This is a genomic window from Streptomyces carpinensis, from assembly GCF_002154505.1.
Lineage (GTDB): Bacteria > Actinomycetota > Actinomycetes > Streptomycetales > Streptomycetaceae > Streptomyces > Streptomyces carpinensis.
Window position 1 is genome coordinate 1 of record NZ_MUBM01000075.1, and the last position, 41745, is coordinate 41745.

At 71.3% G+C, this 41745-nt stretch carries 39 protein-coding genes, 1 tRNA gene and 2 pseudogenes; 19 read left to right on the top strand and 23 right to left on the bottom strand.

Features of this window, described 5'->3' with window-relative positions; genetic code table 11:
* From BZY54_RS10740 to BZY54_RS10755, 4 genes are all read right to left on the bottom strand, one after another.
* Window positions 1–1388: glycosyltransferase family 39 protein (locus BZY54_RS10740; protein ID WP_244217087.1), on the bottom strand; the 1388-nt coding region annotated here is incomplete at its 3' end.
* Window positions 1389–1585: 197 nt separating this feature from the next.
* A complete protein-coding gene (locus tag BZY54_RS10745; RefSeq protein WP_086724897.1) occupies window positions 1586–2443 on the bottom strand; it encodes a hypothetical protein in 858 nt (285 codons plus the stop codon).
* Window positions 2444–2502: 59 nt separating this feature from the next.
* Window positions 2503–2889, bottom strand: a complete 387-nt coding sequence (locus BZY54_RS10750; protein ID WP_158103839.1) for a peptidase inhibitor family I36 protein — start codon at window positions 2887–2889, stop codon at window positions 2503–2505.
* Window positions 2890–3091: 202 nt separating this feature from the next.
* The gene (locus tag BZY54_RS10755) at window positions 3092–5125 is read right to left on the bottom strand and encodes a bifunctional glycosyltransferase 87/phosphatase PAP2 family protein (protein ID WP_086724901.1); all 2034 of its coding nucleotides are present in this window, start codon (window positions 5123–5125) and stop codon (window positions 3092–3094) included.
* Between the two features lie 458 nt (window positions 5126–5583).
* Here BZY54_RS10755 and proP point away from each other — a divergent pair, with 458 nt between their 5' ends.
* The 3 genes from proP (at window position 5584) to BZY54_RS10770 (ending at window position 8213) form a co-directional block, all read left to right on the top strand.
* Entirely contained in the window at window positions 5584–6960 is a 1377-nt protein-coding gene (proP, locus tag BZY54_RS10760; RefSeq protein ID WP_107419684.1) for a glycine betaine/L-proline transporter ProP, read from the top strand.
* A 237-nt stretch (window positions 6961–7197) separates the two neighbouring features.
* On the top strand, window positions 7198–7449 hold the full coding sequence (locus BZY54_RS10765) for a hypothetical protein (RefSeq protein WP_086724903.1): 252 nt from the start codon (window positions 7198–7200) through the stop codon (window positions 7447–7449).
* 92 nt (window positions 7450–7541) lie between these two features.
* Window positions 7542–8213, top strand: a complete 672-nt coding sequence (locus BZY54_RS10770) for an O-methyltransferase (protein ID WP_086724905.1) — start codon at window positions 7542–7544, stop codon at window positions 8211–8213.
* A 70-nt stretch (window positions 8214–8283) separates the two neighbouring features.
* Here the strand turns inward: BZY54_RS10770 and BZY54_RS10775 are convergent, their stop codons facing one another.
* Window positions 8284–8676 (bottom strand): FHA domain-containing protein, encoded by a 393-nt coding sequence (locus BZY54_RS10775; RefSeq protein WP_086724907.1) that lies wholly within the window; start codon window positions 8674–8676, stop codon window positions 8284–8286.
* Between the two features lie 146 nt (window positions 8677–8822).
* On the opposite strand from BZY54_RS10775, the gene BZY54_RS10780 reads away from it, so the two are divergent.
* On the top strand, window positions 8823–9251 hold the full coding sequence (locus tag BZY54_RS10780) for a DnaJ family domain-containing protein (protein WP_086724909.1): 429 nt from the start codon (window positions 8823–8825) through the stop codon (window positions 9249–9251).
* A gap of 28 nt (window positions 9252–9279) precedes the next feature.
* Here BZY54_RS10780 and BZY54_RS10785 read toward each other — a convergent pair whose 3' ends face one another.
* Window positions 9280–9789 (bottom strand): GNAT family N-acetyltransferase, encoded by a 510-nt coding sequence (locus BZY54_RS10785; RefSeq protein ID WP_208640616.1) that lies wholly within the window; start codon window positions 9787–9789, stop codon window positions 9280–9282.
* A gap of 82 nt (window positions 9790–9871) precedes the next feature.
* Window positions 9872–12016 carry an MDR family MFS transporter gene (locus tag BZY54_RS10790; RefSeq protein WP_086724913.1) on the bottom strand — a complete coding sequence of 715 codons (2145 nt, stop codon included), beginning with the start codon at window positions 12014–12016 and terminating at the stop codon, window positions 9872–9874.
* 161 nt (window positions 12017–12177) lie between these two features.
* Here BZY54_RS10790 and BZY54_RS53030 point away from each other — a divergent pair.
* Window positions 12178–12355 (top strand): annotated as a pseudogene (locus BZY54_RS53030) (peptidoglycan-binding protein); the annotation flags it as partial.
* 95 nt (window positions 12356–12450) lie between these two features.
* On the top strand, window positions 12451–13914 hold the full coding sequence (locus BZY54_RS53035; protein ID WP_244217089.1) for a peptidoglycan-binding domain-containing protein: 1464 nt from the start codon (window positions 12451–12453) through the stop codon (window positions 13912–13914).
* A 69-nt stretch (window positions 13915–13983) separates the two neighbouring features.
* Here BZY54_RS53035 and BZY54_RS10805 read toward each other — a convergent pair whose 3' ends face one another.
* On the bottom strand, window positions 13984–14643 hold the full coding sequence (locus BZY54_RS10805) for an HAD-IA family hydrolase (RefSeq protein ID WP_086724915.1): 660 nt from the start codon (window positions 14641–14643) through the stop codon (window positions 13984–13986).
* 203 nt (window positions 14644–14846) lie between these two features.
* Window positions 14847–15425, bottom strand: a complete 579-nt coding sequence (locus BZY54_RS10810) for a TMEM165/GDT1 family protein (protein ID WP_086724917.1) — start codon at window positions 15423–15425, stop codon at window positions 14847–14849.
* Between the two features lie 389 nt (window positions 15426–15814).
* Between BZY54_RS10810 and BZY54_RS10815 the strand changes: the two genes are divergently transcribed.
* From BZY54_RS10815 to BZY54_RS10830, 4 genes are all read left to right on the top strand, one after another.
* Complete coding sequence (locus BZY54_RS10815) at window positions 15815–16459, top strand: HNH endonuclease family protein (RefSeq protein WP_086724919.1); 645 nt, start codon at window positions 15815–15817, stop codon at window positions 16457–16459.
* A gap of 141 nt (window positions 16460–16600) precedes the next feature.
* Entirely contained in the window at window positions 16601–18241 is a 1641-nt protein-coding gene (locus tag BZY54_RS10820; RefSeq protein ID WP_086724921.1) for an alkaline phosphatase D family protein, read from the top strand.
* 254 nt (window positions 18242–18495) lie between these two features.
* Complete coding sequence (locus tag BZY54_RS10825) at window positions 18496–18948, top strand: DoxX family protein (protein ID WP_086724965.1); 453 nt, start codon at window positions 18496–18498, stop codon at window positions 18946–18948.
* A 257-nt stretch (window positions 18949–19205) separates the two neighbouring features.
* Window positions 19206–19841, top strand: coding sequence for a DedA family protein (locus tag BZY54_RS10830; RefSeq protein WP_086724923.1), 636 nt, complete (start codon window positions 19206–19208; stop codon window positions 19839–19841).
* Between the two features lie 26 nt (window positions 19842–19867).
* Here BZY54_RS10830 and BZY54_RS10835 read toward each other — a convergent pair whose 3' ends face one another.
* The gene (locus BZY54_RS10835) at window positions 19868–20098 is read right to left on the bottom strand and encodes a DUF2277 domain-containing protein (protein ID WP_086724925.1); all 231 of its coding nucleotides are present in this window, start codon (window positions 20096–20098) and stop codon (window positions 19868–19870) included.
* Between the two features lie 171 nt (window positions 20099–20269).
* On the opposite strand from BZY54_RS10835, the gene BZY54_RS10840 reads away from it, so the two are divergent.
* A complete protein-coding gene (locus BZY54_RS10840) occupies window positions 20270–21040 on the top strand; it encodes an MBL fold metallo-hydrolase (RefSeq protein ID WP_086724927.1) in 771 nt (256 codons plus the stop codon).
* 171 nt (window positions 21041–21211) lie between these two features.
* Here the strand turns inward: BZY54_RS10840 and BZY54_RS10845 are convergent, their stop codons facing one another.
* Window positions 21212–21724 (bottom strand): GNAT family N-acetyltransferase, encoded by a 513-nt coding sequence (locus BZY54_RS10845; RefSeq protein WP_086724966.1) that lies wholly within the window; start codon window positions 21722–21724, stop codon window positions 21212–21214.
* 158 nt (window positions 21725–21882) lie between these two features.
* Between BZY54_RS10845 and BZY54_RS10850 the strand changes: the two genes are divergently transcribed.
* The 5 genes from BZY54_RS10850 (at window position 21883) to BZY54_RS10870 (ending at window position 25157) form a co-directional block, all read left to right on the top strand.
* Window positions 21883–22233 carry a hypothetical protein gene (locus BZY54_RS10850; protein WP_086724929.1) on the top strand — a complete coding sequence of 117 codons (351 nt, stop codon included), beginning with the start codon at window positions 21883–21885 and terminating at the stop codon, window positions 22231–22233.
* Entirely contained in the window at window positions 22230–22628 is a 399-nt protein-coding gene (locus BZY54_RS10855) for a DUF952 domain-containing protein (RefSeq protein WP_086724931.1), read from the top strand. The genes BZY54_RS10850 and BZY54_RS10855 overlap by 4 nt, the downstream gene beginning before the upstream one ends.
* Window positions 22619–22693: transfer RNA gene (locus BZY54_RS10860), tRNA-Val, on the top strand. The genes BZY54_RS10855 and BZY54_RS10860 overlap by 10 nt, the downstream gene beginning before the upstream one ends.
* A gap of 206 nt (window positions 22694–22899) precedes the next feature.
* Window positions 22900–23670: a DUF4097 family beta strand repeat-containing protein gene (locus BZY54_RS10865; RefSeq protein WP_086724933.1), complete on the top strand. Its 771-nt coding sequence runs from the start codon at window positions 22900–22902 to the stop codon at window positions 23668–23670.
* Window positions 23671–23744: 74 nt separating this feature from the next.
* On the top strand, window positions 23745–25157 hold the full coding sequence (locus BZY54_RS10870; RefSeq protein WP_086724935.1) for a hypothetical protein: 1413 nt from the start codon (window positions 23745–23747) through the stop codon (window positions 25155–25157).
* Window positions 25158–25202: 45 nt separating this feature from the next.
* Here the strand turns inward: BZY54_RS10870 and BZY54_RS10875 are convergent, their stop codons facing one another.
* The 3 genes and pseudogenes from BZY54_RS10875 to BZY54_RS10885 form a co-directional block, all read right to left on the bottom strand.
* Window positions 25203–26324, bottom strand: coding sequence for an amidase domain-containing protein (locus BZY54_RS10875; RefSeq protein WP_086724937.1), 1122 nt, complete (start codon window positions 26322–26324; stop codon window positions 25203–25205).
* A gap of 185 nt (window positions 26325–26509) precedes the next feature.
* Complete coding sequence (locus BZY54_RS10880) at window positions 26510–27796, bottom strand: polysaccharide deacetylase family protein (protein ID WP_086724967.1); 1287 nt, start codon at window positions 27794–27796, stop codon at window positions 26510–26512.
* Window positions 27797–27920: 124 nt separating this feature from the next.
* Window positions 27921–30063 (bottom strand): annotated as a pseudogene (locus tag BZY54_RS10885) (transglycosylase domain-containing protein).
* Window positions 30064–30643: 580 nt separating this feature from the next.
* Here BZY54_RS10885 and BZY54_RS10890 point away from each other — a divergent pair.
* Window positions 30644–30871, top strand: coding sequence for an FmdB family zinc ribbon protein (locus tag BZY54_RS10890; RefSeq protein WP_086724941.1), 228 nt, complete (start codon window positions 30644–30646; stop codon window positions 30869–30871).
* A gap of 66 nt (window positions 30872–30937) precedes the next feature.
* Here the strand turns inward: BZY54_RS10890 and BZY54_RS10895 are convergent, their stop codons facing one another.
* From BZY54_RS10895 to BZY54_RS10905, 3 genes are all read right to left on the bottom strand, one after another.
* A complete protein-coding gene (locus BZY54_RS10895; RefSeq protein WP_086724943.1) occupies window positions 30938–31753 on the bottom strand; it encodes an HAD family hydrolase in 816 nt (271 codons plus the stop codon).
* Entirely contained in the window at window positions 31750–34224 is a 2475-nt protein-coding gene (locus tag BZY54_RS10900) for a phosphoribosyltransferase (RefSeq protein WP_086724968.1), read from the bottom strand. Before BZY54_RS10900 ends, BZY54_RS10895 begins: the two co-directional genes overlap by 4 nt.
* 71 nt (window positions 34225–34295) lie before the next feature.
* The gene (locus tag BZY54_RS10905) at window positions 34296–35468 is read right to left on the bottom strand and encodes an HpcH/HpaI aldolase/citrate lyase family protein (RefSeq protein WP_086724945.1); all 1173 of its coding nucleotides are present in this window, start codon (window positions 35466–35468) and stop codon (window positions 34296–34298) included.
* Window positions 35469–35665: 197 nt separating this feature from the next.
* Here BZY54_RS10905 and BZY54_RS10910 point away from each other — a divergent pair, with 197 nt between their 5' ends.
* Window positions 35666–36460 (top strand): TerD family protein, encoded by a 795-nt coding sequence (locus BZY54_RS10910; RefSeq protein ID WP_086724947.1) that lies wholly within the window; start codon window positions 35666–35668, stop codon window positions 36458–36460.
* Window positions 36461–36464: 4 nt separating this feature from the next.
* Here BZY54_RS10910 and BZY54_RS10915 read toward each other — a convergent pair whose 3' ends face one another.
* The 6 genes from BZY54_RS10915 to BZY54_RS10940 all read right to left on the bottom strand — a co-directional run bounded on the left by BZY54_RS10915 (window position 36465) and on the right by BZY54_RS10940 (window position 41147).
* On the bottom strand, window positions 36465–37202 hold the full coding sequence (locus tag BZY54_RS10915) for a TerD family protein (protein WP_086724949.1): 738 nt from the start codon (window positions 37200–37202) through the stop codon (window positions 36465–36467).
* A gap of 181 nt (window positions 37203–37383) precedes the next feature.
* Window positions 37384–38532 carry a DUF475 domain-containing protein gene (locus tag BZY54_RS10920; RefSeq protein ID WP_086724951.1) on the bottom strand — a complete coding sequence of 383 codons (1149 nt, stop codon included), beginning with the start codon at window positions 38530–38532 and terminating at the stop codon, window positions 37384–37386.
* A 51-nt stretch (window positions 38533–38583) separates the two neighbouring features.
* Window positions 38584–39162, bottom strand: coding sequence for a TerD family protein (locus BZY54_RS10925; RefSeq protein WP_086724953.1), 579 nt, complete (start codon window positions 39160–39162; stop codon window positions 38584–38586).
* Window positions 39163–39289: 127 nt separating this feature from the next.
* Complete coding sequence (locus tag BZY54_RS10930; RefSeq protein ID WP_086724955.1) at window positions 39290–39865, bottom strand: TerD family protein; 576 nt, start codon at window positions 39863–39865, stop codon at window positions 39290–39292.
* Between the two features lie 203 nt (window positions 39866–40068).
* Complete coding sequence (locus tag BZY54_RS10935; protein WP_086724957.1) at window positions 40069–40527, bottom strand: peroxiredoxin; 459 nt, start codon at window positions 40525–40527, stop codon at window positions 40069–40071.
* Between the two features lie 182 nt (window positions 40528–40709).
* Window positions 40710–41147 (bottom strand): DUF3052 domain-containing protein, encoded by a 438-nt coding sequence (locus tag BZY54_RS10940; protein ID WP_208640617.1) that lies wholly within the window; start codon window positions 41145–41147, stop codon window positions 40710–40712.
* Window positions 41148–41561: 414 nt separating this feature from the next.
* Between BZY54_RS10940 and BZY54_RS53040 the strand changes: the two genes are divergently transcribed.
* On the top strand, window positions 41562–41745 hold a 184-nt coding region (locus BZY54_RS53040; protein ID WP_244217091.1), incomplete at its 3' end, for a hypothetical protein.

Consider the following 41745-nt stretch of genomic DNA (forward strand, 5'->3'; position numbering starts at 1 on the left):
CGCACCCGGGTGCGCCTGCAGACGTCGAAAGAGTCCTTCAGTGTCCGGCGTTTGACCTCCTCCTGCGCGAAGGGATCGAGGGGTTGCCCCGGAGGATCGGTCAGCGCGACGATGCGGTCCGCCGCCAGCATGCGGCTCCTGATCACCGCCGGGGCCAGTTCGGTGCCCTCCAGACTCCGCGACTTCGAAGGGGAGTCGGCGAGCGCCAGGTCGTCGACACGGTGGTAGACAGAGGGGTACGACAGCAGCCACTCACGGCGCCGGGCGGGCATGAACAGGACGCTGTCACCCTGGCGTGCGGACTTCTCGACGGCGTGTGCGACAGCGACCACGTTGTCCTTGCGGCTCTCGGGCGAGCGGATCAGCAACGACCACGGCAGGAGCACCCCGACAGCCACAGCCGCCTGCAGGCAGGCGGTCAGCACGCGGACGGCGGGCGTCAGCCGGTGTCGTTGCCCGATGGCCCGGTCCAGCGCGGCCCCGGCCGACAGCGACAGCCCCGTCAGGCCGTACAGCACGTACCTGTCGACGTACCACGGCTTGATGAGGGAGAGCGCCATCAGTAGGCCGGCCGGGACGATCAGCAGGGGCAGGGCGAGGGAGACCAGCGCGGCGGGTCCGGCCGGGTCCGCTCCCTCACGCCCGCGCACGAGGTACCGGCAGAGCACGGCGCCCGCGCACGAGATCGCCGCGTACTGCGCCCATGAGCCGAGGCCGGGACGGCCGAGCCAGCCCAGTTGCTGCTCCGCCTGCCCCGCGCTCACCACGACCAGAGGCAGGAGCATCAGCGCCGCCGCAGCCACCGCCACGGCCCAGCACCGCCACACCTTCTGCGGCACGCGCGATCGCCACAGCGTCAGCCCATGGGCCGCGCATGCCAGGACAGCGAACTCGTGCAGCCAGCAGGCGAGCCCGAGGGTGAGGGCATACGCCGTCCACCAGCTGCCGCGCGGTGCGCCGGTACCCCGCACGAAGAAGTACGTCGCCCAGGTCACCCCCGCGGTGACGAGCGCGTACGAGCGGCCCTCCTGTGCGTACTGCTGCGTTGCGGGCAGCAGCGCGAAGACGAGGCCCGCGAGCGTGCCGCTCCTTCGTCCGGCCAGCCGGCCGCCGATCGCCCCGACCCCGGCCGCCGCCACGGCGGTGGCCACCGTCGAGGGCAGGCGCAGCGCGACGAGGCCACCGTCCCACAGGCTGAACACGGCGTGCATGAGGAGGTAGTACAGACCGTGCGCGGCGTCGATGTGTCCCAGCAGGCCCCACAGTTCACCCAGAGGCCTGTGGGCCACCTGGTAGGTGACCGACTCGTCGCGCCACATGCTGCCCTGCCGGTCCATCCCCCACAGGCCCAGCGCCAGCGCGGCCGCCGCCGGGACGGTCACCGCCACCGCCGGCCCCGCCTCGCGCCCCCGCCCGACGGGCGCAGGCGGGGCGGTGCGTAATCCGGCGTCGGCCGGCACTGTCGGTTCGGGGTCCAGATGCCGATTGATGGTCTTCTCCTGGGCAATGGGGGCGGACACCGTCACACGCGTCGCCTCCGGCGGCACGACGTGGACCGCCGGGGCCGGGAGCGAACGGAGCGTGGTCAGCGCTTGTCGAGCACGGCGCGAGCGGCCGCGAGGTGGCGCTCCTTGGCCGACTTCAGGCGCTCGAAGTACGACTTGTGCCTGTGGATCTCCCCTTGCTGGATACTCTTCTCCGTCTCGGCCAGCACCCTCACGACACCGGAGCGCTGTTTGCAGGTCACGTCCGCTTCCGCGGTCTCCTTCTCCGCACGTGACGGCGCTCGGGATTTCGCCCATCGGGGATCGCCGGCCGCGGCGTAGAAGTCCTTGTAGCGGTGTCCTCTCATCGCCATGCACTGCCCCCAGGAGCGCATCGCGGGTGCCACCCGTGGACTCCTGAGCGCCTCGTCGAGGCTCTGGACGTTCAGCTTGCTCACCAGGCCCTCGTCCTCCTCGTTTCCACGCGCCAGTTGCTCGTCCGCCAGCGTGTAGCAGCCGTCGGCGGGATCCGTCGCGGCCTTCCGCTCGGCTGGGCTCAGCCGCGCCTCGCGATTCATCTTCCGGGCCGTCACGTCGGTGGAACCCAGCAGCCGGGCGTTGGACTTGTACCCCATCTCCGTGGCGACGGGCATCTCGATGACTCCGTACCGGCGGCGGTTGCGCAGGTCGGGATAGTGTTTCCGATCGCTGATGACTTCCCAGTCGTATCCCCGCTTTCTCATGCAGTCGCGGGTGAGGAGGTCCTTCGCACTCTCGATGACATAGATCTCGTCGACCGACATCTGGTAGCCGTCGAAAGGCAGCAGGAGGTTCGTCACCTCTTTCGTCGGTTCGGGGGCTGCCGCGAGTACGACCTTCGGGGGTTCCCCCGGCGCCGCCGTGCACCCCGTGGCGAGAAGCACGAGGGCGGCCGCTGCCGCCGGCCGGAACCTGATCATTCGTCCACCTCGGAGAAGAGCGGGGCGGCGCCGGGAGAAGCGGCGCCGCCCCCGGGGCATCACAGGAAGCGCACGCAGCTCGCCTTGTTGTCGAAGTTGTTGTTGCTGAAGTCGGAGTCGACACTGTTCGGCTTCGCGGTGTACGAAGCACCACTGCACGAGGTGCCGACGTCCCACAGGCCGACGTAGGAACCGGTGTTGTTCCGCATCGAGCTGGCGCCGTTCTGTGCGAACGCCGAGGTGCTGCCGTCCCAGTACTTGTTGTTCAGCTCGATGTCGGAGCCGGAGAAGCTCGCGTGCCGCCCGCCGTAGTTGTCGTTCTCGTAGAGAACGAAGTAGGTGGCCTGCGCTCCCGTCTCGGCCGCCGAAGCGTTCGACGCCAGGCCGAGCCCGCTCCCGGCGCACAGGGCCAGAAGTCCGATCCCCATGGCCAACTTGCGCTTCATCCGCTGTCCTCCCGTTCGAATGGTCATGTTCTGTCTCAGGCGGACGTCGATCCGCCATGAACAGTCCATGCCAGTACGGGGGCGACGTACAGACGTTTCGAAAAGGCTCGAATGCAACCCTGAGGCTTGGCAGGAAAGCCGCACCCGCCTGTCCGAAATCACCGCCCGAGTTCGATCAACGCCCGAGTCCGGGGGTGCCGCTTCACCGCCCGGCCACGGAATTCACCGCCGCCCGGACCACCTGGTCGTCCTCCACGGCAGCCCGGACGGCCGTGCGCGGCCCCGACAGCAGGTACGTCAGTCCGAACCCGGCTGCCACCACCGTCGCTCCCCCGACCGCGTCGAGCACCCAGTGATTGGCCGTCGCGACGATCGCGGACACGGTGAACAGCGGATGCAGCAGGCCGAGGGCCTTCATCCACCACTTCGGCGCCAGGGCCAGGATCACGATGCCGCACCACAGGGACCAGCCGAAGTGCAGCGACGGCATCGCCGCGTACTGGTTGGTGACCGCCGTCATCGCACCGTAGTCCGGCTTCGCGAGGTCCTGCGCTCCGTGCACCGTGTCGATGAACCCGAGTCCCGGCATGAGCCGCGGCGGGGCGAGCGGGTAGAGCCAGAAGCCGAGGAGGCCGAGCAGCGTGGCGAAGCCGAGCGAGGCACGCGCCCAGCGGTAGTCCGCCGAGCGCCGGGCGAAAAGCACGCCCAGGAGGGCCAGCGGCACCACGAAGTGGAACGACTCGTAGTAGAAGCCGAGGAAGTGCTCCAGCCACGGCGTCCCGGCCACGGCATGGTTGGCCCAGTGCTCGACGTCGATGGAGAGGGCCTGCTCGACGGCGTGAATCTGGCGCCCATGCTCCTCCGCGACGGCGCGGCCTCCCGCGGCGGCCGCTCGCACGGCGGAGTAGGCGGCGTAGAAGACCCGGATCAGCAGGAGTTCGAGGAGCAGGTTCGGCCTGTTCAGCGCGCGGCGCCAGAAAGGCAGCAGCGGCACCCGGGAGAAGCGCGCCGGGACCGCGGGGGCGTACTCCGTGGGGACCGGGGTCTGGTAGTACTCCGACGTGCGGGACAGGAACGGCACGACCGTCGCCGCGGCCAGTGCGGCCAGCAGGACGGCGTTGTCCCGCAGCGGGTGGAGGGCGGCCATGTTCGGCAGCAGCATCACCGCCGGGAGGGTCATCACCAGGATCACGGCGACCGGCCAGACGTAGCGGTCGCAGGCGCGGCGGCCGACCCGGCCGACGACCGCGAGCAGCACCCACAGCAGCTGGTGCTGCCATGCGGTGGGCGACACGGCGACAGCGGCGCAGCCGGTGAGGGCGACCGCGAGGAGCAGCTGGCCGTCGCGGGCGTAGCGCACGGCCCGGCGCAGGCCCAGGACGGCGACGGCCGCGCCGAGCGCCAGGAACAGGGCGATCTCCAGCGGGCCGGTCAGGCCGAGGCGCAGCAGGGCGCCGTGCAGGGACTGGTTGGCGAGGGCGTCGGCGCGGCCGCCTAGACCGACGCCCGCCATGTGGTGGACCCAGTAGGTGGTGGAGTCGTGCGGCAACGCGGCCCAGGCGAGCGCGGTGCACGCGGCGAACACGGCGCCGCCGGAGGCGGCGGCCCTCCTGCGGTCCGTGAACCACAGCAGGGGTGCGAACAGCAGCATCGTGGGCTGCAGGGCGGCGGCGAGGCCGATCAGGGCGCCGCCGGCCCGCTGACCGCGGACGACGAAGCAGCCGAGCAGCACGAGCAGGACCGGGATGATGCTGGTCTGGCCGAGCCAGAGGGCGTTGCGCACCGGCAGCGACAGCATGAGCAGGCTGATCGCGACGGGCGCGGCCAGCAGCGAGGTGCGGCGGCCGACCGGGTGGGGCAGGGCCCGGGCGGCGATCAGGCCGAGGGCGACCACCAGCAGCAGCGTGCCGAAGATCCAGCCCCAGCCCAGGGCGTCCTCGGCGGCCTTGGTCAGCGGTTTGAGGACGAGGCCGCTGAACGGGGTGCCGGTGAACAGGGTCGAGTCGTACAGCGATCCCTTGACGTGCAGGACGCCCTCCGGACCCACCCAGGTCTCCAGGTCGGTCAGCCGCTGCCCGCGCGGGGTGGTCAGGACGGCGGCGACCTGCCGTACCGCCAGGATCCCGGCGATCAGCCAGAGGCCCGTGCGGGCCGCGCGCAGCCGCGCTCTGGCCGAGGGGCCGGCCGCCGCTCCGAGTGCTCCCGCCCCTGCCCTGCCGCGCTCCGCGTTCGCCACGCCCCGCCGGCCTCCCGCCCCGTCGTCCCGCGCGTCCCGCGCGCGGGAATCCCTGTACGACCTGTTCAGGCCGGTTTCGACCTGTACGAACCCTAGAGGGCGCACGGCCCTGCACATGACTCGCGGTTCCCCCGTGGAAAGACGCAGGCGACCCTGGGTTCACCTGACGTCCGCCGCTTTTGTCCGGATGCGATAGTGCGCGGCCGCTTCGGTTGCGCTCGCGGGGCGCGACAAGGATCACAGTTCGGGCCCGTGCGAGAGGGCCGACGGCGGGCAGACGTACCTGCGTATCGCGCATTTAGGTGCGCTGCGCATCGACTTGCGAACAGTACGTGAGCGGAGCAGGCGGTCGTATGGTCGGTTTTCGGCCAGGCCCCTGCCGGCCGGTTCGGCCCGCTCGTCAGCGCCGTCGCGTGGGTCGCGTCCCTGTCCCCGACGAGAGGTAGGCGAGCGAAGCCTTGTCGGCAGCCACAGTCACCGCTCCCCGTTCCGTGTCCCTCATCAAGTCCCCGGCCACCACCGCACCCCCCACCGTGACCGACCCGGCGCTCGTCAGGCGCGCCGTGAAGGCCGCCGCGCTGGGCAACGCGATGGAATGGTTCGACTTCGGTGTCTACAGCTACATCGCGGTGACCCTGGGCAAGGTCTTCTTCCCGTCCGGCAACCCGACGGCGCAGCTGCTCTCCACCTTCGGCGCCTTCGCCGCGGCCTTCCTGGTCCGCCCGCTCGGCGGCATGGTCTTCGGCCCGCTCGGCGACCGCATCGGCCGCCAGAAGGTGCTGGCCGTCACCATGATCATGATGGCCGTCGGCACGTTCGCGATCGGCCTGATCCCGTCGTACGCGACGATCGGCGTGGGCGCCCCGCTGCTTCTGCTGGCCGCCCGGCTGGTGCAGGGCTTCTCCACCGGCGGTGAGTACGCGGGCGCGTCCACCTTCATCGCCGAGTACGCCCCGGACAAGCGGCGCGGCTTCCTCGGCAGCTGGCTGGAGTTCGGCACCCTGGCCGGCTACATCGGCGGTGCGGGCCTGGTGACCCTGATGACGGCGCTGCTGTCCTCGGACGACCTGCTCTCCTGGGGCTGGCGCATCCCGTTCCTGATCGCGGGCCCGATGGGCATCATCGGCCTGTACCTGCGGATGCGCCTGGAGGAGACCCCGGCGTTCGCGGCGGAGGTCGAGAAGGCCGAGGCGGACCGCCCGAAGGTGCCGCTGCGCGAGATGGTCGCGGGCCAGTGGAAGGCGCTGCTGTTGTGCATGGGCCTGGTCCTGGTCTTCAACGTCACCGACTACATGCTGCTGTCGTACATGCCGAGCTATCTGACCAGTGAGCTCAAGTACGACGAGACGCACGGCCTGCTCGTGGTGCTCGGCGTGATGGCCCTGATGATGATCATCCAGCCGTTCGCCGGTGCGCTGACCGACCGGGTCGGCCGCCGCCCGGTGATCGCGGCCGGCTGCGCGGGCTTCCTGTTCCTGTCGATCCCGGCACTGCTGCTGATCCGCCAGGGCAGCCTGGTGGCGGTGGCTCTGGGCATGGCCGCGCTGGGCCTGCTCCTCGTCTGCTTCACGGCCGCGATGCCGTCCGCCCTGCCCGCCCTGTTCCCGACCCGGGTCCGCTACGGCTCCCTGTCGATCGGCTTCAACGTCTCGGTGTCGCTGTTCGGCGGCACGACCCCGCTGGTGGTCACGGCCCTGATCGGCGCGACCGGCAACATGATGATGCCCGCGTACTACATGATGGCGGCGGCCGTGATCGGCGGCTTCGCGGTCTGGCGCATGTCCGAGTCGGCGGGCCGCCCCCTGCCGGGCTCGGCACCGTCCCTGGAGTCGTGACGGCGTAAGCGCAATCGGGGGCACGTGTGCCCCCTGACGCCGGAACCGACGCCCTCCGTGCCACCGTCCGATCAACCGGCGGTGACGGCACCGGGGGCGTCGGTGCATGGCGGTCGGCCACCGGCCGCGGCAGCGAGGCAGACCCAGGGCCTCTCGTTCGATCATGCCGGTCCCGCACCGGGCGACCGTACGGCTCGCGGCCCGGCCCTCTTCCGCGAGCCGGCCGCCACCACCCCCGTGCACCGCACCCGTCACCAAGCCTGGCCCCTGCGAGCCACCTTCGACGCGGCCCGCCTCGCGGCCGACGCGACGTACCAGCAGATGATGGACCACGACCGGCTGCGGGATGCGGCGGGCAACCTGGCGTGGCTGCCGACGACGGGCGGCGGCGTGCTCGCCGCAGCGGCCCGTGACCAGCGCTCGCGCCACGACGCCTCCGGCGCCGTCCGGCGGTACCGCCAACGCCTGTGTACACGCCTCCACCGATAAGCTGAAATTCCCTGAGAATTCCGCAGCACCCGGCTATATTTCGTGAGCGCAGCCAGTTAGGACATCTAACTAGGCATACGAAAGGTTTGCGCATGAGCGACTCGCAGCTGTGGGACGAGGTCGACGCCTACTTCGCCACTCTGCTCTCCCCGGAGGACGAAGCGCTGCAGGCCGCGCAGCGCGACAGCGATGCGGAGGGCCTGCCGCACATCAACGTCACGCCGAACCAGGGCAAGCTGCTGCACCTCCTGGCCCGGCTCCAGGGAGCCCGCACCGTCCTGGAGATCGGCACGCTCGGCGGCTACAGCACCATCTGGCTCGCCCGCGCGCTCCCCGACGACGGCCGTCTGATCAGCCTGGAGTACGACGCCCACCACGCCGACGTGGCCCGCCGCAACATCGCGTACGCCGGCCTCGACCGGATCGCCGAGGTGCGGGTCGGCCCGGCCCTGGAGTCGCTGCCCAAGCTCGCCGACGAGAACCCGCCACCGTTCGACCTGGTCTTCATCGACGCCGACAAGGTCAACAACCCGCACTACGTGGAGTGGGCCCTCCGGCTGACCCGCGCGGGCAGCCTGATCGTCCTGGACAACGTGGTGCGCGGCGGCACGGTGACCGATCCGGCCAGCACCGACCCGAGCGTGCGCGGCACCCGGGCCGCGCTGGAGCTCATCGCCCGGCACCCGAGGCTGGAGGGCACGGCGATCCAGACGGTGGGCAGCAAGGGCTACGACGGCTTCGCACTGGCCCGCGTCCTGGCGTGAGGCGGAGCCGACCCGGCGTGAGCGTCTTGCCGCGGTCCGCCGGTTCGGGCTCCGGAGGGTGCCCCGCCGTTCACACCTCGTGGTAGAAGCCGACGTTGATGCTGCGCGGGCTCGTACGGTCCTGGACGACGATCTCGCCTGAGCCGCCCCGAGGCAGCCGGACCGTGCCGCCGTAGGCGAGGGGCTCGGTGTGTTCACCGGACGTCAGACGGACCTCGGAGGACGGTTCCGGACGGGAGCCGCGCAGCCAGGTGACCTGCCAGACGCCGTCGGGTCCGCACAGGAACTCCAGGTGGACCCGGGAGACGAACAGCCAGTCCTCGGGCGTCACCAGCCGGCACACGGCCCCGTCCCGGCCCACCCGCAGCACGGCACCCGCCTCGCTGGGCGCGTCGGCCATCAGCATGCCGGCCGTGGCGCCCGCGTCCGTCCCGGAGACGGAGGCCATGGTGAGTTCGAGCACGTGCGCTCCTCGTGTTCGGGCGCCCGAGCCGCTGCCTGTGCGTCGTGCTCGGCTGCGCGCGCCAATGCCGGTGGCGGAGCGCCTGATTGACGCACCGCGCGGCATGATAAATCGACCGGCCACGGCCCGTCCGGCACAATGGGCTCATGACCGAGCGAAAGCCACCGGGTGTTCCGTTCGAGTCCTGGGTCGAGAAGGAGATCCGTGACGCGCAGGGGCGGGGCGACTTCGACCGGTTGCCGGGCGCGGGCAAACCGCTGCCGGACGACATGACGTACGACGAACTGTGGTGGATCAAGGGGAAGATGGCCCGCGAGGGCCTGTCCGTCCTGCCGCCGACGCTCGCCCTGCGCAAGGAGGCCGAGGACGCCCTGGCGGCGGCCTACGCGGCGCCCTCGGAACGGATCGTGCGCAAGATCATCGCCGATGTCAACACCAAGATCCTCGACATGATGCTCAAGCCGCCGCCCGGCCCTCCGCTGGGCCTGAAGCGGTACGACGTCGAGGGGGTCGTCCACGAGTGGCGCGAGCGGCGGCACCGGCGGGAGGCGGAGCCGGGGGCGGAGCCGGCCTGAGGACCGGCCGGCGTGGCCCGGGAACCGGTCAGGGAGACGTGGCAGGTCGGCCGAGGGTCTTGCTGAACCAGTGTTCGGCGTACGCGTCGTCGTTGTGCGGCGCGGTCTCCTCGTAACCCAGGCGCGCGTAGAGAGCGCGGGCCTCCACCAGGTCGCCGCGGGTGTCGAGGATCATCCGCCGGGCGCCGAGCGCGCGGGCCGCGTCCTCGGCCGCCTTGACCAGGCGGACGGCGCCGCCCCTACCGCGCAGCTCCTGGTGCAGGAAGACCCGGGTGAGCTCGGCCGTCGCCGTGTCCAGCAGCCGTACGCCCGCGGTACCGGCCGGCCGGCCGTCGTACCGCGCGAGCAGCAACTGCCCGGAGGGTGGCGCGAGTTCGGCACCGGTACGGGCGGCGATCTCCCGTTCCAGCTCGTCGGGGTCGGTGCGGCGTCCCTCGTGGAGCAGGTACCAGCGATCGCTGACCTCGGTGTAGTACGCCCGCCACAGCGCGGACGCGGCGGGCGAGTAGTACGGCTCCGGGGTCACGGTCCATGTCATGGCGGACATTCTCGTCGGCCGGCCCACCGGCCGCGCAACCGGATATCCGGCCCGCGCACCAGCATCTCCGGCGACCCGGTCCTCAGGCCAGGCGGGTCACCGGCCTTTCGTCGTGCGGCCGTTCGGCGTCGGATCCGCACAGCTCCTCGGTCAGTCCCTTCACCAGCTGCACCAGGTCGTCCTGCCGCCCGGGGCCCCACCAGTCGCCGAGCAGTTCGGCGAGCGACTCCTCGCGGGCGTGTGCCAGCCGCTCGGCGACCTCCTGGCCCTGTGCGGTCAGCACGAGGTCGAGGCCCTGGCGTTCGGCCAGGCGCCGCTCCTCGACCTGGCGGGCGGCCTCGATGATGACGTTCAGCGGGACGGGGCTGCGCTCGGCCAGCACCGCGGGCTCCACCCAGCCGTACTTCTTGATCCGCAGCACCAGCCAGCTCGACGCGGGCTTGAGGTCGTAGCCGGCCCGCTCGGTGATCCTCCGGTAGACCTCGCGCCGCCCCTCACGGGTGCCCAGCACGGACAGCGCGCGGCACGCCTCGTCGTACGAGGACCGCTCGACGGGGTTGGTGGCGTAGGTCTCCGTGCCGTCGGGGGCCGTGACCGAGCCGCGCAGCCTGTCCTCCTTCAGGAACCAGGCCAGGAGGAAGCCGAGGAGGGCGACCGGGGCGGCGTAGAGGAAGACGTCGGTGATGGCGGAGGAGTAGGCGTGCAGGGCGGCCGGACGCAGGGCTGCCGGCAGGGCGGCGATGCCGCGCGGATCGGACTTCAGGGCGTCGGCCGAGACCCCCGGGGGCAGCGCGACGCCCCTGAAGGCGGCGACGAGCTTGTCGCTGAGGCGGCCGGCGAAGACCGTGCCGAAGATGGCCACGCCGAAGGAGGCGCCGATGGAACGGAAGAAGGTGGCGCCGGAGGTGGCGACGCCCAGGTCCTCGTAGCTGACGGCGTTCTGCACGATGAGGACGAGCACCTGCATGACCAGGCCGAGGCCGAGGCCGAAGACGAAGAAGTAGCCGCTCATCTCGACGGTGGTGCTGTGCTCGTCGAGCTGGTGCAGCAGGAGCAGGCCGAGGGTGGTGACGGCGGTGCCCAGGACCGGGAACACCTTCCAGCGGCCGGTGCGGCTGACGATCTGCCCGGAACCGGTGGAGGCCAGCAGCATGCCGACCACCATCGGCAGCATGTGGACTCCGGAGAGGGTCGGGGAGATGCCGTGGACGACCTGCAGGAACGTCGGCAGGTAGGTCATCGCGCCGAACATGGCGAAGCCGACGATGAAGCTGATGACCGCGGAGAGGGAGAAGGTGCGAATGCTGAAGAGCTTGAGCGGCAGGACGGGTTCCGCCGCCCTGCGCTCCACGGCCACGAACAGCACCGCCAGGACGACGCCCAGCACCGCCAGGCCGATGATCTGCGGCGAACTCCAGCTCCAGGTGGTGCCGCCGAGCGAGGCGACCAGGACCAGGCAGGTGGCGACCGAGGCGATGAGCAGGGTGCCGAGGTAGTCGATGACGTGCCGCTGGGACTTGCGCGGGATGTGCAGGGCGGCGGCGATCACGGCGAGCGCGACGACGCCGACGGGCAGGTTGACGTAGAACACCCAGCGCCAGCTCAGGTGCTGGGTGAACAGTCCGCCCAGCAGCGGCCCGAGCACACTGGTCGCCCCGAAGACGGCGCCGAACAACCCCTGGTAGCGGCCGCGCTCGCGGGGCGAGACGACATCGCCGACGATCGCCATGGACAGCACCATCAGCCCGCCGCCGCCGAGGCCCTGCAGCGCCCGGAACGCGATCAGCTCGGGCATGTTCTGCGCCATCCCGCACAGCGCGGAGCCGATCAGGAAGATCACGATCGCGGTCTGGAACAGTTTCTTGCGCCCGTACTGGTCACCGAGCTTGCCCCACAGCGGGGTCGCGGCGGTCGAGGCCAGCAGATAGGCGGTGACCACCCACGACAGGTGCTCCAGGCCGCCGAGGTCGCTGACGATGGTGGGCAGCGCGGTCGACACGATCGTCTGGTCCAGCGCGGCCAGCAGCATGCCGAGGAGCAGCGCGCCGATCGAGACCAGGACGTTTCCGGAGACGTGCTCCTCCGGCCGGGGCGGCTGACCGGCGTGCGGGGACACGGATGCCCCGGATATGCCGGACGACGACCGAGCCGCCCGGGCGGCGTCACCGTCCGGCACGTCGCCCGTCGTGCCCGTCATCCCCGTCCTGCCGTGCCCATCCCCGGCCATGGAGACCTCCCGACGCTCGCGTGACGTGTTCCATCCTCATCGGTGTGTCCCGCTATGGCCTGTCGAGTCCCCATCGGACGCCGCCATTCCGGGGGCTTCGGGGGGAGTGTGTGGAGAGGATCTGCATAATCCTTGGAGTTCTCAAGGGGAGGGGCCGACGCGTGGAAGAGCCGAACGGGCACGTCTGCCCGGAGTGCGGAGCACCCCGGGCCACGGACAACTCCCCGTCGTGCGCCTGCGGGCAGCGAGCGGCCGACGCCCTGCGCGACACCCGCACGGCCGAGGCTGCGGCGGCCGAGGACTTCAACCCGCTGCGGATTCGGCCGTACGTGGATGTGGGGAACTCGGGGAACGGTCGGGACCTGACGGTCGCCGGGGACTCGGGGGGTGCCGGAGGGACGGGAGATCTCGTTGGCAATAGGGACCCCGGCGGCATGCGAGATGCCGAAGGCATGAGGGTCGAGGGTGCCTCGGGGGACACCGCGACCGACCGGGGTGCGGGAGGCGCCGGGGGCGCAGAAGACATCGAAAGCGGTGGGGGCCGTACCGGGCATGTGGGCAGCTCGGGGCACACGAGCCGCGCGGACGACATGAGCGGTGCGGGGCACATCGGCCGCGGGGGCAGCGCGAGCGGCACGGGGCACGCGGGCGGTGCGAGCGGCACGGGACACGCGCGCGGCGCGCGGCATCCCGGCGACACGGGCGACATGAGCGGCGCCGGCCACACCGACCGCGGAAGCGGCGCGGGCAGCGCGAACGGCGCCGGGCCCACCGGCGACGAGAGCGGCGCGGCCGGCACGGGACACGCGCGCGGCGCGCGGCATCCCGGCGACACGGGCGACATGAGCGGCGCCGGCCACACCGACCGCGGAAGCGGCGCGGGCAGCGCGGGCGGTGCGGGGCGTACAGGCGGCGAGGCCGCCGCGGCACACACCCGCAGCGAGCCTGCCGAGGGCGAAGCCGGCACGGCGCGCACCCGCGGCGAGAGCAGCACGAAGCACCCCGGCGGTAAGGGCGGCACGGCACACACCCGCGGCCCCGGAACCGACCCTGCCGCGGCCGAGACCCGCCCGGTGCCCGCCGTGGAGTCCACGATGCGGCTGCGCCCGGCCACACTGCCCACTCCGCTGGCGCCGCGGGCGGGCGAGCCGAGCGCCTCGGACCTCGACCTGTTCGACTCCGGCAGCGGCGGCGGCCCGTCGGAGGAGCCGGGCCGGCCGGGCGGAGGCGTGAGCGAGGACGAGGGCGGGGCGCGGAGGCGCTCCCGCCGCGGCCGTCGACCCGCCGCCCTGCTCGCCGTGTCGGGAGCCGTCGTCACCATCGTGGCGGCGGTCGCGTATGCGAGCGGGCTGTTCTCGTACGAGTCCCCGGCGCGGGACGGGGCCGCGGCACAGGAGGTGCGGGAGAGCATCCCGGACGCCCCGTCGCACACGGCCGCGCCGTCCCCGCCGGCGGACACCGCCTCGCCGCTCTCACCGCTCTCGCCGACGGCGTCCGCGTCGGCGAGCGCGACGGCGTCGCCCGGCGCGAGTCCGTCGCCGTCCTCGTCGCCCTCGGCGACGAGCGCCTCCCCGTCCTCCTCCGGGTCGGGGTCCGGCTCCGTGCCGGACGCGGAGTCCCCCGCGCCGACACAGACCGCGGCGACCGTCCGGGCCACGGCGACCGCGCAGCCGGCCGCCGTCCTGCGCCGGGGCGACCGCGGCTCGGAGGTGACCGAACTCCAGCTGCGCCTCGCGCAGTTGCACCTCTACATGGGCCGGGCCGACGGCGTCTTCGACCGTCCGGTGGAGAACTCCCTGCGCACCTACCAGTGGGCCCGCGGCGTCACCTCGGACGGCCTCGGGGTCTACGGCCCGGCGACGCGGGCGAGCCTGGAGTCGGAGACGTCACAACCCTGAGGTCACCCGGTCCGTGTCCGGCCGGGTGACGTCAGGGGCGCGCCCGGGCCCGTGACCGCCCGGGTGTCGTCAGCCGATGTGCAGGCGAAGGGTTCCGGACCCCGTCGGCTCGACGCGGATCCGGGTGAGGTCCTGTATCACCGCGTCCGGACGGTGGAAGCCGGCGCGCGGGCCGACGCCGATCACCCGCATCCCGGCGGCACGCCCGGCCGCGATGCCCGCGCCGGAGTCCTCGAAGACGACGCAGTCGGCGGGGGCGACACCCAGTTCCGCGGCGCCCTTCAGGAAGCCCTCGGGGTCGGGCTTGCTCGCGCCGACGGACTCGGCGGTGATGCGCACGTCGGGCAGCGGCAGGCCGGCGGCGGCCATCCGGGCGGTGGACAGGCCCACGTCGGCCGAGGTCACGAGCGCGTGCGGCAGCCCGCGCAGGGAGGCGAGGAACTCGGGTGCCCCGGGGATCGGGACGACGCCGTCCATGTCCGCGGTCTCCTCGGCGAGCATGCGGGCGTTGTCGGCGAGGTTCCGCTCCTTGGGCCGGTCAGGCAGCAGCAGCGCCATCGAGGCGTGGCCCTGGCGGCCGTGGACGACCTTCATCACCTCGTCGCCGTCCAGGCCGTGCCGATCGGCCCAGCGCCGCCAGATCCGGTCCACGACGGCGTCGGAATTGACGAGGGTGCCGTCCATGTCCAGCAGGAGGGCGCGGGCGGTGAGCACGGCGGTGGCCGTCATCGGCAGCTCCAAGGCGGGCGGAGGGGGCCTACGGATGGGACCCCGGGTGACCCCCGGAGATCCCGGAGGGACAAGGCGGCCCCGCCCACCGGTCAGGGGAAGCGGGCGGGAGCCACTTTGTTTCTCCACGGTACAAAACTACTCCCGCATCTCGCCACCGCCCCACCGACCGTTCATCCGGAGTCGGCCCTCCCGCCGCCCGCTCAGGCCACCGCCTCCCACAGGCTCCACACGCCGAGCGCGAGCATCAGCATGGCCGCGATCTTGGTGATCAGGGCCAGCGGCACCCGCCTCATCAGCGCCTTTCCGCCCACGATGCCGAGGCCCGCCACCGCCCAGAGGGCCAGCACCGCACCTAGGCCCACGGAGACCGGGTCGTCGTAACGCGCGGCGAGGTTCGCCGTCATGATCTGGGTGAGGTCGCCGAACTCGGCGACGAGGATGAGCATGAAGCCGGTCCCGGCGACCTTCCAGAAGGACTGGTCCTCGGGCCGCCGGACCTCCTCCTCCTCGTCGCCCTTCTTGAACAGCAGCACCGCGGCGCCACCGAGGAAGAGCACGCCCGTCAGCGCGTGCACGATCCGCTGCGGCAGCAGCGTCAGCGCACTGCCCGCCGCCACGGCGAGGGCGACGTGCAGCAGGAACGCGGCGGCGACGCCGGCGAAGACGTACGAGGCGCGGTAGCGGGTGCCCAGGACGAGTCCCGCCAGGGCCGTCTTGTCCGGCAGCTCGGCGAGGAACACGACGCCGAAGACGAGCGCCAGGACGCTGAGACTGATCATTCCTTCTCAATCGGTCGGGGCCACCCGGCCGAGAGTGCTGTGACGTTCGCGATCGGACGCCTCGGCAGGGCAGCACACGGATCCACCCGTGCCGTACGCACAGGTGTGCACTGCTTGCCGAAGGTCTCGCCGGCCGACCCCGCCGTCCACCGATGCGAGGTCCGCCTCCGGGCGCCGGCTCAGACGCGCTGAGCAGTATGTCGACGGTCCGGCGAAGGGCTACTCCCCTTCTACGCCCCCCATGGTACGCGACCGAAAGTTCAGCCGTGAATCTTGTCGTGTCATGAACACGTCACTAACTTCTTACCGGACACACACCTCCCCGCAACGCGGCGCGGCGAGCATTCCCTCGCTCGCGCCCGACACCCCCACTCCGAAAGGGAGTTCGCATGGCCAGGTTCTACGCGCGTCGACGACTGAGCATACTCGCGGCCCTCACCGGACTCATAGCCTCCGCCGCGCTGTTCGACTCCCCGGCCGCCTCCGCCGCCCTCCCCACCCCGGTCAGCGCCGCCACCGCCCGCAGCTACCTGGCGAGCCTCACGGTGGCCACCGAGAACCGCACCGGCTACAGCCGCAGCCTGTTCCCGACCTGGATCACCATCTCCGGCACCTGCAACACCCGCGAGTGGATCCTCAAGCGGGACGGCACGAACGTCGTCACCGACTCCTCCTGCGCCGCCACCAGCGGCAGCTGGTACTCCCCCTACGACGGCGCGACCTGGACCGCCGCCTCCGACCTGGACATCGACCACCTCGTCCCGCTGGCAGAGGCCTGGGACTCCGGCGCGAGCAAGTGGACCACCGCCCAGCGCCAGGCGTTCGCCAACGACGTCACCCGGCCCCAGCTCCTCGCCGTCACCGACAACGTCAACCAGTCCAAGGGCGACCAGGACCCCGCCACCTGGGTGCCGTCCCGGTCGGCGTACGTGTGCACGTACGTCCGCGCCTGGGTGCAGGTGAAGTACTACTACGACCTCTCCGTCGACTCGGCGGAGAAGAGCGCGCTGCAGGGCTACCTCGCGAGCTGCTGATCGGGTCGCCCCGACCACTGCGAACCGCTGATCGCGATCGCGGGTCTGTCCCCCTCCTCCGTCGTTCAATACCGTACGGGTCGACGGAGGAGGGCGGGCCGAGGAGGCACGCCCGACCGTGGAAGGGAGCGGGCGATCGCCGTGGCCGGACTGCGCCTGGGACCACTGCTGAGGTACGTCGACGACGCGTCCGCGACCGTCTGGGTCGAGGCGAGCCGCCCGTGCACCGCCGAGGTCCGCTGCCCCGGAGGTGCCGGCGGCACCGCCCGTACCTTCCAGATCGAGGGCCACCACTACGCCGTCGTCCCGGTGACCGGTCTGACGGCCGGCACGTCCGTGCCGTACGAGGTCCTGCTCGACGGCGTCCGTGTGTGGCCGCTGCCCGACTCCTTCTTCCCGCCCTCCGTCATCCACTCGCCCGCGACCGGCGACGGCCTCCGCGTCGCCCTGGGCTCCTGCCGCTGGGCCGCGCCCCCGGCGGACGGCAAGGACCCGGTCGGTCCCGACGCGCTGGACACGCTGGCCGCGCGGATCGCCGCCGACCCCGAGGGCGAGCGCCCCGACGTGCTGCTGCTCCTCGGCGACCAGATCTACGCCGACGAGACCTCCGAGGCGACCCGGCGCCGGCTCGCCGCCCGCCGCGACCCGGCCGACCCCCCTGGCGGCGGGGTGGCGGACTACGAGGAGTACACCGGGCTCTACTACGAGTCCTGGCTCGACCCGGAGGTGCGCTGGCTGCTGTCCACCGTGCCCACCTGCATGATCTTCGACGACCACGACGTCATCGACGACTGGAACACCTCCGCCGCCTGGCTCGCCGACATGCGGGCCACCGACTGGTGGCGGGAGCGGCTGCTGAGCGGCCTGATGTCCTACTGGGTGCACCAGCACCTGGGCAATCTCTCCCCCGCCGAGCTGGCCGCCGATCCGCTCTACGCCGCCGTACGGACGGCCCCGGACGGCACCGTCGCCCTGCGCGCCTTCGCCGCCCGCGCCGAGGCCGACCCGGCCTCGGTGCGCTGGAGCTACCGCCGCGACTTCGGCCGGATACGGGTGCTGATGGTGGACTCGCGGGCGGCCCGGGTCCTGGACGAGGACGACCGGGCGATGCTCGATCCGCGGGAGGCGCGGTGGCTGCGGGACCAGGTGCTCGCGGACCGCGGCTCCTGCGACCACCTCCTGATCGGCACCTCGCTGCCCTGGCTGCTGCCCCACCTCGTGCACGACGCCGAGGCGTGGGACGCGGCGCTGTGCCGGGGCGAGCGGGGCCCGCGCTGGGCCCGGTTCGGGGAGTGGCTGCGGCGGCGCGCCGACCTGGAGCACTGGGCGGCGTTCCCGGCGTCCTTCGTGGCGGTGGCCGAACTGATCGCCGAGGCCGGGTCGGGCCCCGGGGCGCCCGCGACGATCTCCGTCCTGTCCGGCGACGTCCACCACGCCTACATCGCCGAGCCCGCGTGGCGGTCCCGGCCCGTGAGCTCCCGGGTGGTGCAGCTCACCTGTTCCCCCGTGCACAACTCCGTGCCGCTGTCGATGCGGCTCGGCTTCCGCTTCGGCTGGAGCGCGCCGGCGCGGGCCCTGGGGCGCCTGGTCGCCCGGCACGGGCACTGTGTCGAGCCACCGGTCACCTGGCGGCGCACGGGCGGTCCCTGGTTCGGCAACCAGTTCATGACCCTCACGCTGCACGGTCGTTCAGCACGGTTGCGGCTGGAGCGGGCCCGGACGCAGGCAGCGGCCGGTGGGCGGGCGCGACTGGAGACGGTGACGGAACGCACAGTCCTCTAGTGGGGCTCAAGTGGTCCACTAGGTGGCACACCCCGATATCCGCCTGATTGTCCGCGGCGCGACCCACCCCCACGTTTCCCCCATCCCATGACGTACCACTGCGAACCAAATCGCAGGTGGGGCCGCAGACGTGGCCAGATGTTGAACTTGCAAGCACTAATTAGGGGGACCTAACCTGGTTCGGCTGTTCGAACGTTTCCGCCGGCCGCCACCCCCACGACCGGCCCGCTCGAAGGAGACCCCCCATGACCGGTCTGACCGGACGCCTCAACTCCACACAGCCCTACTTCCTCGGCCTGTTCCGCATCGTCGTGGGCCTGTTGTTCGCGTGCCACGGTGCCGCCTCGCTGTTCGGTGTGCTCGGCGGGGCGATGGGCACCCACGGCAGCACGATCCCGGCCGGCACCTGGCCGGGCTGGTACGCGGCGGTGATCCAGCTGGCCGGCGGCGCCTTCGTCCTGCTCGGTCTGGGCACCCGCCCCGCCGCGCTCATCGCCTCCGGCTCGATGGCGTACGCGTACTTCGACGTCCACCAGAAGGCGGCGCTGTGGCCGATCGAGAACGGCGGCGAGGCGTCGGCGATGTTCTGCTGGGCCTTCCTGCTGCTGGTCTTCACCGGCTCCGGCGCGTTCGCCCTGGACGGGCTCCTCACCCGGCGCTGGGCGCAGCGGCCCACGGCCGAGCAGACGTCGGTCGTCACGGCCTGACGGCCGACGCCCCGACCACCTGACGGCAACGCTCTGGCGTCGGACGGCCGGTGGACGGGGCCGGTGGGCGCCCGACGCACGGCCGGTGGGCGGCCGTTTCGACACCTTTCAGGTGTCCCTATGAACACATGAGCCCCCGACGACCCCTCTGTCACACCTGCGGCGTACGCTGTATGGCTGTTCATCGGCCGCCCCTGCCGCTCCCCCGCGACGTCGCGGCACGGTCCGGTTCCCGGGGGGAGTACAGGGAGTTTTCGGTGCTGGAGAGTGTGGCGAGGGCGGGGTCATTCACCGGCACTCCATGGGTCTATGGAGTGGTGGCCCTGTCGGTGCTGCTCGACGTCTTCCTGCCCGTGCTGCCCAGCGGCGTCCTGATCGTCACGGCGGCCACGGCGGCCGCCGCCGGTTCGGGCGCCGCCACGGGGCAGGTCCCGCAGAACGTGCCCGACATCCTGGCACTGACGCTGTGCGCGGCGACGGCGTCGGTGCTGGGCGATCTCGTCGCCTACCGGCTGGCCTGGCGCGGTGGCGAGCGGCTGGACCGTGCGATCGCCCGTTCCCGCCGGCTCAGCTCGGCGCAGGAACGACTCGGCGCGGCCCTGTCCCGGGGCGGCGGCGCGCTGGTCGTCATCGCCCGGTTCGCCCCGGCCGGCCGCTCGGTGGTCTCCTTCAGCGCCGGGGCGGCCCATCGCCGCGTCCGGGAGTTCCTCCCCTGGTCCGCCCTCGCCGGTCTGTCCTGGGCCACCTACAGCGTCGCTCTCGGCTACCTGGGCACGCGCTGGCTCGGCGCCGCCTGGCTGGCGACGGGCGTGTCCGTGGCGGCCCTGTTCGCGGCGGGCGCGGCGGCGGCCTACCTGATGCGCAGGACTCCGGAGCACCCGGAGGCCTCCTAGGTCCTGTCGTCCGCCGCCCGGCAGTGTCACCCGGCCTTCCGCGCCGCCTGGCCCCGCACCTCCAGCCCCGCCAGCAACTCCTCCGTCGCCGCCGCGATCGTCTCGACCGCGTGGTCGAAGACCTCCCGGTTGTGCGCGGCCGGCGCACGGAACCCCGAGACCTTCCGCACGAACTGCAGCGCGGCGGCCCGGATCTCCTCCTGCGTCGCCTCCTCGGGCAACACGGGCGGGCGCAGCGTCTTGATACTCCGGCACATGAATCCAGTGTCTCCTGTCCGTGTTCCGTGTCCGACGTGTTCGCGGTTCTGTGTCCGCCGCCCCGCGTCCGGGGCGCCCCGTCCGTCGTTCCTGACCGGTGCCGCTGTTCCGGCCGTCCCGCGGGACCTCACGGAGGGAATAGCTCCGGTCCGCCTCCGCTTGCACCGGCCATGACCACCGTGGAGATCACCTACGTCGGCGGCCCGACCGCTGTCATCGAGCTCGCCGGCCTGCGCCTGCTCACCGACCCCACCTTCGACGCCCCCGGCGCCTACCCGATCGGCTCGCGTGAGCTGACCAAGACCACCGGCCCGGCCCGTCGGCCGGGCGACATCGGCCCGGTCGACGCGGTGCTGCTCTCCCACGACCAGCACCCGGACAACCTCGACACCTCCGGTCGCGCCCATCTCACGACCGCTCCCCTCGCCCTCTCCACGCCGTCCGCCGAGGCCCGACTGGGCGCGCCCGTCCGCGCGCTCGCCCCCTGGGAGCGCACCGAACTGCCCCGCCCCGGCGGCGGGGTCCTCCACGTCACCGCCGTCCCGGCCCTGCACGGTCCCGTGGGCTCCGAAGCCCTCGTCGGCGAGGTGACCGGCTTCGTCCTCTCCGGCGAGAGCCTGCCCAGGGTCTACGTCAGCGGCGACAACGCCTCCCTGGACCTGGTCCGCGAGATCGCCCGCCGCGAGGGTCCGATCGACATCGCCGTGCTCTTCGCGGGCGCCGCGCGCACCTCTCTGGTCCCGGACGCCCCGCTGACCCTCACCAGCGCGCAGGCCGCCGAGGCCGCCCGGATCCTCGGCGCCCGTCATGTCGTACCGCTGCACTTCGAGCACTGGGCGCACTTCACCGAGGACGGCGCCACCCTGACCAAGGCGTTCGCCGAGGCGGGACTCACCGAGCGGCTGCACCTGCTCGCCCCCGGCGCCTCCGTCCGCCTGTGACGGACGGACTGTGACGCACGGCCCGCGCGGCGCGGCGCGAGACGCGCGGCACGGGCCCCGGAGGCGGTGCGCATGGTCCGGTCCACGGCCCGGACGCCACGGATCACGGAGGCCGGCCGACATCCGCGCCCCCTCGGACCGATGGCCCGGACCCCTCACGACGGCGGCCACTCACTCGGAGGCCAGGTCGATCCGCCAGTCGTTCGACGTGATCCAGTGTCCCTTCGGGTACTCGAAGTTCACCGGCCCGAGCAGGGTGAACCCGGCTCTGCGGCACACCGCGTTCGAGGCGGCGTGTCCCACGCTCGGATACGCGTGCAGATGCCGGTGGCGGCCGGCGGCCCGTGCCTCGGCCACGACGGCCCGCGCCGCCGGCGCCGCCAGTCCCCGTCCCTGGAACGCGGGCGACACCCCCCACCCGGTCTCCCAGACCGTGGCGTCCGGCCACCGCCGCTCCCAGAACCCGATCGCGCCCACGGTCTCCCCGCCGTCCGCCAGCACCACCCGGTACATCCGGCCCGACGCCGGTTCCAGATAGCGCCGGTGCCGGGCGATGAGCTGCTCCTCGCTCTCCGGGCCGCCCAGGTGCGCGGTCATCTCCGGGCTGTTGTGCAGCCGCAGCAGCCAGAAGTCGTCCTCGCTCCAGGGCTCCAGCCGTACCGCCGTGCCGCCCGCCTCGTCCATCACGCCACCCGCCTCGTCCACTTCGTGTCCCGCCTCCTCCATTCCGTCACCGTAGGGCAGGGGTCTGACAACGGGCGGTCCACGGCGGGCACGTATCGAACACATGAGCCCACCGAAGCAGGTCGCGACCCGAAATCGAACAGGCGTAGCATTGCGCCGTGGCTACGCCCTATGACTTCCCGAGTGACCTCCTGGCCGGCCAGGAGGAGCTGCATCAGGTCCGGGTCGAGCTCTCGGCCCTGCTCAAACGGCTGCCCTGGTCGGTCGAGCCGCTCGACGGGTTCAGTGACGACGGCGGCTGGCGCAGGGTGGTGCGCCCGGCCTCCCCTGGCTGGACGGACGACGAGCAGGCCGAGGTCGAAAAGCTCCGGCGACGGGAGCACGAACTCGCCGTGTTCGTCACCACCCACCGATACTGGTCCGAGTTCACCGGAGCGGACCGCATCGACGCCCGCAGCCGGCTCAAGCACGCCCACGAGGCCCCGGAGAGCGAGAACGAGGACGCATGATCTACCACGTCGTACCGCTCGCCGAGTGGCAGGCCGCTCCCGACCGACCGTACGCGCCCGCCTCCCTCGCCGAGGACGGTTTCGTGCACTGCTCCCCGGACGAGGAGACGACGCTGGCCGTCGTCAACGCCTTCTACCGGACCGCGCCCCGGCCGCTGCTCGCGCTGGTGATCGACGAGGAGCGGCTCACCGCCCGTCTGGAGTGGGAGCCGGCCGCGCCCGCCCCGCCGCCCGGCGTGGCCGGGAACATCGCGTTTCCGCATGTGTTCGGGCCGCTGAACCGCGACGCGGTGACGCGGACCCTGGAGGTCCGGTTCGACGACGGAGGGCGGGCAACCGGTTTGCGGGACAGTCCCCCTCGCAGGGTAGGCTGTCCACTCGTCCCGGGTGCGTAGCTCAGGGGTAGAGCGCCTGCCTTACAAGCAGGATGTCGGCGGTTCGAAACCGTCCGCGCCCACCAGTCGCAGGACGAACGCAAGGCCCGGATCCCCCAGGTTTCCCCGGATCCGGGCCTTCGTCGTGTCACGGACCGGGTCCCGCACCGGCCTGCTACGGGGGTTTTCCCCACCCCGGACCCGGCAGTGTGCCGGATTCTCCGCCGGTGCGCGCCTCCCTAGGCTCTTCAGAGATCAAGCAGCTCGTCGTCCGTACCGGGGGAGATCCGTCATGACCCGTCCCGTTCCCGTCCGTGCCGCCGCCGTCACCGGTGTCGTCGCGGCCCTGCTCGCAACGGCCACCGCCTGCGGCGCCTCCGCCGACGACGACAAGCATCCCGACCACCGCTCCTTCGCCCTGCACGGGCACACCCTGACCGTCGACTCCGACGACTCGGCGCTGGAGATCGTCGCCGCCGACGGCAACAAGGCGGGAGTCGTGCAGGTCACCCGGTGGTTCCAGGGATCGGTGGCCGTCGGGGGCACCCCCAGGGTGACCTGGTCCATGAAGGACGACCGGCTGGTGCTGCGGATGAAGTGCTCCGGGATCGTCGCCGACTGCTCCGCCAGGCACCGCATCGAGGTGCCGCGCGGGATCACCGTGAAGGTCGAGGACGGGGACGGCAGCGTGCGGGCGCACGGGTTCAAGGACGCGCTGAGCATCCGTACCTCCGACGGGTCCGTGCACGTCACCGACTCCACCGGTCCGCTGGAGCTGCGCTCCGGCGACGGTTCCGTGCGCGCGGAGGTGTCCTCGCGCCGGGTGCGGGCCACCACCGGTGACGGCTCGGTCCACCTCCAACTCGGCGCCGTGCCGGACCTCGTGGACTCGCGTTCCTCCGACGGCTCCGTCAGCATCGCGCTGCCCCGCGCCGCGTACCGGGTGACGACGAAGACCGGCGACGGCTCCGTCCACGTCTCGGTGCCCCGCGACGACTCCAGCTCCCACGTGGTGTCCGCGCGCACCGCGGACGGGAGCGTTTCGGTGCGTACGGCGAACTGATGGGCCGGTGTGTTCGTCCTGTACAGGTGGGAGAATGATTCCACGCAGGGCGGACCACAGCACGGGAGAGGGATGTGACGGCCACACCGGCGACACCGGCGACACCCCGACAGCCGCACTCCCCGTATCGGCACCGGCCCCGCCGCCGGTCCTCCTCCACGACCGCCGCGCCCGCGCGTGACCTCCTGACGCTGCTGGGTCTGCCCCTGCTGGCCGCGCTCGCGCTGCCCGCCGCCTTCGCGGGCGGCGGCACCCGGCGCTGGTTCGGCGGGCGGGCCGAGAGCCAGCGGGCCGAGGCGCAGGCGGCGAAGGACGCCGCCGCCGCCGCGTTCTACGAACTGGACACCGCGCAGCGCGACCTGCGGATCTCGGTGGAGACCATCACGGCCGTCGACGACTCCCCCGCCGCCCGCCGCGCGATCGCCGACTTCCAGGCGCTCGGCCGGCGGATCGACGAGGCCAGTCAGCGCTACATCCAGGCCGTGGACGCGCAGGACCTCGACCGCGACGACCTGGACGCCTCCGCCGCCGCCCGGGCGCGCACCAGCCTGGTGGCCGCCAAGGACGAACTGCAGAACGTCAAACGGGAGCTGGACCGTTTCGCCAGTGGCCTCGGGCCGCTGCTCGGCAAGGCCGAGACCCAGCTGGCCCGGGTCGCCCCCGCCGTGGAGCGCGCCCGGCAGGCCCTGCGGGCCGCAGGTGACGCGCTGGACGCCGTGCGGGGCTCGGGACTCAGGGCGGACGACCTGGCCGCGCGGCTCGCGGCGCTCTCCCCCGAGCTGACCAGGCTGAACCAGGGCGCGGGACAGCACGGGGTGCAGCAGACGCTGGAGCGCGCCGAGCGGGTGGCACGAGAGGCGGAGGCGATCCGGACGGAGGCCGAGCGGCTGCCGGAGAAGGCCGCCGAGATCGACCACCGGCTGGTGTCGCTGCGCACCCGGGCGCAGGCGCTGACCACGCGGGCCGGGCAGGTGGAGCCGGTGCTGAGCGAGCTGCGGCGCCGGTTCACGGCGCCCTGCTGGCAGGATCTGCAGCACGTGCCGGAGCAGGCCGCCGGCAACGTCCGGCAGGCCGAGCTGAAGCTGAAGGAGGCGCAGGCCGCGCGGGACGCGCAGCGCTGGCCGGACGCCACCGCGCTGCTGTCGACCGTGCGGGCGCTGCTGAACATCACCGACGAGGCGGTGTCGGCCGCCGGGGACCGGCTGGCGCGGCTGAACGCGGTGCAGAAGGACCCGCAGGCGGAGATCGAGCGGACCCGGTTCGCGGTCCGCGACGCCCAGCGGCTGGCCATGACGGGCCGTACCACGCCGGATCCGCGGCACGCCCGCCCGCTGGACGACTGTGTGGCCCGGCTGGAGCGGGCGGTCGCCGGCCTGGAGGGCCGCCATCCCGACTACTGGCACTTCCTGACGGAGACCGAGGCGGTCCGGCGGACGGCGGCCCAGGTGGTCGCCCGGATCCGCGAGGAGCGGGGAGCCGGTCACTGAGCCGGGCCCCGTGGTGGCCCGGCTCCCGCTCCGTGGGGACACCGCTCAGGTGCGGTAGGCGTAGTAGTACGCGGTCGGGTAGGACGCGATGAGGCTCGCCACCGACCGGTTGTAGGTGTTGGTGGAGTGGTACGACACGTACGGCACGCCCTGCGGGCTGCGGTAGGTGACGATCATGGAGTGGTCCTTGGACCCGTCCCGGTTGAAGTCCATCTGCAGCACGTCACCGACGTCGAGCTGGTAGACGTAGGGCAGGCTGGTGACCCGCTTGGAGGACAGGGCGAACCAGGAGAACTCGTTGACGCCGACGAACGAGTCGGACTGGATCTCGGAGTTGCCGAACCACTTGTGGAAGTCGTTCGTGTAGCCCGGGACGTGCTTCCAGCCGCCGGCCTTGAGGGACTGGCTGACGAAGTTGGTGCAGTCGCCGCCGGCTCCCTGCCCGTTGAAGTTCGGGTAGTCCGGGTTGTAGTTGCTCCAGTACTTCTTCGCGTACGCGGCCATGGCCTTGTAGTCGTACGTACCGGAGGCCAGGTTCTTCGCCTTGGCCGGCGCGTTGCGCGCGGTCGACGAACGGGGCGCCACGGGCGGGTTGTCGTCACCGGCGTCCGGCGTGGCCACGGACGGGCTGGCGACCTGGTTGACGGCGACGCCGTCGTCGGTGTCGCGGATGCCGGTCAGCTGCCAGTCGCCGTGCTTGCCGGCGTGGAACGTCAGCTCGTGGTGGGCCTGGAAGCCGGTGGTCTTCGGCTCGTTCCCCCGGACCTTCTCGTACGTCAGGGTCGTGGTCTCGGTGACGGCGACCCTGGCGCTCCGGCCCTTCACCTGCGTGGCGTTCAGCGTGACGCTGGTGCTGGCCGAGCTGTACCTCTCACCCAGCTGCGCAAGGCGGGACTTGCGGCCGCGCAGCTCGGTCAGGGCGGAGTCCTCGCTGCGCGACTGCGTGCCGGACAGACGGACCTTGCCGGAGAAGCGGGAGGTCAGCTTCTTGTCGTGCTTCCCGGGCCGGTCGTTCCCGGTGCCGTCCACCAGGGCCTGGGTGCGGTCGGTGAACACCGCGTCGGCGAGCTTCTGGAAGGTGGCCTTGGTGGCCGCGTCCACCGTCGGGTCATCGGTGACCGCCGCGCCCGCGCTCCAGTTGGGCACCAGGGCCGCGCCCGCGACCACCGAGGCGGCCGCGGCGGTGACTATGGTGGCGCGGCGCCGCTTACGGCTCAGTTTTCTTGATTTCAATGATGTTCCCCTCTACGCCGGTACACCTACCGGGCGGTCGCATCCTCGCATGACGCGTGCGCCGGGTGTGAAGAGGGTGTGCACAAGTTCAACTCATCGGCAAGAGCGGCTACTTGACGTCACTTCACCACCGACGACCAGTCGGGGGACTGCGCCGGATCCAGGCCCCGCAGCCGCTGCAGCGTCTTGGGCTTCTGAACGTCCATCCAGTCGGCGAGCTCCTTGAAGGACACGCACTTGACGCCCTTTTTGGTGCAGACGTTCTTGACGACCTGGTCGATGGACTTCATGTAGATGCCGCCGTTCCAGTCCTCGAAGTGGTTGCCGATGAACAGCGGTGCACGGCTGCCGTAGTAGACCCGGTTGAAGCCGGCCATGTAGGAGTCGACGGTCTGCTGCTCCCACTGCGCGTACTTGGCCGGGTCGCCCTTGGTCTCGCCGTTGGACTGGTTGTAGAGGAAGTTGAAGTCCATGGACAGGCCCTGGTACTTGCCGTTCTCGTACGGGAGCATCTCCAGCGGGAAGTCCCATATGCCGTTCTTCTTCGTCGGCCATATCTGGAAGTCGCCGGGCGAGGAGGCGTCGTAGCGCCAGCCGTAGCTCTTGATGGCCTTCAGCAGGTTGGGCTGGCCCTCCAGGCAGGGAGCGCGCCCGCCGGTGACCTCCTTCTTGAAGTCGAAGGGCAGCGGAGGGATGTCCGTGTAGCCGGTGTTGGTCTTCCAGTTCTCGACGAAGGAGTAGAACTGGTCGATCTCGCTCTTCCACTCCTCCACGCTCCAGTCGCCGCCGCCCTTGGCACCGCAGAAGTGGCCGTTGAAGTGGGTGCCGATGTCGTTGCCCTGCTCGTACGCCAGGCGCAGCTGCTCCACGGTGTCGCGGATGTGCTCGTCGGTGGGGTAGTCGATCGCCGCGGCGCCCACCGGGTGCATCGGCGGGTGGTAGAGGTTCTTCTTGCTCTTGGGCAGCAGGTAGATGCCGGTGAGGAAGAAGGTCATGTGGGCGTTGTACTCCTTGGCCAGTTCCCGGTAGTGCGAGAACAGGTGGTCGCTGCCCTCCAGGGCGCCGTCCCAGGAGAAGACCACGAACTGGGGGGGCTTCTCACCGGGTTTGAGCGGAACGGGCTTCAACGCGCCCTTCTGCGGGCCGGTGTACGAGGTCGACCCGTCGCCCAGCACATGCGTCTTGCCGTCCCACGCCGGCTCCTTGGTCGCCTTGGGAACCGGGCTCTTGGCGCCGCTGCCCGGGCCGGAGGAGGCGGTCGGGGCGGTGGAGTCGGGGCGGGTGAGAGCCAGGGAACCCGCCACGACGGAGGCGACGACCAAGAAAGCCGCCAGGGTGAGGAACTGAGGGTGGGTCGGTCGGCGGCTCGCGCGGGCCTTGCGGCGGCGGCCGGGGGTCGGCTTCATGGGCGGCTCGAATCTGCAGGAGAGTCTGCGGCGGTCTGCGGCGTCCGCGTGGTCGGCGCGGTCCACGGGAGTCTTCGGTTGTCGTGCGAGGTGGTGCGGTGCCGGTGCGGCGGCCCGCCGGGGGTCAGCCGAGCGGTGCCATGGCGCCGGCCCATATGGAGTACGGAACGCTGTCGGCGGATGTTCCGGCGAGTCCCTTCAGGGGCAGCGGTTCGAGGCTTTTCGCCAGGTCCATCCGGTACACGACCACCGCCGTGGACACCGACCGGGCGGTGCCGACGTACCAGGCGGCCGTGTCGTCCTCGGTGGTGCCGGCCTTGCCGGCCACCGCGGCCGTGGCGGGTGCCGCGTTCGGGTGGGCGGTGCGGAAGGCGTCGGCGAGCGCCTCGGTGACCTGCTGCGCCACTTGGGCCGTGACCGCGCGGTTTGCGGCCGGGGTCTCGAGCCGCACGGCCGAGCCGTTGCGGGTGATCCGCCGCACCGAGTACGGCTCGGTGTGCACCCCTCCCGCGGCGAAGGTGGCGTAGCCGTTGGCCATGCGGATCGCGCTCGGCGTGGAGCTGCCCAGGGACAGGGCGGGCACCTGCGGGCCCATGCTGGAGGGCAGCAGCCCGGACGCCTCGGCGGTCTGCTTCACCCGGTCCAGGCCGGTGTCCATGCCGAGCTGCATGAACGGTGTGTTCACCGACTGGGCGAGCGCCTTGCGCAAGGTGATCGGGCCGAAGGACTTCTTGCCGTCGTTGTGCGCGGCGACCTTGCGGCCGCTGCGGTCCCAGTAGGGCCCCTCGGGAGTGGTGACGGGCACGGCGTCGTCCCCGTTGTAGACGGTCTCCGGGGTGATCTGCTCGCGGGGCGCGTCGCGTCGTTTGACGACCCCGTGCTCCAGACCGGCCGCGTACACGAACGGCTGGAAGGCCGAACCGGCCGGGACGGTGGAGGCGTTGGACTCGTTGTAGCCCTGCGTACGGTGGTCCGGGCCGCCGTAGACGGCGAGGATCCGGCCGTCGGCGGCCACCGACGCGGCGCCGTAGTGGGCGCTCTTCGCCGCCTGCGGGTCCTTTCCCTGGGCGTTCTTGCGGGCCTTGGTCAGGACGTCGGTGAGCGTGCCCTCCCGCTTGCGGTCGAAGGTGGTGTAGATCTGGTAGCCGCCCAGGTCGAAGTCCTTGTCCGAGAGGTGCGCGGCCTTCTTGGCGTACTGCGAGGCCAGTTCCACCAGGTAGTCGCTCTGCTGGCCGGTGTCGTACAGCGGGTTGCGCTTGAGCGGCTCGGGGAACGTCTTGTACTCGGCCCGCTCGGTCTTGGACAGCTTGCCGATCTTGACCATGCGGTCGAGGATCCAGTTCCACCGCTCCACGGCGCGGTCGTGGTTCTTCGGGTTCAGAGTGGGGTCGTAGAGGCCAGCGCCCTTGAGCAGGGAGGCGAGGAAGGCGGCCTCGCCGACGTTGAGGTCGCTGACGTCCTTGCCGTAGTAGGCCTGGGCGGCGCGCTGGATGCCGTAGGTGCCGCGGCCGAACCAACTGGTGTTCAGGTAACCCTCGAGGATCTTGTCCTTGCTCATCCTGTTGTCGAGCTTGAGGGAGATCATCGCCTCGGTGAACTTCCGGCTGACGGTCTGGTTCTGCGTCAGGTAGACGTTCTTGACGTACTGCTGGGTGATGGTCGAGCCGCCCTCGGTGTCACCCTCGCCGACCGTGCGCCACAGGGCGCGGGTGATGCCCTTGATGGAGATGCCGGGGTCGCTGTAGAAGCTCTCGTTCTCGGCGGCGAGGACCGCCCAGCGGACGTCCTCGGGTATGTCCTTCAGCGGCATCGCCTGCCGCTGCACCCAGCCGGTGCGGGCCATGGGGGTGCCGTCGGACCAGAAGTAGACGTTGTCCTGCTGGGTGGCGTAGCTGTTCAGGTTCTCCGGTATGTCCGTGGCCGCGTAGGCGACGACCAGGAACAGGCCGGTCAGGCCGACGGTCGAGAAGACGATGGCGATCCACTGCCGCCAGGAGGGCACCCAGCGGCGCCAGCCGACGCGGCCGGGGCGCGGGTAGACGGGTTTCAGCTTCCGGGCGTACGGCGCGATCACCGCGAGCACGGGGGCCAGACGGCGGGTGACGGGGGCCAGGCGCCGGCCGGCCTCCGCGGTGAACCGGGCGAGGGCGGGGGGCAGCGGGAGTGCGGCGCGGCGCGGTTTGCGGCGCTCGGAGCGCCGGCCGGCTTGCGCAGGGGATACCTGGCCTGTCGTCCCGCCGGGGGTCCGCTACGATGCGCAGCTGCATGGTCTCGTGCGGCTGCGGGCCGGACCGCGACGGCTGCTCCGAGGACCGTCGCTGCGGCGGCAGTTGCTGCTGTGGCCGCTCCCCGGGGCGGCGTCCGGGTTGCGCCGAGGCGGGCCCGTGCGGCTGCTTGCGAAGGGCGTCGACCTTCAGCTGCATGGTCTCGTCCGGCGCGGAGGACGCGGCCTCGGCCTCCGGCCGCTCCGGCCGGTCCCCCTTGCGCAGGGCGTCGACGTTCAGCTGCATCGTCGCGTCCGGCGGTGGCGGCGGACCTGCGTCCGGCGCGCCTCCCGGCGCGACCCGGCGCTCCCGGGACCGGCGGCCTTCCCCCGGAAGGCCCTCCCCCTGCCCTGCCTCGGTCACGACTGCGTCTCCCCTCCGCACTCCGTGTTGCTCGCGCGGGTCGACACAGCCGCCGCACACGCGGCCGCCAGCCCCCTCACTCCCAGCCGCCTCGCGGCTCTCGCGGCCAGACAAAATTATCAGCCGCCTTTTCAATTCCTCCGCATGAGAACGGGACAGAAACGAACAGACAAGAAACACAGATCTCTGTGCCTCTGGTCACTCCGGTTAACCTGGGCCCATGCCTCGCTACGAGTACCGCTGCCGCAGCTGCGGCGACACGTTCGAACTGAGCCGTCCCATGGCGGAATCCGCCGCCCCGGCGACCTGCCCCGCGGGTCACGAGGACACCGTCAAGCTGCTGTCCACCGTCGCGGTGGGCGGCTCGGCGACCGCCCCGGCCGCCGCGCCCCGGGCCGGCGGCGCGGGTGGCGGCGGAGGGTGCTGCGGCGGGGGCTGCTGCGGCTGACCACCTCGGCGGGACGGCACCGCCGAACAGCTCGGCGGGACGTCCGTGCCGAGCGCCGAGCCCGTTCTACCGTGGCGCCCGGGAGACCTTGAGGAACTCCCGTACGATCCGCTCCCCGGCCAGCACCCCGCGCTCGGGCAGCGCGCTGATGCCGGGTGCGGTCCAGCCCGTGTCGGCCAGTTCGCCGTGGCCGGGGCGCCAGCCGCGGTCCACGGCCAGCAACAGGTCGGCGTCCAGGAGCGAGTCTCCCGCCCCCAGCACCAGGTCGGTGCCGGTGCGGCGGGCGACCTCGCGGACGGCGGCGCTCTTGGTGAGCGGCTTCGGCACGGCGTAGATCTTGCGGCCCTGCAGGGAGACCGTCCAGCCGAGGTTCTCCGCCCACGCCCCGAGCTCCTTCACCCAGTCCTCCGGGAGCAGTTCGCGCTCCACGACGAGGTAGGCGAACAGGTCCTCGGCGACACGGTGCTTGCGCACCCACACCGGGTCGGCGGTGCGCAGCAGATGCTCCCTCACCTCGGCGAGCGGCGCGCACTCGCCGGCCAGCCGCTCGGTGACCCGCCGGTGCCAGTCGGCGTCCGACACCCCGTCGACCAGCAGATGGCCGCCGTTGGCACAAATGGCGTACTTCGGTGCCGGACCCGGCAGATTGATGCGCAGGTACTGCTTGCGGGTGCGGGTCGTGGTCGGCATGAACAGCGCCGTGTCGCCGAGGTCGGTCAGCAACTGCGCGGCCGTCTCCGTCATGTACGACAGCGGCCGGCTCTCGTGCACCTCCACGCACAGCAGCCGCGGCGCCCGCGCGTCCGGCATGGTCAGCGCCAGCGCCGCCGACGAGTAGATGAGCGTACGGTCCAGGTCGCTCGCCACCAGCACCGGCGTCACAGGGTCACCGCCCTGCCGTCGGCGCCGGTCGCCCCGCGTGTGTAGCGGGGGTGGATCAGGCCCACGCAGGTGTACGGCAGTTCGTCCACCTCCTCGACGGGAACCCCTCGCTGCTCGGCCAGCAGGCGTACGTGGTCAAGGTCCGCGCCCGCCCCGGACTGCGCCAGGATCTTCCACGGCACCCGGCGCAGCAGCACCCGCGTGGTCTCGCCGACGCCGGGCTTGACGAGGTTCACGTCGTGGATGCCGTACTCCTCGCTGATCCGCTCGACCGCCGCCCAGCCCTCCCAGGTGGGGGTGCGCTCGGCGGACGCCAGTTCCTTGGCGGTGTCCTCGACGGCGTCCGCGACCTCCGGGAAGCAGGCGGAGACGGTGTCGAGGAAGACGTTCGAGACGTCGGCTCCGGCGAGTTCCCGGTAGAACTTCGCGCCGTGGAAGTCGTCGGGGCCGACCAGGTCCGCGCGCAGGACGGTCCGTGAGACAAGCCCGGAGACGGTCGAGTTGAGGCAGGCCGACGGTATGAGGAAGTCCTCCCGGGTGCCGTAGGTGCGCACGCACGAGCCCGGGTCGGCCAGCACGGCGATCTCCGGGTCGAACCCGGTGATCCGCTCCTTCTCCTGGAACTCCCGGACGGCCTGGGCGAGTTCCCGGGTGATGGCGCCCTTGCCGGTCCAGCCGTCGACGAAGACGACGTCGGCGGGGTCGTGCCGGTCGGCCAGCCAGCGCAGCGCGTTGGCGTCGATGCCCCGGCCGCGCACGATCGACACGGCGTAGTGCGGCAGGTCCAGGCCGTGCCGGAACCGGGCCCAGCGGCGCATCAGCACCCCGACCGGGGTGCCGGCGCGGGCGAGCGAGACCAGGACGGGGCGGGGCGAACGCTCGGCCAGGACGGTCTCGGTGACCGCGCCGACGGCCTGGGCGATCCGGGCCGCCGAGGCCTCCAGCGCCGCCTGGAAGAGCTCCTGGTACTCCTCGTTGGGCTGGTACTCCACCGGCAGCGACTCGGCGTAGTGCGCCCCGCCGCTCTGGATCGCCTCCTCGCGCTCCTCGGTCGGCGCCTCCAGCGTCACGTCCGAGAGGTCCTGGAGCAGCCAGCCGACCTCCTCGGGCGCGTACGAGGAGAAGGCGGGGCCGCGAAGGGGCTCGGGCAGCATGCGGGGCCTTTCGGAGGTGGGTGCGGGTCCGGGGACGTACGACGGCACGACCGCGAGCAGGACGTGCGGGGTGTGCGCGGCGAGCTGGGCCAGAAGGCCGTCGGGGGCGTGGAGCGCCGGGGTGTCGGCGGCCGAGTCGACGACGGCGACGACGGCGTCGAAGCCGGCCCCCGCCACGTTGTACGCGTAGCGCTCGCCGGGGCCGTCGGCCGGGTCGTCGTGCGCCGGGAAGACCAGGCGGGTGCGGATCGCGTACCCGGGGTCGTCGATCGCGAGGACCGGCGAGCGGGTCGTGGTGGAGCAGCGCACCTCGGCGGCGACGACCTGCTCCAGCTCACGGGCGAGCCGCAGCGGCGCGTACATCAGCTCCTCGAACCCGAGGACCAGTACCCGGCGGGCGGTCCCGGGCAGTGCCTCGGCGACCCGGGCGGCCATGGCGGGCAGCGCCCGATCCAGCCGGTCCCGGTGCGCGGGGGTGAACCCGTGCCGGCCCCCGTCGGGCAGGCCCCGGGGCCAGCGCAGTTCGACGCGGGTGATCCGGCCTCGGGTGCGCTGGGCGGGCAGGGCCGCCTGCTCCTGCGCCGCCGGCACCCTCGCCGTCTCGTGTCCGGCGACCAGTGCCTGGCCCTTCTCCAGCACGCCCTCCGGGAGACGTACGGTCCCGGAGGCCGCCGTGACCAGGTCCACCCTGGCGCCGATCTCCCGGGCGAACTCGTCCAGGCGGGCGGTGTCGGCCGGTGAGCGCATGTCGACCAGGGCGACCACGACGTACCGTCGGCGCGGATGGCGTGTGTGCAGGTCGCGGATGGTGTTCAGAACGGTGTTCCCGGTGGAGAACTCGTCGTCCACGAGGACCAGCGGGCCGTCCCCGGACAGCAGCGCCGGGTCCTCGGGCAGCAGCAGGTGCGAGGTGGCGTGCGAGTGGGACTCCTCGAAGCCGCCGGCCGGGGCGACACCGGCGACGGGGCGGCGCGTGGAGTGCAGGTAGGTGGCCGGGCCCAGCCCGTCGGCGACCGAGTGGCCGAGGCCCGTCGCGGTCTCCGCGTAGCCCAGGACGACCGCCGTGGCGGCCTCCCGCCCGCCCAGCAGCTCCCGCACCCGGCGGCCCAGGGCGAATCCGTGGCCGTACACCACCGACGGCGACTGCGGGACGTGCTTGCCGAGCACGTTGGACACGAGCAGGTGCGCCCGCTTGGGGTTGCGGCGCAGCGCGAGCCCCAGCAGGCCGGTCAGCTCCTGGCCGCCGAGCAGCTCGACCCCGAGCCGCTCGGCGACCCAGGTGCCGGACCAGACCCCGTCGTTTCCTGCCCTGTTCATGCCGTTCATGCGTTTCCTGTGGATTCCCTCTGGTGAGTGGGCGTCGGTCGGCGGCCCTGGTGGGCGGCGGGTCAGCCGGGGATTCCGGCGGCGAGCAGCTCCACGAAGCCCACGTCCTCCCTGGCGACACCGAAGACCTCGGCGCGCAGCAGGGTCCGCTCGGCCCAGGCGCGGTGCGGCTTCACCTCGTTCATCTTGTTCGTGTACGCCGACCGCAGCACGCCGCCGCCGCCGCGCTCCGGCCGCAGGATGTCCGCCGCGTCGCTGAACTCCTCGTGACTGACCACCGACAGCGCGTGCACGGGCAGGACGTGGGAGGGATGGATGCAGGTCTTGCCCAGCAGCCCGTTGGCCTGGTCCAGGGAGATCTCCCGCAGCAGCCCGTCCATCGCGTGCTCGATCAGTCTCTCGCGCAGCTCGACCGCCTGCACCTCCAGGAAGGGGCTCTGCCGCAACTGTGGCTTGAACATGCGCTCCTGCGCCCGGAAGTACTCCCAGACCGGCCCCGTCACCGTGAACCCGGTGCCGTCGGCCCGGCCCAGCATGTTCACCACGTCGGCGATCACGGAGGCGACGATCTGGACGTCGTAGGCCGTCATGTCCGGGGCCCTGCGCAGACCGTACGACGAACAGAAGTCGGTGACGCCCAGGCGCAGCGCCAGCACCCGGTCCCGGTACTTGTCGACCGCGCGGAAGATCCCCTCCAGGGTCTCCACCCGCGACTCGCGGTACAGCAGTTCGGGGGACTCCAGGACCGGCATGGCGAACAGCCGGCGTCCGCTCGCCGTCTCGGCGGCCTGCACCGCCTCCAGGAACGGCAGGCCGCGCTCCCCGGTGAACTTCGGCAGCACGAAACCGGACAGCAGCCGCACGGACGGTCCCAGCCGGCGCACCAGGTCGGGTATCTGCTCGGCGGCGCGGACCCGGACGAACAGCAGGGGCAGGCCGGCGGCGCCGACGGGGAGCTCTGCGAGGCGGGCGAACTGCCGGACGAGGTTCTCCTCGCCGTGCTCCACGTCCGCGTCGTCTATCGAGTCCTCCAGGCACAGCACCATCGAGACCACTCCGCGCGCGGCCTGCTTGACGATGTCGTCGGCGAGGCGCGGACGGGTGGCCGGGCTGTAGAGGGTGGCGCCGAGGGCGGCGGAGAGCAGCCGGGCGGGGGAGTCGGCGGTGAACTCCCCCGGCTCCTGGTGGAAGAGGCGCTGCCGCACCTCAGGAGCGAGGTGCCCGAAATGACGCATGAAGCTCCCCCGTTGTGATGCCGAATGGCCTGTACGGACTGCCGGACTGCCCGGCCTCAGAAAAAAAGGTGGCCGGTAATAGTACGTACAAATCAGTGTCAGCAGTTCCCGCCGGGCATGAACTTCTGGTAAAGCGGCCGGTATCCGCGCCGGACCCCGCGTTGTCGTGAGCAGGACCGAGAAGGCAGGATGACCGCATGACGCACGCGATGGTGAAGGGATCGAACGTCCCCGTGGACGCCGCCACGGTACGGGCCGTGGTGCGGTGGACGCCCGGTCAGGGGGTCCCGGACGTCGACGCCTCGGCGCTGCTCCTCGGTCCCGACGGTCGTGTGCGCTCCGACGAGGACTTCGTGTTCTACAACCAGCCCCGGCACCCCTCCGGGAAGGTCTGGCGGCTCGGCAAGCGGCGGATCGCGGAGGGCCTGACCGACACGGTCCAGACGGACCTCGCGGGCGTCGAGTCCGGGGTCGGCCGGATCCTGGTGGTCGCCTCGGCGGACGGCGTCACGTTCGACCGCGTACGGGCATTGCGCGTCCTGCTGTACGACGCGACGGTCGCCGACGGCGAGCCGCTGGCGTATTTCGACATCAAGCCCGAGACCGGCCAGGAGGCCGCGCTGATCTGCGGCGAGCTGTACCGGCGGGGTGAGGGCTGGAAGTTCCGGGCGCTGGGCGAGGGCTACTCGAACGGGCTGAAGGGACTCGCGACGGACTTCGGGATCTCGGTGGACGAGGGCGAGGCCGGCGAGGCGGAAGTGACCGCCGGGGCCGATGGGACGGTGGGCGCGTCGACGCAGGCGCCCGCCGCACAGCCCTTGCCGCCCGAGCAGCCGACGTACGGGTATCCGCAGCAGCCCACGGCTGTGCCCATGGCGACTCAGCCCGCTTACGGGTATCCACAGTCGGGGTACGGGTATCCGCCGGTCGCCGCCGCTCCGGATCCCGAGTTCCGGTTGCCGCCGCAGGGGCCTCAGTTCATCGGGCGCTGAGCGGCTACTCGCCGGTCTTGCTCTTGTATCCCCGCCCCCACTGCAAGCCCCACCCGTACAGCCGGTCAAGTTCCGACTGGAAGCCGTAGACGAACTTGACCTCGCGCCGGACGACGAGCTCGCCCTTGATGTTCTCGATCAGGACGACCGCGCACGAGCGGGCCTGGGGGTGGCGTTCGTCGAGGCCGATCTCGATGCGGGGGCCGTTGCTCGGGTAGAGCGTGACGATCGCGTGGGTGCGGTCGAAGGCGGGGGTCTGGTCGTAGATGTAGACGAAGACCAGCAGGCGCTTGATGCTGTCGCGGTGGTCCAGGTTGACGTAGATCGTCTCACCGGACGCGGAGCCGAAGCGGTCGTCGCCGCTGAGTTTGACGTACGGCGGCGCGTTCACGTCGCCCAGGAAGCCGCCGAGCGGCTGGACGACGCCCTTGGTGCCGTCGGCCAGTTCGTACAGGCAGCCGAGGTCGAGGTCGACGTTGACCATCGACTGGCTGTGTCCGAGCACCTCCGGCGGCTTGAGCGCCTTGAACGGGTGCCTCAGCAGGCTCTGCCGGGTGGAGCCGCCTATGTCGGAGGTGCGCATCCGCCAGGTCAGGTTGATGCGCAGGTGTCCGGTGGCCGCGCCCTGCCTGGTCAGGGACACCTGTTGGTGCCGTTTGGTCAGTTCGATCGCGTTGGACGCGGCGCTGCCCGAGTCGAAATCGGTCGCACGTCCGCCCAGCAGACCGTCGAAGAAACCCATCTCCCGCCCCCAGCCTCCCCACCGTCGCAGCCCCGCACAGTGCAGCGGGGCGGTCCCCGGGACCCGGCCCGGCTCGCCGTCGTCCTCGTCGACCGCCCCGCAAGGAAGCGTTCCTCGTGCCGAGGGGCGTCACACCTGGCGAGTGAGCCGACAGCTGTGACGCCCCGGAGTGAACCGGGCCCTAGAGAGGGGCCGACACCTCAGCCTTCTCTCCCGCGTCCGTCGCTTTTCCCTCCGCGGCCTCCAGCGCGCGGTTGCGGCGCACCGAGGACCAGAAGGACCAGGCGATCAGGATCACACCGACGAGGCCGGTGATCACCTCGTTGATCTCGTGCTGGATGGTGACCATGAGGATCAGGGCCAGGGCGCCGATCGCGTAGTGGGCGCCGTGCTCCAGGTAGACGTAGTCGTCCAGGGTGCCCTGGCGGACCAGGTAGACCGTGAGGGACCGGACGTACATGGCGCCGATGCCGAGGCCGAGAGCCATCATGACGATGTCGTTGGTGATGGCGAAGGCGCCGATCACACCGTCGAAGGAGAAGGACGCGTCCAGGACCTCCAGGTAGAGGAACATGAAGAACGCGGCCTGGCCGGCCAGCTTGACCGCCGAGCGTGGCTTGCCGGTGCGGGCGGCCTCTTCCTCCTCCTCGTGCTCGCGCTCCTCGTCCTCCTCCAGCTTGTCCTCGAAGTAGCCGGACAGGCCGCCGACGACCATGTACGTGATCAGGCCGGCGATGCCCGCGATCAGGACCGTCTGCGCCTTGTCGGCGTGCGCGCCGCCGTGCTGGTGGGCGTGGGTGGCGAAGGTGAAGGAGGTGATCAGCAGGACGACCAGGGAGATGCAGACCGACAGCATGTCGACCTTGCCGAGCTTGGCCAGCGGCCGCTCGATCCAGCGCAGCCACTGGATGTCCCGTTCCTCGAAGATGAAGTCCAGGAAGATCATCAGCAGGAACATGCCACCGAAGGCCGCGATCGCCGGATGGGCGTCGGTGACCAGCTGCTGGTAGCGGTCCTTGTCGCTGAAGGCCAGGTGGACGGCCTCGATGGGCCCCATCTTGGCGGTGATCGCGACGATGACGACGGGGAACACCAGCCGCATGCCGAAGACCGCGATCAGCACGCCGACCGTGAGGAAGATCTTCTGCCAGAAGGCATTCATCTTCTTCAGGATTCCGGCGTTGACCACTGCGTTGTCGAACGACAGCGAGATCTCCAGGACGGCGAGGATCGCCACAACGCCGAAGGCGGTCCACCCCCCGTAGAAGGCCGCCGCGACCAGCCCGAGCGCGGTGATCGCGAACGACCAGCCGAAGGTTTTCAGAAGCACTGGCTACCCAATCCGTATATGTACGGGTCTCCCCCGTCGCCGTCCCCGGCTTTACGAAACGTTGACTCCGAAGTCTAGAGCGATGCCGCGCAAGCCGGAGGCATACCCCTGCCCCACCGCCCGGAACTTCCATTCGCCCTGGTAGCGGTAGAGCTCACCGAAGATCATCGCGGTCTCGGTGGAGGCGTCCTCGCTCAGGTCGTAGCGGGCGAGCTCCTGACCGTCGGCCTGGTTGACGACGCGGATGAAGGCGTTGGACACCTGGCCGAAGGTCTGGCCGCGCTCGTCGGCCATGTGGATCGAGACCGGGAAGACGATCTTCTCGCACTGCGGCGGGACCTTGGCGAGGTCCACCAGGATCGACTCGTCGTCGCCCTCGCCCTCACCGGTGAGGTTGTCACCGGTGTGCTCGACCGAGCCGTCCGGGCTCTTGAGCTGGTTGTAGAAGACGAACCACTCGTCGCCCAGCACCCGGTTGCCCGCGGAGCACAGCAGCGCGCTGGCGTCGAGGTCGAAGGGCGCTCCGGTGGTGGAGCGCGCGTCCCAGCCGAGCCCGACCATGACGTTGGTCAGGTTGGGTGCGGCCTTGGACAGGGAGACGTTGCCCCCCTTGGCGAGCGTGACGCCCATGATGCTGGTCCTCCCCGGGGATGGTGCGTGTGTGGGTTCCTGCGCGTCCGGCGCCGCGCGGAAACACGCGGCGCCGGACGATCAGGTGTTCTGTTGTACGGATGTTCGATCAGCGGGATCGCGAGACTCAGACGTTCACGCCGAAGTCCTGGGCGATGCCGCGCAGGCCCGAGGCGTAGCCCTGACCGATGGCGCGGAACTTCCACTCCGCGCCATGGCGGTAGAGCTCGCCGAAGACCATGGCCGTCTCGGTGGAGGCGTCCTCGCTCAGGTCGTAGCGAGCGATCTCCGCGCCGCCGGCCTGGTTCACCACGCGGATGTAGGCGTTGCGGACCTGGCCGAAGGACTGCTGGCGGTTCTCCGCCTCGTAGATCGAGACCGGGAAGACGATCTTGTCGACGTCGGCGGGAACACCGGCGAGGTTCACCTTGATGACCTCGTCGTCGCCCTCGCCCTCACCGGTGAGGTTGTCACCGGTGTGCTCGACCGAGCCGTCCGGGCTCTTGAGGTTGTTGAAGAAAACGAAGTTCTGGTCGTTGCCGACCTTCCCGGAGTTGTTCAGCAGCAGCGCGCTGGCGTCGAGGTCGAAGTCGGTGCCGGTCGTGGTGCGGGCGTCCCAGCCCAGGCCGACGAGAACCGCGGTCAGGCCCGGCGCCTCCTTCGTCAGCGATACGTTGCCGCCCTTGCTGAGGCTGACTCCCACGAGTCCTCCATTGGTGTCCGGGGGCGGGGAGCCCCGTCGTGCATCGGATATGGGATCAACGTGTCGATCCTAGTGACGGGTTCCCGCCCCAGGCAGGCCTCGCAGCCGAAGAATCCCAGGTGTCGGATCACCGACGGCCGAATCGGCGAATCGCCGGCCCTCGGGTCACCGGCCGCCGGGGCACCGGCCGCCTGTTCACCGGCTCAGAGGGTGTCGAGCGCCTTCACGTACTCGTTCAGGTCGCGCGCGTCCGGCAGGCCGTTGACCACGGTCCAGCGCACGACGCCCTCCTTGTCGATGATGAAGGTCCCGCGCACGGCGCAACCCTTGTCCTCGTCGAAGACGCCGTAGTCGCGCGAAGTGTTGCCGTGCGGCCAGAAATCGCTCAGCAGCGGGTACTCGAGGCCCTCCTGCTCGGCGAAGACGCGCAGGGTGTGGATGGAGTCGTTGGAGACGGCGAGCAGCTGGGTGTCGTCGTTGACGAACTTGGGCAGGTTGTCGCGCAGAGCGCACAGCTCGCCGGTGCACACGCCGGTGAAGGCGAACGGGTAGAAGAGCAGGACCACGTTCTTCTCACCGCGGAAGTCGGACAGCTTCACGGTGCGGCCGTGGTTGTCCTTGAGCTCGAAGTCGGGTGCCTTGTCGCCGACCTGGATCGCCATCGTCCTGCTTTCCCTTCGGTGGGGCTGTTCGGGTGAGACCACCCTACGCAGCGATCACCGCGGGCCGGCGGACGGGCCGAGGTGAGTCGGCCCGTCCGGGGCACGCCGGGGGTGCGGACGTCCCGTCCCGGGGCGGATGCCCGCGCACGGGCAGGCATCCGCGGCCCGGGACGGGGCCGGCACTACTTCTTGGACTTCGCGGCCTTCGGCGTCAGCAGCCTGGTGCCGTTCCAGTCCTTGCCCACGCTGACGCTCTTGGTCTGCGACAGTCCCGCCGTCGTCGCGGCGTCGCCGATGTCGCTGGGCTCGACGTATCCGTCCCGGCCGGTCTTCGGCGTCAGGAGCAGGATCACACCGCCCTCGTCGAGGAAGCCGAGGGTGTCGACCAGCGAGTCCGTCAGGTCGCCGTCCTCGTCGCGGAACCACAGCACCACGGCGTCGGCCACGTCGTCGTAGTCCTCGTCGACGAGCTCGCTGCCGATCGCTTCCTCGATGGACTCGCGGAGCTCCTGGTCGACGTCGTCGTCGTAGCCGATCTCCTGGACCACCTGCCCGGGCTGGAATCCCAGCCTGGCGGCCGGGTTAGTCCGCTCCTCCGCGTGGTCCGCGGTCGCGCTCACGGGTTGCCTCCTGATGGTGTTGCGATATGGGTCTTCAGCCACGCGCGTGCGCGAAGCATTGGCCGTAGTCCACACGGGCGGGCCGGATCGCGCAAGTACCCGGCGGTCCGGACCGCCGAAACGGTGACGTTCCCGGCTGTGTCGCCGCAACTCCTGACACGGTATCGCGATCAGCGGTGACACACACCACACCCTTCTGCCCGCTTTTGCGTGTTTGGGAACCCCCACCGGGCAGAAGATCCGATGAGAGTCCGCCGGTTACCCCGCAGTAGAGATGACGCGCGACTCACGCGAGGTACACGATGGGGAACGGTGCAGGCACAGACAGGCAAACCCACCGGAACGCAGGGAAAGACCAGCAGAACACCCAGAACCGCCCCAGATATGTCAGCCCTCTGACAGGTAAGGAACAGCGTGGCTTCCGGATCCGATCGAAACCCGATCATCATTGGCGGCCTTCCGAGTCAGGTTCCTGACTTCGATCCCGAGGAGACCCAGGAGTGGCTCGACTCGCTCGACGCCGCCGTCGACGAGCGAGGCCGGGAGCGGGCCCGCTATCTCATGCTCCGGCTGATCGAGCGCGCCCGCGAGCGGCGCG

Coding starts and splice junctions, on each gene's coding strand:
- BZY54_RS10745 (WP_086724897.1), bottom strand. CDS start 2,443: ATGATCAGGTTCCGGCCGGCGGCAGCGGCCGCCCTCGTGCTTCTCGCC.
- BZY54_RS10750 (WP_158103839.1), bottom strand. CDS start 2,889: ATGAAGCGCAAGTTGGCCATGGGGATCGGACTTCTGGCCCTGTGCGCC.
- BZY54_RS10770 (WP_086724905.1), top strand. CDS start 7,542: ATGAGCGACTCGCAGCTGTGGGACGAGGTCGACGCCTACTTCGCCACT.
- BZY54_RS10780 (WP_086724909.1), top strand. CDS start 8,823: ATGACCGAGCGAAAGCCACCGGGTGTTCCGTTCGAGTCCTGGGTCGAG.
- BZY54_RS10785 (WP_208640616.1), bottom strand. CDS start 9,789: ATGACATGGACCGTGACCCCGGAGCCGTACTACTCGCCCGCCGCGTCC.
- BZY54_RS10790 (WP_086724913.1), bottom strand. CDS start 12,016: ATGGCCGGGGATGGGCACGGCAGGACGGGGATGACGGGCACGACGGGC.
- BZY54_RS53035 (WP_244217089.1), top strand. CDS start 12,451: ATGCGAGATGCCGAAGGCATGAGGGTCGAGGGTGCCTCGGGGGACACC.
- BZY54_RS10805 (WP_086724915.1), bottom strand. CDS start 14,643: ATGACGGCCACCGCCGTGCTCACCGCCCGCGCCCTCCTGCTGGACATG.
- BZY54_RS10810 (WP_086724917.1), bottom strand. CDS start 15,425: ATGATCAGTCTCAGCGTCCTGGCGCTCGTCTTCGGCGTCGTGTTCCTC.
- BZY54_RS10815 (WP_086724919.1), top strand. CDS start 15,815: ATGGCCAGGTTCTACGCGCGTCGACGACTGAGCATACTCGCGGCCCTC.
- BZY54_RS10835 (WP_086724925.1), bottom strand. CDS start 20,098: ATGTGCCGGAGTATCAAGACGCTGCGCCCGCCCGTGTTGCCCGAGGAG.
- BZY54_RS10840 (WP_086724927.1), top strand. CDS start 20,270: ATGACCACCGTGGAGATCACCTACGTCGGCGGCCCGACCGCTGTCATC.
- BZY54_RS10845 (WP_086724966.1), bottom strand. CDS start 21,724: ATGGACGAGGCGGGCGGCACGGCGGTACGGCTGGAGCCCTGGAGCGAG.
- BZY54_RS10855 (WP_086724931.1), top strand. CDS start 22,230: ATGATCTACCACGTCGTACCGCTCGCCGAGTGGCAGGCCGCTCCCGAC.
- BZY54_RS10865 (WP_086724933.1), top strand. CDS start 22,900: ATGACCCGTCCCGTTCCCGTCCGTGCCGCCGCCGTCACCGGTGTCGTC.
- BZY54_RS10880 (WP_086724967.1), bottom strand. CDS start 27,796: ATGAAGCCGACCCCCGGCCGCCGCCGCAAGGCCCGCGCGAGCCGCCGA.
- BZY54_RS10890 (WP_086724941.1), top strand. CDS start 30,644: ATGCCTCGCTACGAGTACCGCTGCCGCAGCTGCGGCGACACGTTCGAA.
- BZY54_RS10900 (WP_086724968.1), bottom strand. CDS start 34,224: ATGAACAGGGCAGGAAACGACGGGGTCTGGTCCGGCACCTGGGTCGCC.
- BZY54_RS10905 (WP_086724945.1), bottom strand. CDS start 35,468: ATGCGTCATTTCGGGCACCTCGCTCCTGAGGTGCGGCAGCGCCTCTTC.
- BZY54_RS10910 (WP_086724947.1), top strand. CDS start 35,666: ATGACGCACGCGATGGTGAAGGGATCGAACGTCCCCGTGGACGCCGCC.
- BZY54_RS10915 (WP_086724949.1), bottom strand. CDS start 37,202: ATGGGTTTCTTCGACGGTCTGCTGGGCGGACGTGCGACCGATTTCGAC.
- BZY54_RS10925 (WP_086724953.1), bottom strand. CDS start 39,162: ATGGGCGTCACGCTCGCCAAGGGGGGCAACGTCTCCCTGTCCAAGGCC.
- BZY54_RS10935 (WP_086724957.1), bottom strand. CDS start 40,527: ATGGCGATCCAGGTCGGCGACAAGGCACCCGACTTCGAGCTCAAGGAC.